Source organism: Allobosea sp. Root483D1 (genome assembly GCF_001429505.1).
Taxonomy (GTDB): Bacteria; Pseudomonadota; Alphaproteobacteria; order Rhizobiales; family Beijerinckiaceae; genus Allobosea.
Map to the genome: position 1 here is coordinate 1 of NZ_LMJW01000016.1, position 56,237 is coordinate 56,237.

Annotated in this window: 53 protein-coding genes (1 of these 53 running past the window's edge); 34 read left to right on the forward strand and 19 right to left on the reverse strand. The window is 66.7% G+C overall.

What is annotated here, in order from left to right; translation table 11 throughout:
• Positions 1-59: 59 nt before the first annotated feature.
• Positions 60-482 (reverse strand): globin domain-containing protein, encoded by a 423-nt coding sequence (locus ASE66_RS12845; protein ID WP_057190030.1) that lies wholly within the window; start codon positions 480-482, stop codon positions 60-62.
• 85 nt (positions 483-567) lie between these two features.
• Complete coding sequence (locus tag ASE66_RS12850; RefSeq protein ID WP_057190031.1) at positions 568-2,001, reverse strand: MATE family efflux transporter; 1,434 nt, start codon at positions 1,999-2,001, stop codon at positions 568-570.
• Between the two features lie 185 nt (positions 2,002-2,186).
• Between ASE66_RS12850 and ASE66_RS12855 the strand changes: the two genes are divergently transcribed.
• From ASE66_RS12855 to ASE66_RS12875, 5 genes are all read left to right on the forward strand, one after another.
• On the forward strand, positions 2,187-3,416 hold the full coding sequence (locus ASE66_RS12855; protein ID WP_057190032.1) for a M20 family metallo-hydrolase: 1,230 nt from the start codon (positions 2,187-2,189) through the stop codon (positions 3,414-3,416).
• A gap of 14 nt (positions 3,417-3,430) precedes the next feature.
• Positions 3,431-4,843, forward strand: a complete 1,413-nt coding sequence (locus tag ASE66_RS12860; RefSeq protein ID WP_057190033.1) for an amidase — start codon at positions 3,431-3,433, stop codon at positions 4,841-4,843.
• A 220-nt stretch (positions 4,844-5,063) separates the two neighbouring features.
• On the forward strand, positions 5,064-6,662 hold the full coding sequence (locus tag ASE66_RS12865) for an ABC transporter substrate-binding protein (protein ID WP_057190034.1): 1,599 nt from the start codon (positions 5,064-5,066) through the stop codon (positions 6,660-6,662).
• A 115-nt stretch (positions 6,663-6,777) separates the two neighbouring features.
• Entirely contained in the window at positions 6,778-7,719 is a 942-nt protein-coding gene (locus tag ASE66_RS12870; protein WP_057190035.1) for an ABC transporter permease, read from the forward strand.
• A 41-nt stretch (positions 7,720-7,760) separates the two neighbouring features.
• A complete protein-coding gene (locus ASE66_RS12875) occupies positions 7,761-8,603 on the forward strand; it encodes an ABC transporter permease (protein ID WP_413814266.1) in 843 nt (280 codons plus the stop codon).
• 138 nt (positions 8,604-8,741) lie between these two features.
• Here ASE66_RS12875 and ASE66_RS12880 read toward each other — a convergent pair whose 3' ends face one another.
• Positions 8,742-9,041, reverse strand: a complete 300-nt coding sequence (locus ASE66_RS12880; RefSeq protein ID WP_057190036.1) for an antibiotic biosynthesis monooxygenase — start codon at positions 9,039-9,041, stop codon at positions 8,742-8,744.
• Positions 9,042-9,218: 177 nt separating this feature from the next.
• On the opposite strand from ASE66_RS12880, the gene ASE66_RS12885 reads away from it, so the two are divergent.
• The 8 genes from ASE66_RS12885 (at position 9,219) to ASE66_RS12920 (ending at position 14,946) form a co-directional block, all read left to right on the forward strand.
• Positions 9,219-10,151, forward strand: coding sequence for an N-carbamoyl-D-amino-acid hydrolase (locus ASE66_RS12885; protein ID WP_057190037.1), 933 nt, complete (start codon positions 9,219-9,221; stop codon positions 10,149-10,151).
• A gap of 70 nt (positions 10,152-10,221) precedes the next feature.
• Positions 10,222-10,458, forward strand: coding sequence for a type II toxin-antitoxin system VapB family antitoxin (vapB, locus tag ASE66_RS12890; protein ID WP_057190038.1), 237 nt, complete (start codon positions 10,222-10,224; stop codon positions 10,456-10,458).
• Positions 10,458-10,859, forward strand: a complete 402-nt coding sequence (gene vapC / locus ASE66_RS12895; RefSeq protein WP_057190039.1) for a type II toxin-antitoxin system tRNA(fMet)-specific endonuclease VapC — start codon at positions 10,458-10,460, stop codon at positions 10,857-10,859. Before vapB ends, vapC begins: the two co-directional genes overlap by 1 nt.
• 74 nt (positions 10,860-10,933) lie before the next feature.
• Positions 10,934-11,509, forward strand: coding sequence for a hypothetical protein (locus ASE66_RS12900; protein WP_156412139.1), 576 nt, complete (start codon positions 10,934-10,936; stop codon positions 11,507-11,509).
• A 39-nt stretch (positions 11,510-11,548) separates the two neighbouring features.
• Positions 11,549-12,715 (forward strand): amidohydrolase/deacetylase family metallohydrolase, encoded by a 1,167-nt coding sequence (locus ASE66_RS12905; protein ID WP_057190041.1) that lies wholly within the window; start codon positions 11,549-11,551, stop codon positions 12,713-12,715.
• Positions 12,716-12,887: 172 nt separating this feature from the next.
• Complete coding sequence (locus tag ASE66_RS12910) at positions 12,888-13,415, forward strand: GNAT family N-acetyltransferase (protein ID WP_057190042.1); 528 nt, start codon at positions 12,888-12,890, stop codon at positions 13,413-13,415.
• Positions 13,412-13,870: a RidA family protein gene (locus ASE66_RS12915; RefSeq protein ID WP_057190043.1), complete on the forward strand. Its 459-nt coding sequence runs from the start codon at positions 13,412-13,414 to the stop codon at positions 13,868-13,870. Before ASE66_RS12910 ends, ASE66_RS12915 begins: the two co-directional genes overlap by 4 nt.
• Positions 13,867-14,946 (forward strand): alanine racemase, encoded by a 1,080-nt coding sequence (locus ASE66_RS12920; RefSeq protein WP_057190044.1) that lies wholly within the window; start codon positions 13,867-13,869, stop codon positions 14,944-14,946. Before ASE66_RS12915 ends, ASE66_RS12920 begins: the two co-directional genes overlap by 4 nt.
• Before the next feature lie 122 nt (positions 14,947-15,068).
• Here the strand turns inward: ASE66_RS12920 and ASE66_RS12925 are convergent, their stop codons facing one another.
• Positions 15,069-15,734, reverse strand: a complete 666-nt coding sequence (locus ASE66_RS12925; protein ID WP_057190045.1) for a GntR family transcriptional regulator — start codon at positions 15,732-15,734, stop codon at positions 15,069-15,071.
• 86 nt (positions 15,735-15,820) lie between these two features.
• Here ASE66_RS12925 and ASE66_RS12930 point away from each other — a divergent pair, with 86 nt between their 5' ends.
• The 4 genes from ASE66_RS12930 to ASE66_RS12945 all read left to right on the forward strand — a co-directional run bounded on the left by ASE66_RS12930 (position 15,821) and on the right by ASE66_RS12945 (position 19,769).
• Positions 15,821-16,450 carry a TRAP transporter small permease gene (locus ASE66_RS12930; protein ID WP_057190046.1) on the forward strand — a complete coding sequence of 210 codons (630 nt, stop codon included), beginning with the start codon at positions 15,821-15,823 and terminating at the stop codon, positions 16,448-16,450.
• On the forward strand, positions 16,450-17,718 hold the full coding sequence (locus tag ASE66_RS12935; protein WP_057190047.1) for a TRAP transporter large permease: 1,269 nt from the start codon (positions 16,450-16,452) through the stop codon (positions 17,716-17,718). Before ASE66_RS12930 ends, ASE66_RS12935 begins: the two co-directional genes overlap by 1 nt.
• A 33-nt stretch (positions 17,719-17,751) precedes the next feature.
• Positions 17,752-18,741 (forward strand): TRAP transporter substrate-binding protein, encoded by a 990-nt coding sequence (locus ASE66_RS12940; protein WP_057190048.1) that lies wholly within the window; start codon positions 17,752-17,754, stop codon positions 18,739-18,741.
• Positions 18,742-18,812: 71 nt separating this feature from the next.
• Positions 18,813-19,769 (forward strand): dihydrodipicolinate synthase family protein, encoded by a 957-nt coding sequence (locus ASE66_RS12945; protein ID WP_057190049.1) that lies wholly within the window; start codon positions 18,813-18,815, stop codon positions 19,767-19,769.
• A 132-nt stretch (positions 19,770-19,901) separates the two neighbouring features.
• On the opposite strand, the gene ASE66_RS12950 is transcribed toward ASE66_RS12945, so the two are convergent.
• The 5 genes from ASE66_RS12950 to ASE66_RS12970 form a co-directional block, all read right to left on the reverse strand.
• Positions 19,902-20,627, reverse strand: a complete 726-nt coding sequence (locus tag ASE66_RS12950; protein ID WP_057190050.1) for a DUF1028 domain-containing protein — start codon at positions 20,625-20,627, stop codon at positions 19,902-19,904.
• 10 nt (positions 20,628-20,637) lie between these two features.
• Positions 20,638-22,440 carry a gamma-glutamyltransferase family protein gene (locus ASE66_RS12955; protein WP_057190051.1) on the reverse strand — a complete coding sequence of 601 codons (1,803 nt, stop codon included), beginning with the start codon at positions 22,438-22,440 and terminating at the stop codon, positions 20,638-20,640.
• A gap of 24 nt (positions 22,441-22,464) precedes the next feature.
• A complete protein-coding gene (locus ASE66_RS12960) occupies positions 22,465-23,334 on the reverse strand; it encodes an ABC transporter permease (RefSeq protein WP_057190052.1) in 870 nt (289 codons plus the stop codon).
• Positions 23,334-24,278, reverse strand: coding sequence for an ABC transporter permease (locus tag ASE66_RS12965; RefSeq protein WP_057190053.1), 945 nt, complete (start codon positions 24,276-24,278; stop codon positions 23,334-23,336). The genes ASE66_RS12960 and ASE66_RS12965 overlap by 1 nt, the downstream gene beginning before the upstream one ends.
• A 70-nt stretch (positions 24,279-24,348) precedes the next feature.
• Entirely contained in the window at positions 24,349-25,854 is a 1,506-nt protein-coding gene (locus tag ASE66_RS12970) for an ABC transporter substrate-binding protein (RefSeq protein ID WP_057190054.1), read from the reverse strand.
• 355 nt (positions 25,855-26,209) lie between these two features.
• Here ASE66_RS12970 and otnK point away from each other — a divergent pair, with 355 nt between their 5' ends.
• From otnK to ASE66_RS12985, 3 genes are all read left to right on the forward strand, one after another.
• Positions 26,210-27,475 carry a 3-oxo-tetronate kinase gene (otnK, locus tag ASE66_RS12975; RefSeq protein ID WP_057190055.1) on the forward strand — a complete coding sequence of 422 codons (1,266 nt, stop codon included), beginning with the start codon at positions 26,210-26,212 and terminating at the stop codon, positions 27,473-27,475.
• Positions 27,476-27,557: 82 nt separating this feature from the next.
• Positions 27,558-28,886 (forward strand): malonyl-CoA decarboxylase, encoded by a 1,329-nt coding sequence (locus ASE66_RS12980; RefSeq protein WP_057190056.1) that lies wholly within the window; start codon positions 27,558-27,560, stop codon positions 28,884-28,886.
• A gap of 38 nt (positions 28,887-28,924) precedes the next feature.
• The gene (locus ASE66_RS12985; protein WP_082613407.1) at positions 28,925-30,454 is read left to right on the forward strand and encodes a malonate--CoA ligase; all 1,530 of its coding nucleotides are present in this window, start codon (positions 28,925-28,927) and stop codon (positions 30,452-30,454) included.
• A gap of 130 nt (positions 30,455-30,584) precedes the next feature.
• Here the strand turns inward: ASE66_RS12985 and ASE66_RS12990 are convergent, their stop codons facing one another.
• Positions 30,585-31,355, reverse strand: a complete 771-nt coding sequence (locus tag ASE66_RS12990) for an MBL fold metallo-hydrolase (RefSeq protein ID WP_057190057.1) — start codon at positions 31,353-31,355, stop codon at positions 30,585-30,587.
• Between the two features lie 189 nt (positions 31,356-31,544).
• Positions 31,545-32,099, reverse strand: a complete 555-nt coding sequence (locus tag ASE66_RS12995) for an NADPH-dependent FMN reductase (protein WP_057190058.1) — start codon at positions 32,097-32,099, stop codon at positions 31,545-31,547.
• Positions 32,100-32,173: 74 nt separating this feature from the next.
• Here ASE66_RS12995 and soxR point away from each other — a divergent pair, with 74 nt between their 5' ends.
• Positions 32,174-32,635, forward strand: coding sequence for a redox-sensitive transcriptional activator SoxR (gene soxR / locus ASE66_RS13000; RefSeq protein ID WP_057190059.1), 462 nt, complete (start codon positions 32,174-32,176; stop codon positions 32,633-32,635).
• A gap of 119 nt (positions 32,636-32,754) precedes the next feature.
• On the opposite strand, the gene ASE66_RS13005 is transcribed toward soxR, so the two are convergent.
• Together ASE66_RS13005 and ASE66_RS13010 are read right to left on the reverse strand one after the other, a co-directional pair.
• A complete protein-coding gene (locus ASE66_RS13005; RefSeq protein WP_057190060.1) occupies positions 32,755-33,555 on the reverse strand; it encodes a creatininase family protein in 801 nt (266 codons plus the stop codon).
• 25 nt (positions 33,556-33,580) lie between these two features.
• Entirely contained in the window at positions 33,581-34,240 is a 660-nt protein-coding gene (locus ASE66_RS13010; RefSeq protein WP_057190061.1) for an NAD-dependent epimerase/dehydratase family protein, read from the reverse strand.
• Between the two features lie 231 nt (positions 34,241-34,471).
• Between ASE66_RS13010 and ASE66_RS13015 the strand changes: the two genes are divergently transcribed.
• From ASE66_RS13015 to ASE66_RS13025, 3 genes are all read left to right on the forward strand, one after another.
• Positions 34,472-35,500, forward strand: a complete 1,029-nt coding sequence (locus ASE66_RS13015; protein ID WP_057190062.1) for an ABC transporter substrate-binding protein — start codon at positions 34,472-34,474, stop codon at positions 35,498-35,500.
• Positions 35,501-35,624: 124 nt separating this feature from the next.
• A complete protein-coding gene (locus ASE66_RS13020) occupies positions 35,625-36,425 on the forward strand; it encodes an ABC transporter ATP-binding protein (protein WP_162262481.1) in 801 nt (266 codons plus the stop codon).
• Entirely contained in the window at positions 36,422-37,303 is an 882-nt protein-coding gene (locus ASE66_RS13025) for an ABC transporter permease (RefSeq protein ID WP_082613408.1), read from the forward strand. The genes ASE66_RS13020 and ASE66_RS13025 overlap by 4 nt, the downstream gene beginning before the upstream one ends.
• A gap of 75 nt (positions 37,304-37,378) precedes the next feature.
• Here the strand turns inward: ASE66_RS13025 and ASE66_RS13030 are convergent, their stop codons facing one another.
• A complete protein-coding gene (locus ASE66_RS13030; RefSeq protein WP_156412140.1) occupies positions 37,379-38,269 on the reverse strand; it encodes a hypothetical protein in 891 nt (296 codons plus the stop codon).
• Between the two features lie 102 nt (positions 38,270-38,371).
• Between ASE66_RS13030 and ASE66_RS13035 the strand changes: the two genes are divergently transcribed.
• From ASE66_RS13035 to ASE66_RS13055, 5 genes are all read left to right on the forward strand, one after another.
• The gene (locus tag ASE66_RS13035; RefSeq protein ID WP_057190065.1) at positions 38,372-39,559 is read left to right on the forward strand and encodes an MFS transporter; all 1,188 of its coding nucleotides are present in this window, start codon (positions 38,372-38,374) and stop codon (positions 39,557-39,559) included.
• A 22-nt stretch (positions 39,560-39,581) separates the two neighbouring features.
• Entirely contained in the window at positions 39,582-40,727 is a 1,146-nt protein-coding gene (locus ASE66_RS13040) for an ABC transporter permease (protein WP_057190066.1), read from the forward strand.
• A 128-nt stretch (positions 40,728-40,855) separates the two neighbouring features.
• Entirely contained in the window at positions 40,856-41,569 is a 714-nt protein-coding gene (locus ASE66_RS13045) for an ABC transporter ATP-binding protein (protein ID WP_082613446.1), read from the forward strand.
• A 9-nt stretch (positions 41,570-41,578) separates the two neighbouring features.
• Positions 41,579-42,712: an MlaD family protein gene (locus tag ASE66_RS13050; protein ID WP_057190068.1), complete on the forward strand. Its 1,134-nt coding sequence runs from the start codon at positions 41,579-41,581 to the stop codon at positions 42,710-42,712.
• Positions 42,713-42,724: 12 nt separating this feature from the next.
• Entirely contained in the window at positions 42,725-43,318 is a 594-nt protein-coding gene (locus ASE66_RS13055; RefSeq protein WP_082613409.1) for an ABC-type transport auxiliary lipoprotein family protein, read from the forward strand.
• Between the two features lie 108 nt (positions 43,319-43,426).
• On the opposite strand, the gene ASE66_RS13060 is transcribed toward ASE66_RS13055, so the two are convergent.
• Complete coding sequence (locus tag ASE66_RS13060; protein ID WP_057190070.1) at positions 43,427-49,915, reverse strand: hypothetical protein; 6,489 nt, start codon at positions 49,913-49,915, stop codon at positions 43,427-43,429.
• Positions 49,916-50,177: 262 nt separating this feature from the next.
• On the opposite strand from ASE66_RS13060, the gene ASE66_RS13065 reads away from it, so the two are divergent.
• Both ASE66_RS13065 and ASE66_RS13070 read left to right on the forward strand, forming a co-directional pair.
• Positions 50,178-50,513: an Hpt domain-containing protein gene (locus ASE66_RS13065; RefSeq protein WP_057190071.1), complete on the forward strand. Its 336-nt coding sequence runs from the start codon at positions 50,178-50,180 to the stop codon at positions 50,511-50,513.
• 197 nt (positions 50,514-50,710) lie between these two features.
• Positions 50,711-51,031 carry a 2Fe-2S iron-sulfur cluster-binding protein gene (locus tag ASE66_RS13070; protein ID WP_057190361.1) on the forward strand — a complete coding sequence of 107 codons (321 nt, stop codon included), beginning with the start codon at positions 50,711-50,713 and terminating at the stop codon, positions 51,029-51,031.
• A gap of 20 nt (positions 51,032-51,051) precedes the next feature.
• Here ASE66_RS13070 and ASE66_RS13075 read toward each other — a convergent pair whose 3' ends face one another.
• Positions 51,052-52,287 (reverse strand): MFS transporter, encoded by a 1,236-nt coding sequence (locus ASE66_RS13075; protein ID WP_057190072.1) that lies wholly within the window; start codon positions 52,285-52,287, stop codon positions 51,052-51,054.
• 286 nt (positions 52,288-52,573) lie between these two features.
• Between ASE66_RS13075 and ASE66_RS13080 the strand changes: the two genes are divergently transcribed.
• The 3 genes from ASE66_RS13080 (at position 52,574) to ASE66_RS13090 (ending at position 53,865) form a co-directional block, all read left to right on the forward strand.
• Entirely contained in the window at positions 52,574-52,996 is a 423-nt protein-coding gene (locus tag ASE66_RS13080; RefSeq protein WP_057190073.1) for a universal stress protein, read from the forward strand.
• Between the two features lie 98 nt (positions 52,997-53,094).
• Positions 53,095-53,355, forward strand: coding sequence for a GlsB/YeaQ/YmgE family stress response membrane protein (locus ASE66_RS13085; RefSeq protein WP_057190364.1), 261 nt, complete (start codon positions 53,095-53,097; stop codon positions 53,353-53,355).
• 45 nt (positions 53,356-53,400) lie between these two features.
• Positions 53,401-53,865 carry a YidB family protein gene (locus tag ASE66_RS13090; protein ID WP_057190074.1) on the forward strand — a complete coding sequence of 155 codons (465 nt, stop codon included), beginning with the start codon at positions 53,401-53,403 and terminating at the stop codon, positions 53,863-53,865.
• Between the two features lie 25 nt (positions 53,866-53,890).
• Here ASE66_RS13090 and ASE66_RS13095 read toward each other — a convergent pair whose 3' ends face one another.
• The 3 genes from ASE66_RS13095 to ASE66_RS13105 form a co-directional block, all read right to left on the reverse strand.
• Positions 53,891-54,493, reverse strand: a complete 603-nt coding sequence (locus ASE66_RS13095) for a hypothetical protein (RefSeq protein ID WP_057190075.1) — start codon at positions 54,491-54,493, stop codon at positions 53,891-53,893.
• Positions 54,494-54,658: 165 nt separating this feature from the next.
• Positions 54,659-55,834, reverse strand: a complete 1,176-nt coding sequence (locus tag ASE66_RS13100; protein WP_057190076.1) for a vWA domain-containing protein — start codon at positions 55,832-55,834, stop codon at positions 54,659-54,661.
• A 168-nt stretch (positions 55,835-56,002) separates the two neighbouring features.
• On the reverse strand, positions 56,003-56,237 hold the 3' portion of the coding sequence (locus tag ASE66_RS13105; protein ID WP_274532954.1) for an HU family DNA-binding protein. 122 nt of this gene lie beyond the right edge of the window; only the last 235 of its 357 coding nucleotides appear in the window; the start codon falls outside the window, past its right edge; the stop codon is at positions 56,003-56,005.

Sequence of the window (56,237 nt, forward strand, 5' to 3'; positions counted from 1 at the left end):
CCCGCAAGGCCGCCAACGGCCGCGCAGACGACGCCGGCTGGGAGGAGTTCTGAGCGGCGTCAGGCCGAGCGCTGGCTGGGCGCTTCGGCCGCGAGCATGATCGCCGCCATCTGGTCGTAGAGCTCGGTCCACGCCGCCCTTGCCTGCGCCGTGAACTCGTGTCCCAGCGAGGTCTCCAACGTCCACAGCAGGGCGCTGCGGACCGCCTCGTAATGGCTGGGCCGGACGCCATAGCCGCGATGGCGCTCGCCCAGTCGTGTGAGCAGGGCGTTCAGGCCGGCTGGATCGTTCAGCATGGCGAGCGCGACCGTCAGCGTTTCCATCAGCTTGGCGGCCTGCTTCTCGATATCGGTCTTGAACAGCGCTCGTGTGCTGGGCGCAGTCGTGAACAGCCGCTCATAGAACAGGCAAGCCGTCTCGATCTTGCGCCGATGCAGCTGCGCGAAGTTCGACCGGATCAGTGCGATGTCCTGTGGTGTCACGACCTCCCCCTTGGATCACGGCAGGGATCGTCGCGGGAATTATCCGCCAGGGCGCGCAAAAATTCAATCTGGAGTTAGCGGAGCGTTACCGCTCCGCCGCGGCTAGCGCTACGGCGCCCGTGCGACCAGCTCCCTTGGTCAGGCCGAGCCGTTCGCGGGCGGACCAGCGCGCCAGCATCAGCGCGGCGACGATGCTGAGGCCGACCGCCAACCCGATCCAGATGCCGACGCCAGCGAGCGGCGTCAGGAAGCCGAGCGCGGCCGAGAGCGGCAGGCCGATCCCCCAATAGCCGAGGCCGGCGAACAGCATCGGCACGCGTGTGTCGCGCAGGCCACGCAGGATCGAGACCCCGACCACCTGGACGCCGTCAACGATCTGGAAGATCGCGGCATAGAACAGGAACAGCACGGCGAGCTGCGCCACCTCGGCAGCGCGTGGCTTGCCGGTGTCGAGGAACGGCACGACCAGCCAATGCGGGATCAGCAGCATCAGCAGGGCGGTGAAGCACATGAAGGCGGTGGCGAGTGCGAGCGCCGTCGCGCCAGCCCGGGCGATGCCCGCGCTGTCGCCGGCACCGAAGGCGCGCCCGACCCTGACCGTCCCGGCCTGGCCGATACCCATCGGCACCATGAAGCAGAGCGAGGCGATCTGGATCGCGATCGCATGGGCGGCCAGCGAGGTCGGGCCGAGCAGGCCCATCAGGAAGGCGGCGCCGTTGAAGATCCACACCTCGAAGCCGACGGTGGTGCCGATCGGCAGGCCCATCCGCCAGAAGGCGCGGTAGCGGCTCCAGTCCGGCCGCCAGAAGCGTCCGAACAGGTGATAACGCCGGAAGCGCCGGTCGAGCGAGACCACGATTGCGAGGCCGGCGAACATCAGGGTCGAGGCCAGTGCCGTCGCCATCCCTGAGCCAGGCAGGCCGAGCGCAGGGAAGCCGAGCCGGCCGAACATCAGCACCCAGTTGGCGAAGGCGTTGAAGGCGACCGCAAAGAGCACGGTGACGAAGACCCAGAACGGCCGCTGCAGCGCCGCCAGGAAGCCGCGCAGGACGAGGTAGCAATAGAAGGGCAGGAGGCCCCATTGCAGCGTGTGCAGATAGGAGGCGGCGGCCTTCGCCAGGGCGGGGTCCTGGCCCATCGCCTTGAGGATCGTCTCGGCCTGCCAGAGGCAGAGCCACATCGGCCCGGCCATGGTCGCCGCCACCCAGAAACCCTGGCGCACGGTGCGGCGCACGTCGCGGACCGAATGCCGGTTCCGCCCGAGCTCGATCGCGACCATCGGCGCGACCGCGGCCATCACGCCGATGCCGAAGATCAGGAAGGCCATGTAGAGATTGGAGGCGAGCGCGCCGGCTGCCAACGAATCGGGCCCGAGATGGCCCATCATCACGACGTCGGTCGCGGTCATCGCCGTCTGGGCGACATTGGTCAGCACCATCGGCCAGCTCAGCGCCAGCATGGCTTTGACCTCGGTGAGCCAGGGGCCCGCCGACCGGTAGGGAAGGGCGATCTGCGACATGATGATTGCCTTTTATCTGGGCAGGTTGCTCCTTCAAAGTCCTCGGCGCGCCGGACTGGGCCGCGCCCTGCGCGTGGCGCGTTACCGGTCCGCGCTCCATCGCCGATTCTGCCTCTTGCGCGCAGGGCTGGGTTCCGGCCTGCTGCATACCAGAACAGAACCCGTGCCTACGGAGAGCCGACGCGATGAGCACCAATCTGCGGATCGATGGGGAGCGCCTGCTCTCGCGGCTGGCGGCATTGTCGCGGATCGGAGCGACGCCGGAGGGCGGCTGCAGGCGCCTCGCACTGACCGACGAGGACAAGCAAGGGCGCGACTGGCTGGTCGGCGAACTGAAGGCGCTCGGTCTCGATGTCCGCGTCGATGCGATCGGCAACATCGTCGGTATCCTGAAGGGCCAGGAGAACGGGCCGGCGGTGATCATGGGCTCGCATATCGACACGGTCGGCACCGGCGGGCGCTTCGACGGCGCGCTCGGCGTGATCGGCGGCGTCGAGGTGCTGGCGGCATTGCGCGATGCCGGAGTGACCCCCAAGCGCGACATGGCGGTGATCGCCTTCACCAATGAGGAGGGCGCGCGCTTCCATCCCGACATGCTCGGCTCCTATGTCTGGGCCGGCGGAATGGGCGTCGATGCCGCCCATGCCGAGCTCGACGCCGATGGCGCCGTGCTCGGAGCCGAATTGAAGCGCATCGGCTATCATGGGCCGGAGCAGCCCGGCTTCCTGCCGGCGCATGCCTATCTCGAGCTGCATATCGAGCAGGGACCGGTGCTGGAGAGCGAAGGCGGCGGGCTCGGCGCCGTCACCGGCATCCAGGCGATCTGCTGGCTCGAGCTCACCCTGACGGGACGGCCGAGCCATGCCGGCACGACGCCGATGCGCTACCGCAAGGACCCCGGCCTCGCCGCCGCCCGCATCAACATCTTCGCCAACGAGCTGACCAAGACGATCCCCGGCCAGCTCGCCAATTCCGGCGTGATCCGCAGCCGGCCCGGCAATGTCAACGTCGTGCCCGAGACCGTGGTGATGACGCTCGACCTGCGCAATCCGCTGGACGCGCCGCTGGCCGAGGCCGAGGCGGCGGTGCGCAAATTCTGCGCCGAATTGTCGGCGCGCGACGACATCGCCATCAGCTTCCGCGATCTCGCCCGCTTCCCGGCGACGCCCTTCGCCGAAGAGCTCATCGCCAGCGTCGAGGCGAGCGCCGCCGAGTTCGGTTTGCCGATCCGCCGGATGATTTCGGGCGCCGGCCATGACGCGCAGATGATGTCGCGCCTTTGCCCGACGGCGATGGTCTTCATCCCGTCGATCGGTGGCCTCTCGCACAATCCGGCCGAGCTCAGCAGCGACGGCGACATGGTCGCCGGCGCCAATATCCTGCTCAGCGCCGCCTGGCGCGCCGCCAACGCCTGACGGGGATTCCGCTCATGACCACCATCGCTTCGCTGTCCGCCGCCGAGCTCGGCGATCTCTACGTCGCGCGCGAGCTTTCGCCGGTCGAGGTCGCCAGGGACGCGCTCGCCCGCATCGATCGTTTCGAGCCGGAGGTGAACGCTTTCGTCGTGCGTGACGCGCCCGTGACGCTCGCCATGGCCGAAGCTGCGCAGGCGCGCTGGCTGAAAGGCGAGGCGCTGGGACCGCTCGACGGCGTGCCGGTGACGATCAAGGACAATCTCGGCGTCGCCGGCTGGCCGATGCGGCGCGGCTCGGCTCTCGCTTCCGATGCGCCGTATCAGCAGGACGCGCCTGCAACCGCGCGGCTGCGCGAGGCCGGCTGCGTCTTCCTCGGCAAGACGACCATGCCGGAATATGGCTGGAAGGGCGTCGGCGATTCGCCCTTCTCCGGCATCACCCGCAATCCCTGGGACGTCTCGACCGGCCCGGGTGGCTCCTCATCGGGCGCGGCCGTCGCCGCTGCACTCAATCTCGGCTGCATCCATCTCGGTACCGATGGCGCCGGCTCTGTGCGCATTCCGGCCGCCTTCTGCGGCGTCTTCGGGCTGAAGCCGACCTATGGCCGCGTGCCGGCCTGGCCTGCCTCGGTGATGGGCTTCCTCGCCCATCTCGGCCCGCTGACCCGCACCGTGCGCGATTCCGCCCTCGCCATGAACGCGATCGGCCGCCCCGATGCCCGAGACATGACTGCTTTCAAGGATGCCCCACCCGATTTCACGGCAGAGCTCGATCGCGGCGTGCGCGGCCTGCGCATCGCCTGGTCGCCGCGCCTCGGCGGCGACGTTCCGGTCGACCCTGAGATCGCGGCCCTGACGCAGGCGGCAGCGCTGACCTTCCGCGAGCTAGGCGCCACCGTCGAGGAGGTCGACCCCGGCTTCGACGATCCGATCGCGACGCTGATGACGCTCTGGGCGGCCGGCGCGGCCCTGGCCTTGCGCAGCACCGATGCGGCCGGGCGCGCCCAGATGGACCCTGGCCTCGTCGCGGTCGCCGAGATGGGCGAGCGGATCGACAGCGCTGATTACGTCGATGGCCTGCTCTATCAGCGCAACGCGCTCGCCTACCAGATGGCGCAGTTCCATGAGCGCTTCGACCTGTTGCTGACTCCGACGCTGCCGCTGCCGGCCTTCGCAGTCGGCCGCAACACGCCCGAGCATGGCAGCTATGGCGAGGATTGGACGCGCTGGACGCCGCTCACCTACCCCTTCAACATCACCCAGCAGCCGGCTGCCGCCGTGCCCTGCGGGCTGACCTCGGCCGGATTGCCGGCGAGCCTCCAGATCGTCGGGGCCTTCGGCAACGATGTGCTCGTGATGCAGGCTGCCGCAGCCTTCGAAGCGGCGCGCCCCTTTGCCCGCGTCGACGCGCCGATCAAATCGATTTAGGCGGATCAGCGCAATTTCCTGCGCCGGCCTGGCGGCTTCGCGTGTCATTTGCTTGCAAACGATGTCGCGAGCCGCAAACCGGTTCCGTCTGGCACGAACCCTGCAGGGTCAATTCTTGTCGTAGCGACCAGTCAAGCGTGTTGTCAGGGCCGATTTTTCTGCCCACACTCCAGGCAAGGTCGCCCGATCAGAGGCCGCCGCTTCAGGGGAGAGCACTAAGATGGACCGCAGGAATTTTCTGAAGACCGCCGCCGGAACCGGCGTTCTGGCAGCAACCGGCGGCCTCGCCATGCCGGCGCTCTCGCAAGGCGCCGCCGCCAAGACGCTGCGCTTCGTGCCGCAGGCGAATCTCGCCAATTTCGACCCGATCTGGGGAACGCAATACGTCGTTCGCAACGCCGCCGCGCTGGTCTGGGACACGCTCTACGGCATCGATTCGAAGTTCCAGCCGCAGCGCCAGATGGTCGAGGGCGAGGAGGTCTCGTCCGACGGGCTGACCTGGACCTTCAAGCTGCGCTCCGGCCTCAAATTCCATGACGGCACGCCGGTGCTCGCCAAGGACGTGGTGCAGAGCCTGAAGCGCTGGCAGGCCCGCGATCCGATGGGCCTGATGATCAAGGCGATCGAGAACGATCTCTCGGCGGTCGACGACCGCAGCTGGAAATGGCAGCTGAAGCAGCCCTTCCCGAAGATGCTGCTGGCGCTCGCCAAGAACAATGCGCCGTGCTCCTTCATCATGCCCGAGCGCATCGCCAAGACCGATCCGTTCACGCAGATCACCGAATATGTCGGCTCCGGCCCGATGAAGTTCGCCCGCAATGAATGGGTGCCGGGCGCCAAGGCCGTCTTCGAGAAGTTCGCCGACTACGTGCCGCGCTCCGAGAAGGCCGACTGGCTAGCCGGTGGCAAGAACATCCTGGTCGACCGTGTCGAATGGGTGATCATCCCCGACGCCGCGACCGCGGCCGCGGCGCTGCAGAGCGGCGAAGTCGACTGGTGGGAGACCCCGCTCTCCGACCTCGTGCCGGTGCTCAAGGGCCACAAGGACATCAACGTCGATATCGGCGACCCGCTCGGCAATATCGGCGCCTTCCGCATGAACCACCTGCATCCGCCCTTCAACAATCTGAAGGTGCGCCAGGCGGTGCTGACGGCGATGAACCAGGAAGACTACATGCGCTCGATCGTCGGCGACGACGACAAGCTCTGGAAGCCGCTGCCCGGCTTTTTCACCCCCGGCACGCCGCTCTACACCGAAGCCGGCGGTGACATGCTGAAGATGAAGAACGTCGCAGCTGCCAAGAAGCTCATCGCCGAGTCCGGCTATAATGGCGAGCCGGTGATCTGTGTGGTGGCGCAGGACATGTCGGCGACCAAATCGATGGGCGACGTCACCGCCGAGCTGCTGAAGAGCATCGGCCTGAAGGTCGACTTCGTCGCCACCGACTGGGGCACGGTCGGCGCCAGGCGCGCTCAGAAGACCCCGCCGAGCCAGGGCGGCTGGAGCATGTTCCACACCTGGCATGCCGGCGCCGACTGCATCAACCCGTCCTCCTACACGGCGATCCGCGCCAATGCCGACAAGGCCTGGTTCGGCTGGCCCGATGTGCCGGCGGTCGAGACCGAGGTCACCAACTGGTTCAACGCCAAGGACCAGGCCGAGGAGAAGGCGGCGATGGACCGCCTCAACAAAGCGGCCGTCGAGAATGTCGTCTACGCGCCGACCGGCTTCTATCTCGGCTATCAGGCTTGGCGGAAGAACGTCACCGGCGTGACCAGCGGGCCGCTCCCGTTCTTCTGGAACGTGGCGAAGGGCTGAGACCGAGCAAGCCGTGCCCCGGCTTTTGCCGGGACACGGTCAATCCCGCCCGCCGGACCTATCGGGATCGCCATCCTGATCGGCCCGGCGCCAGCAGCGGCAACTCAGGATTTCAATGCTCGCATTCATCATCAGACGCATCATCACGACGATCCCCGTCATGGCATTCGTGGCGCTGTTCGTCTTCTCGCTCCTCTACATCGCGCCGGGTGATCCGGCGGCCGTGATCGCCGGCGACCAGGCCTCTCCCGCCGATGTCGAGCGCATCCGCGCCAGCCTCGGACTTGATCGCCCCTATCTCGTCCGCTTCGGCGAATGGTTTTTCCGGGTGCTGCAGGGCGATCTCGGCACCTCGATCTTCACCTCGCTCCCGGTGACGCAGCTGATCGGCCAGCGCATCGAGCCGACTTTGTCGCTGATGGTGCTGACGCTGATCCTGGCGGTTTCGATCGCCGTTCCGCTCGGCGTCGTCGCGGCCTGGAAGGCTGGAACCTGGGTCGATCGCGCTGTGGTCGGTTTCGCTGTCTTCGGCTTCTCGGTCCCGGTCTTCGTGATCGGCTACCTGCTCGCCTATGTCTTCGCGCTCAAGCTCGATTGGGTGCCGGTGCAGGGCTACACGCCGATCTCGCAGGGGATCTGGCCGTGGTTCAAGAACCTGATCCTGCCCTCGATCACGCTGGGGACGGTCTATATCGCGCTGATCGCCCGCATCACCCGCGCGACCATGCTCGAGGTACTGCAGCAGGATTATGTCCGCACCGCCCAGGCCAAGGGCGTCAGCAACCGCGACGTGCTCTTCCTGCATTCGCTGAAAAACGCGGCGGTGCCGGTCGTCACGATCATCGGCATCGGCGTCGCGCTGCTGATCGGCGGAGCGGTCGTCACCGAGAGCGTCTTCGCCATTCCCGGCCTCGGACGGCTGACGCTCGATGCGATCCTGCGCCGCGACTATCCGGTCATCCAGGGCGTCGTGCTGATCTTCTCGTTCGTCTACGTGCTGGTGAACCTGGCCGTCGACCTGATCTACACCCTCGTCGATCCGAGGATACGCTATTGACCGCTCCAGCTGCCCCACTGCCTTTGGCAGATGAAATCGGCGTGGAGGCCACGCCCCGCAAGCGCTCCTATCTGCGCAAGCACCCGTCGGTCGCCATCGGCGGCTTCCTCCTGCTGCTGATGATCTTCATCGCGGTGTTCGCGCCGTTGCTCTTTACGGTCGATCCGACGGCGATCGCCACCTCCAGGCGCACGCGCGTGCCGTCCGAGCTCTACTGGTTCGGCACCGACATGCTCGGCCGCGACATCTATTCGCGCGTCGTCTACGGCGCGCGCGTCTCGCTGATCGTCGGCTTCTCGGTCGCGACCCTGGCATCGGTCATCGGTCTGGCGATTGGGCTCTTTTCCGGCTTCGTGCGCTGGGCCGACGGCATCGTCATGCGCGTCATCGACGGCATGATGTCGATCCCGCCGATCCTGCTCGCCATCGCTCTGATGGCGCTGACGCGCGGCTCGGTCGGCAACGTCATTCTCGCCATCACCGTCGCCGAAATCCCGCGCGTGGCGCGGCTGGTGCGCAGCGTCGTGCTGTCCCTGCGCGAGCAACCCTATGTCGAGGCGGCGATCTCGAACGGCGCCCGCGTGCCGCGCATCATCTGGAAGCACATCCTGCCCAACACGATCGCGCCGATGACGGTGCAGGCGACCTATATCTGCGCCAGCGCCATGATCATCGAGGCGATCCTGTCCTTCATCGGCGCCGGCGTGCCGCCGGCGACGCCGTCCTGGGGCAACATCATGGCCGAGGGCAGGGCGCTCTGGCAGGTCAGGCCGCACATCGTCTTCTTCCCGGCGCTGTTCCTGTCGATCACCGTGCTGGCCGTGAACCTGCTCGGCGACGGCCTGCGCGACTCGCTCGATCCGAGGCTGGCCAAGAGCATCTGAAGGCGGCCGGACGTCATGCCATTCGCTGTCGATGGATATCGTCGAGGCCCGCTTCGTCGGGGGAGTCGGCTCGCATATGCGCGAGCTTGCTCCCGCGGCGGCGCGGCCGAGTTCCACGGCGATGCGATCGGGCAGGGGCTATGTGCGAAGATCGACGACGACGTCCCCGGACACCGCATCGGTGACGCCGAGACTGCCGCCGAGATCCTCGAGCGTGTCGCGGAAGCTGCCGAGCGTCGCGATCATCTGGTCGCGGGCGCCCTTCAGCGCGGCGAGGTCGGCCCATTCGCCGATCAGGCAATAGGAATGGTCGCCAGTCTTGATGATGTGCCCCCTCGCGAGGCCGGGCCAATTGGCCTTGCCCTGGCGGTGCGCATCGAGAAATTCGTCCTCACGTCCGGGCTTGATGCGGAAGCGGACGACGTTGAACGTGGTCATGGCTTTGATCCGAAGCTCGACGTTGCCTCGGCAGTCTCGGCCGGCGGTTCCGGGCCGAACCCAGAGGGACGTTCGACGGTATTGTCGCAGCCGCCGTCGAGCAATGGCGCACAAGGATAGGGATGTCCGCCTCCAGCGGCATCCCTGAGTAACGAACGAGCACTGTAGGAGCCTGCCATGACCCGTATCCTGACCGTCGGCGCAGCCCAGCTCGGGCCGATCCAGCGCGAGGAGAGCCGCAGCTCTGCCGTCGCCCGCATGATCGAGCTGATGCGCCAGGCGAAATCGAATGGCTGCGACCTCGTCGTCTATCCCGAGGCGGCGCTGACCGCCTTTTTCCCGCATTGGTGGATGGACGACGAGGCTGAGATCGACGGCTATTTCGAGAGCGCCATGCCCTCGAACGAGACGGCGCCGCTCTTCGCTGAAGCGGAGCGGCTCGGCATCGGCTTCCATCTCGGCTATCCCGAGCTCGCGCATGAGGACGGCCGCAAGCGCCGGTTCAACACCGCGATCATCGTCGACAAGGCCGGCAGGATCGTCGGCAAGTACCGCAAGATCCATCTGCCCGGCCATCCCGAGCACCGGCCCGACGCTGTCTTCCAGAACCTCGAGAAGCGCTATTTCGAGACCGGCAATCTCGGTTGGCCGGTCTGGGAGACGATGGGCGGCCGGCTCGGCATGATGATCTGCAACGATCGCCGCTGGCCCGAGAGCTACCGCGTCATGGGGCTTCAGGGGGTCGAGATGATCGTGCTCGGCTACAACACGCCCAAGCACAATCCACCGGCGCCGGCGCATGACCGGCTCGGCAATTTCCACAACCAGCTCGTCATGCAGGCCGGCGCCTACCAGAACGCGACTTGGGTGGTCGGCGTCGCCAAGGCAGGGCTGGAAGCCGGCGTCGACCAGATCGGCGGCTCTTGCATCATCGCCCCGACCGGCGAGGTGGTGGCGCAGGCCGTGACCGAGGATGACGAGCTTGTCGTCGCCCGCTGCGATCTCGACCTCGGCAACAGCTACAAGAACTCGACCTTCAACTTCGCCAAGCATCGCGAGCCGCAACATTACGGCATGATCGTCGAACGCAAGGGCGCGGTGGTGGCGTGAGGGCGGCGGAGGTTGCCGCGGCAGGGATTACAACCTATGTATATCCCATCGGGATATACAGGAGGCTGACATGGTGGCGAAGACCAAATTATTCGTGACCAACCGCAGCCAGGCGGTCCGCCTGCCCAAGGAGGTCGCGTTCCCGGACGATGTGACCGAGGTCGAGATTCTCAAGGTCGGCTCGGGGCGTCTGATCGTACCCAAGGGACGGCGCTGGGACGACTTCTTCGATCGGGGGCCCCAAGTCGACGATGATTTCATGAAGGACTGGGTCCAATTGCCGGCGGATGAGCGCGAGCCGTTCTGATGCCGGTCTATATGCTGGATACCAATATCTGCATTTACGTGATGAAGGCTGTGCCGCCCGCCGCTTTGCGTGACAAGTTCGACGCTCTGGCCGATGGACTTTGCATCTCGGTCGTGACCCTGGCGGAGTTGCGTTTCGGGGCTGAAAAATCCATGCGCCGCGAGCGTAGCCTGCAAGCTCTCGACGATTTCGCGATGAATCTTGAAGTGCTGCCTTTCGGGCGCAAAGCCGCGACCCATTATGGGCAGCTCCGTGCAGAGCTCGAGCGGGCCGGCACGCCTTGCGGGCTTCACGATACCCAGATCGGGGCCCATGCCCGCAGCGAGGGCCTTACCGTCGTTACCAACAACCTGCGCGAATTCGCCCGCATGCCGGGTCTGCGCGTCGAGAACTGGGTCTGATGTCGCCAAGGGTTCCACGATGCCGCGGCTGGCTTGTCGAGCCGATGGATGCGGCGCCTCACAGGAGCGATGACGTGTCCCCAGACCCCCTGAACAAGGACTGTTTCTTCCCGCCCAAGCTGGCCCAGCACGATGCAAATGCGCGAGGGCTCGCGGGTGGCCCGCAGAATGGCGGCATGTCGCATGTTCAGCGCATCCATCTCAGCGTCGGGCAATATTATTTCCGCTTTTGTGACTCGGCTCGTTTCGCTTCGGACCCCACACGTGCCGCCGCCGGGCCCTGGTGGGCCGAGTACGAGGTCTTCCTGAAGGTGAAGCAGGCGGCGCGGCGCCAGGGCACGATCCAGCGCTACGCCAACACGGCGGGCTCGTCGCGGCTCGCCTATGCCGCCAAGCTCTACTTCGCGATTCCCTATGAATGGGGCGATTGCGGCTCGCTGGTGATCGCCCGTCTCGACGATCGCCTCGACGCATTCAAGGGACGCGGCCTGCCCGCTTACCTCGGTGGCGCCGACCCGCGCGACGGCGGCGCGAAATACATTCCGATGCAGGACCCGACGATCGCGCAGCTCTATATTCCTGAGCTGCATAACCACTTCGCCAAAGCTTTCACTATTATCCAGAAGGGCGCGACGGCCAGCTTCGCCTGAACGCGAAGCGTCCGCCCGCCCGGTCCCCAAGGAGCTGCCATGGTTCACGATCTCATCCTCAAGGGCGGCAGGGTCATCGACCCCTCGCAGAAGCATGACGGCGTCCTCGATGTGGCCTTCACGGATGGCAAGGTCTCGGGCTTCGGCAAGGACCTGAAGGGAGCCAAGGAGGTCCGCGACGTCTCCGGCTACATCGTCACGCCCGGGCTGATCGACCTGCACACCCATGTCTACTGGGGCGGCACCTCGCTCGGCATCGACGCAGATGAGTTCTGCCGTGCCTCGGGCGTCACCACCTCGGTCGATACCGGCTCGGCCGGCCCCGGCAACTGGCCGGGCTTCCGCAAGCACGTCATCGAGAAGAGCCAGGCCCGCATCCTCGCCTATCTCCACGTCTCGCATGCCGGCATCTACGGCTTCGACCATCGCGTCATGGTCGGCGAGAGCGGTGATCTCAGGCTGATGAACCCGATCGATTGCGTCGAAGTCGCCGACAAGAACCGCGACCTGATCGTCGGCATCAAGGTCCGCGTCGGCCTGCACGCCTCCGGCAATTCGGGCACCGTGCCGCTGAACATCGCGCTGCAGGTCGCCAACGAGGTCGGCATGCCGCTGATGTGCCATATCGACCATCCGCCGCCGTCCTATGAGGAAGTCATCGGCATGCTGCGTCCCGGCGACGTGCTGACCCATGCCTTCCGCCCGTTCCCGAACGCGCCTGCCACCGCGCAGGGCACGGTGAAACCCGAGGTGCTCGCCGCCCGCAAGCGCGGCGTGATCTTCGATATCGGCCACGGCAAGGGCTCGTTCTCGTTCAAGACGACGCGCGCGATGCTCGCCAACGGCTTCGAGCCGGACGTGATCTCCTCCGACGTCCACAAGCTCTGCATCGACGGCCCGGCCTATGACCAGGTCACCACCATGTCGAAGTTCCTCTGCATGGGCATGAGCCTGAACAACGTGATCGCGGCCTCGACCGTGAACGCTGCCACGGCGCTGAAGCGGATGGAATACGGCTCGCTCAAGGTCGGCTCGCTCGGCGACGCGACAATCCTGACCGTCAAGGAAGGCAAGTTCGACTATGTCGACGTCGTCGGCGAGCACCTGATCGGCGACAGGAAGATCATCTCCGAGGGCGTGGTGCTGAAGGGCGCCTGGTGGCATCCCAAGCGCAGCAACAAGTTCCGGAAGGTCGAGGCGGCCTAGCGGTTTTCTAAACCGCTCACCCCAGACGCGAGTCGTCCCGGACAAGCCGCGAAGCGGCGCTGATCCGGGACCCATTCCGGAGCCTTTCCGAAAGAGGTTCCGGAATGGGTCCCGGGTCTCCCTTCGGTCGCCCGGGACGACGCGCGGTGAAAGACGCCAGCCAGAAGACGTGATGACTGCTATCGTTCCACCATCTTGGCGCGCCATGACCGCCGCGGACCTGCCGGCCGTGATGGCCGTCGCGGCTGAGGTGCATCCGGACTACCCGGAAAGCGAGGCGGTCTTCGCCGAGCGGTGTGCGCTCCACCCGGCTGGCTGTCTCGTGCTGGAAAGCGGGGAGGGCGTCGGCGGCTATGTGCTGAGTCACCCCTGGCGGCTCGGCCAGGTGCCGGCACTCGACAGCCTGCTCGGCGCGCTGCCTGATGAGGCCGACGCCTATTACATCCACGACCTCGCTCTGCTGCCGGGCGCGCGCGGCGGTGGCGCGGCCTCGGCCGGCGTCGACCAACTGGCGGCGCATGCCCGCGTCTCCGGCTTCGCCCGCATGGCCCTGGTTGCCGTCGGAAGCTCGGCCGGCTTCTGGCGTCGCCAGGGCTTTCGCGAGGCGCATGACGAAGCCCTTGCCCGCAAGCTTGCGAGCTATGACAGTGCGGCCCGCTATATGGTCCGCGATCTGAAAGACGATTGGAGAACAGCATGAGTGCCGACGACAAGCTCAAGGAGCTGGGCCTGACCCTGCCCGACGTCCCGACCCCGGTCGCGACCTATGTCAGCTTCAAGCGCGTCGGCGATTTCATCTACCTCTCCGGCCAAGGCCCGAAGCGCGCCGACGGCACCTATCCGACCGGCAAGGTCGGCGCCGATGTCTCGATCGAGGAAGCCTATGAGCACGCCAAGCAGACCGGTCTCGGCCTGCTTGCGGCGATGAAGAAGGCGGCCGGATCGCTCGACAAGATCGAGGTCGTCAAGCTGCTCGGCATGGTCAATGCAGCGCCCGATTTTTCCCAGCACCCCAAGGTTATCAATGGCTGCTCGGACCTGTTCGTCGCCGTGCTCGGCGACAATGGCCGCCACGCCCGCTCTGCCGTCGGCATGGGCTCGCTCCCCAACAACATGACGGTCGAGATCGAAGTCATCGTGCGGGTGCTCTCGTGACGACTGCCCTCGCTGAAGAGATCGCCCGCGTCTACGGCACGCCGGCCGTCGTCATCGACCTCGACAAGGTCGAGGCCAATATTGCCAGGCTCCAGGCCGCCTGCGACGCCGCCGGCGTCGCCAACCGTCCGCACATCAAGACGCATAAATCGCCCGAGCTGGCGCGGCTCCAGGTCGCTGCCGGGGCGCGCGGCATCACCTGCCAGAAGCTCGGCGAGGCCGAGGTCATGGCCGATGGCGGCATCGACGACATCCTGATCAGCTACAACATTTTGGGCGAGGAGAAGCTCGGGCGGCTTGGCGCGCTCCAGCGTCGCGTCCGGATGATCGTCGCGGCCGACAACCCCGTCACGATTGCCGGTCTGCCCAAGGCGGCCGAGATCGCCGGGCGCAATCTTGAGGTCGTGGTCGAGTGCGATACCGGCCGCAAACGCGCCGGCGTCGAGACTCCCGGCGAGGCGGTCGAACTCGCCAGGCAGATCGCCGCGTCCAAGGGCCTGACCTTCGCCGGCTTCCTGATGTACCCACCGGAAACCGGCTGGCCGGCGACGCAGGATTTCCTCGACACTGCCAATGCCGGCCTGCGCGAGGCCGGTCTCGAAGCCGGCATCATCTCGACCGGCGGCTCGCCCAACATCCCCAACATCGGCAAGCTCAAGGGCTCGACCGAGCATCGCTCGGGCACCTCGATCTTCAACGACCGCATGCAGATCGCGGCCGGGGTGGCGGAGCTGGAGGACTGCGCGCTGACCGTCTACGCCACCGTGGTCAGCCGGGCGGGAGCGGAGCGTGGCATTCTCGATTCAGGCTCGAAGACGCTGACCAGCGACAAGGGCAACCTCGACGGCCACGGCTACATCCTCGAATACCCGCTGGCGCGGATCGCGCAGTTCGCCGAGGAGCACGGCTTCCTCGACCTCTCCGGCAGCAATGAGCGGCCCAATGTCGGCGAGGTTGTGCGCGTGGTGCCGAACCATGTCTGCGTCGTCGTCAACATGGTCGACCGGCTGGTGACGGTGCGCGGCGACAAGCTGATCGGCGAGCTGCCGGTGGCGGCCAGGGGTAAGCTGACCTGAAGGCCAACCGCCATGCTCGGGCTTGTCCCGAGCATCTCGGCACGGAAGAGGTGCTGATCAGCGCCTTGTCGTCACAAGATTCTCGGGTCTGCGCTTCGCTCCGCCCGAGAATGATGGCTGGGTTACGTCTTGCCGCCGGCTTCCAGGAATTCAACCAGATCCCGCCGGACGAGCTCGATATGGTCCACCAGCAGGCGGCTGGCCTCCTTCATCGCTCCCGCGCGGCAGAGCCGGATCAGCTCGTTGTGCTCGGTCCGCGCCCGTTCGATCGAGGAGCTGCGCTGCAATTGCAGGCGCGTATACCGATCGCTGGTCTGCAATAGTCCCGCGACTATCAAAAGCGTGCGCGGCTGCGTCGCGCGGGCATAGAGCGCCAGATGGAAATCGGCGTTGAGCACGCCCCAGCGGCTGATGTCTCCAGCCGTCATCGCCTCCTCGAACGCAGCCTCCATCCCGGCAACGGCGGCGAAATCTTCCGCCGTTAGCGCCGGAACCGAGCTCGCCAGCAATCGCGGCTCCAGTAGCTTGCGCAGCTCGAAGACGTCGTTGATCTCGTCCAGCGACAGTCCCGAGACGATCGCGCCCTTGTGCGGCACGATCCTGACGAAGCCCTCCGCCTCGAGCTGGAACAGCGCCTCGCGCACCGGGATGCGGCTGACCTCAAAGGCCTGCGCCAGCGCGTCCTGCCGCAATTGCGAGCCGGCCGGATAGCTGCCGTCGAGGATCTCCTGGCGCAGGCGATCGACGATCGCCGAGGACAGGGTGCGGTGCTTCAGGGGAGGGGACATCGGCCACAGCCTAGCTGATCGCGTTGTGAAAAACCATTGACACGTAGATTTTATACAATCTACAACGCGGCAAGGGGAAGGCAACAATGAGCAATGAAGCTGTCGCGGCGAAAAGCCGCTCCATGGCCGTGCCGGAGGTGATCGTCGCTGTGTCTGGGCGTCTGCTCCGGGTCGAGCACCGCGCCATCCAGGCGCTGATGTTCCTGCTCTCGGCGCTGATCCTGCTCAACGTCGTCACGCGCTACACCGGCTATCCGATCTACTGGATCGACGAATCCGCGGTCTACAGCGTCGTCTGGCTCACCTTCATCGGCGCATCCGCCATGACGCGCATGCGTCTCGATTTCGCCGTGACCATGCTGACCGAGCGCTTCTCGGAGCGCGGCACCGCGATCTTCCGGATCATCGCGACCCTTGGCGTCATCCTGTTCGGCATCGCGCTCGGCGTGATGTGCTGGCTCTGGCTCGATCCGGTCGGCATCACCAAGGCGGGCTTCGACGCCAGGGAATATGCCGGCCAATCCTTCAACTTCATCTACACCGAGCGCACCCAGACCCTGAACTGGCCGACCTGGGTCATCTACCTGATCATGCCGATTTTCGCGTTCTCGATGACGCTGCATGCGCTGGCGAACCTGTTCGAAGATCTCGGCCTCGTCGCGAAGCAGGAACTGCCTGGCTTTGCTGCCGCCAATGCCGACGGGGTGGTGAACTGATGGCGATCACGATTGGAGCCTTCTTCGGCATCATGCTGGCCGGCGTGCCGATCGCGCTGTGCCTGTGCCTGGGCGCGCTGATCTACATGGCGGCGACCGGCAACATGCAGCTCTTGCCGAACTATCCGCTGCAGATGTTCGGCGGCGTCGACAGCTACGGGCTGATCGCCATCCCGCTCTTCATCCTGATCGGCGAGATCATGAATGGCGGCGGCATTACCCGCCGCATCGTCGACCTCGCGATGGCCTTCGTCGGCTCGCTCAAGGGCGGCCTGGCCTATGTCAACATCCTCGCCAACATGTTCGTCGCCTCGATCCTCGGTTCGGCCACGGCCCAGGTCGCGATCATGGCGCAGGTCATGGTCCCCGAGATGGAGCGCAAGGGCTACGACAAGGATTTCGCTGCCGGCCTCACCGCCTATGGCGGCATGCTCGGGCCGATCATCCCGCCCTCGGTGATGTTCGTGGTCTATGCCGTGCTGGCCCAGGTCTCGGTCAGCGACATGCTGCTCTCGGGCATCGTGCCGGGCGTGCTCCTGACCATCCTGTTCTTCCTCATCATCGCCGCCATGGGCTTCGTCTACAACTACCCGGCCGGCGACAAGCTCTCGCTGCGCGAGCGGGCCAGGATCGTGCTGAAGTCGGCGCCGACGCTGCTGATCCCGATCGTCATCGTCGGCTCGATCCTCGGCGGCTTCGCCAACGCGACCGAAGCTGCTGCCGTCGGCTCGGTCGCAGCGGCGCTGATCGGCCGCTACTGGACCAAGGAACTCAAGTTCGGGCAGATGCCGCAGATGATGCTGCGCGCCGGCGTCTACTCGGCGATCGTGCTCTTCCTCGTCGCTGCCGCCGCCGTGTTCTCCTGGGTGCTGGTCTACGGCAAGGTCCCGCAGGCAGTAGCCGCCTCGATCCAGGCGATCGCCAAGGATCCGGTGACCTTCATGCTGCTGGTCAACGTCATCCTGCTGGTGATCGGCACGGTGATCGACGGCATCCCCGGCCTGATCATGACGGTGCCGATCCTGCTGCCGATCGCGACCGAGGTCTACAATATCGATCCCCGCCATTTCGGCGTCGTCGTGGTGATCAACCTCGTGCTCGGCCTGCTCTCGCCGCCCGTGGGCCTCTGCTTCTTCGTCGCCGCTGCGGTGACGGGAGCCAAGCCCGGCAAGATGTTCCTCGTGACGCTGCCCTTCTTCATCATCTCCTGCGTCCTCCTGGTTCTGCTCTCGATCTACCCATGGCTGTCGCTGGTCCTGGTGAAGTGAGTTCGTCCATCAATCAATAAGGGGAGTTCCGTCATGACCATTTCACGCCGTCATCTCATCGCCGCCGCTGCAACGCTGCCGATCGCCAAGCCCGCACTGCTGCTCGCCCAGAGCAAGGATCTGCGCTTGGGCATCCTGACCCCGAACGGCCATCCCTGGAACGTCGCAGCCGTCAAGGTCGGCGAGCGCCTCAAGGCCGAGACCAATGGCCGACTGAACCTGACGGTCTTCCACTCCGGTCAGCTCGGCAACGAAGCCGCCATGCTGCAGCAGATGCAGTCCGGCGCGCTCGACATGGGCTGGATCATGGCTGCCGAGCTCGGCTCGCGGGTGCCCGCGATCGGCGCGATCACCGCGCCTTATATCGTCGACTCCACCGCCAAGATCGCCAAGCTGGTGCGCGATCCCGTCGCGATGAAGCTGTTCGACGTGCTGCCGCGCGAAACCGGCTGCGTCGGCATGGCCTGGGGCATCACCGGCATGCGCGCCGTCTTCGCCGCCAGGGAGATCGACGGCGTCGCCGGCATCAAGGGCATGAAGCTGCGCATCAACCCGACGCCGGTCTATCGCGATTTCTACCAGCTGCTCGGCGCCGCCCCGACCCCGATCCCGACGCCGCAGGTCTTCGACGCCATGACCAATGGCCAGGTCGATGGGCTCGAGGCCGATCTCGAATTCTCCTGGAACCAGCGCTTCGACAAGGTCTCGAAGACCATCCTGCAGATGAACGCGATCTTCATGCCGGTGATCGCGCTCGCTTCGGGCCGCGTCTGGCAGGGCATGCCGGCCGCCGATCGCGAGCTGATCCAGAAGACCGTGCGCGCCGCGCTCGACGAGCAGATCGACGCGCTCGCCGTCAACGAGCCCAAGCTTGTCGAGCAGTTCAAGGCGGCCGGTGCCAAGTTCAAGCTCGCCAACCCGAAGGACTCCGAGGCGGTCGTTGCCGAGTTCGACAAGATCTGGCTGCCCAAGGCGCCGGTGCTCGCCGAGTTGCGCAAGGCCGGCCAGTCGATCACGGTCTGATCTCAGGCTAATCTCCTGGCTGCGGGCGATCGGCCCGCAGCCGCATTCCTCCCGCGAGCGGATTTTCTGCCATGACCAAGAACATCTTCAGCGGCACCATCCCCGCTTTGATGAGCCCCTGCACCGCCTCGGGCGATGTCGATTACGCCGAGCTGGTGCGCACTGGCCGCCACCTGATCGACGCCGGCATGTCGGCGGTCGTCTATTGCGGCTCGATGGGCGACTGGCCGCTGCTCACCGACGAGCAGCGCATGGAAGGCGTCGAGGCTCTGGTGAAGGGCGGCATCCCGCTCATCGTCGGCACCGGCGCGCAGAACCCGAAGCGCGCCGCGGCGCTTGCCGCCCATGCCAAGAAGGCCGGCGCACAGGGCCTGATGGTGATCCCGCGCGTGCTCTCGCGTGGCTCCTCGCTGCAGGCCCAGCGCGCCCATTTCGAGGGCATCCTGTCGGCCGCGGTCGATCTGCCGTCGGTGATCTACAACAGCCCCTATTACGGCTACGAGACCAAGGCCGACCTGTTCTTCGCGCTGAACGAGCGCTTCCCGCATCTCGTCGGCTTCAAGGAGTTCGGCGGCGGCGCGGCGCTGAGCTATGCGGCCGAGCACATCACCAACCGCGATCCGAAGCTGACCCTGATGGTCGGCGTCGACACGCAGGTGACGCACGGCTTCATCCGCTGCGGCGCCGGCGGCGCGATCACCGGCATCGGCAATGCGTTGCCGAAGGAAGTGCTGCATCTCGTCGCGCTCTCGCAGAAGGCTGCTGCCGGCGATCCGCAGGCCGAGCGCGACGCGCTCGAGCTGGAGCGGGCGCTCTATGTGCTCTCCTCCTTCGACGAGGGCGTCGACCTCGTGCTCTACTACAAGCACCTGATGGTGCTGGAGGGGCACAAGGCTTACGAGCGCCACTTCAACGAGGCCGACAGGCTCTCCGACGCCCAGCGCAACTACGTTGAGACCGAATGGCGCCGCTTCAAGAGCTGGTACGCCAAGTGGGCGGTCGAAGGGCGCGCTGCCAAGGCGGCGTGATCGGAGCCGTCATTCTCGGGCGGCGCGCAGCACCGACCCGAGAATCTCATGACCAGAAGGCGCAGGCTGGAGCCTCCTGCGGCCCGAGATGCTCGGGTCAAGCCCGAGCATGACGATCGGCTGCGCCGATCGTCACTCCGGATGCCGCGCATTCCACGCGGCGGCATACTCACTGCACAGCCGATCGAGCTCCGCCCGGTCGGTGACCCCGGCTGGCCGTGCTCGCGAAGGCGAGGCTTGCTGGAATGGCACATAGCGCTGATGCGCCACCCGCCAGATCCGCCGCAGCTCCGCCAGCGGATCGGCATGGTCATCGACCCTGATGTCGAAGCTCGCCACCGGCTCGCCCGCCCAGATGCGGATCGCGCAGGATTGCCGGCCACGCTTGTCGCCGCCGGCCTTCTCGCCGGCTTCGAGCGCCACCAGCAGGCGCTCGTCGAAGTCGAGCCCTGAATTCTCGACATAGGCCTTCAGCGTCTCCTGGACGACCTCCGGCCCGGCCAGCATGTTGCCGGCGACCGAGACCTGCGGCCCGTTCACCGCTCCGCACCAGTCGATGCAGGCATTGCCGGTAAAGGAGGCGGTGCGGCCGTCGCGGTCGATCACATGCAGCTGCCGATGCGCCCGGCCTTCATCAGCCGCTGTCAGGCTGGCGATGATCTCGACCGAGGACCGCCCTTCCTGCAATAGCTTCAGGCCATCGATGCCGTAGAGCGGGTTGACGAAGGCCTGCGTCGCGATCGCGCCGACCCGGCCGCAGCCATAGGGCACGCGCGAGCCGACGGCGAAGGCGCAGGTCGAGACGGCGACGCCAAAGGCGCCGGTCGCGGCATCGCGCGCGACGATGGACCAGGTCATGAGCGATTCCTCAGCGGCCGGCGGCGTAGGCCTGCATCAGACGTGGCGTTGCTGCGGCGCGCAAGAGGCCGTTGGCGCTCTTCTCGGCCGCAGTCAGCCGACCGACCGTCCAGGCGGGCGCCGTCTCGAGCTTGTGCCCGCGCCGGACGAGATCAGCGAGCACGGCCTCGCCGACGCTCTCCTCGACCGTGAGATGGCCAGGCCGCGCCTCGCGCGGATAGAAGGTCGAGGGGAAGTGCTGGGTGTGGAACAGCGGCAGGTCGATCGCCTCCTGCAGATTGAGCCCGTGATGGACGCGGCGCAGGAACATGCCGAGCTGCCATTGCTCCTGCTGGTCGCCGCCCGGCGTGCCGAAAGCGAGGCGAGGCTGCCCATTCTCGAAGGCTATGGTCGGCGTCAGCGTCGTGCGCGGGCGCTTGCCGGGGGCCAGCGAGGAGGGCAGCCCCTCTTCGAGGAAGAAGGCCTGGGCGCGGGAGTTCAGCGGGAAGCCGAGCTCCGGGATCACCGGCGAGGATTGCAGCCAGCCACCCGACGGCGTCGCCGCGACCATGTTGCCCCAGCGGTCGATGACATCGATGTGGACGGTATCGCCGCGCTGCGAGGAGGCGACCATCGAGGCCAGCGTCGGCTCGCCGACGGTCGCGCCGCCCGTCGCACCATGCTGGCCGGCGATCCTGATATTGGCGAGCGCCTGTGCGACTTGGGCTTCGAAGCCGGATACTGCGCCCGGCCTGATTTCCTGTGAGGCCTCGTTGCCGATCAGCGCGCGCCGGCCGCGGGCGTAATCCTCCGACAGCAGCGTCGCCAGCGGCACCTTCACGAAATCCGGATCGCCGTAATAGGCTTCGCGGTCGGCGAAGGCGAGCTTCATCGCCTCGGCGACATGGTGGATGAACTCGGGGCTGGCCGGGCCCATCGCGGAGAGATCGAAGCCTTCGAGGATCTTCAGCGTCTGCAGGAAGACGGGTCCTTGGCCCCAGGGGCCGATCTTGAACACCTCCCAGTCATGGTAGGTCACGCTTGCCGGCGCCTCGTAGTGCGGCGTCCAGCCGGCCATGTCCTGCGCCGTGAGCAGGCCCTTGTTACGCCGCCCGGTCGAATCCATCGGCGCTTCCGTGCGACAGAAGGCGTCCATCGCCTCGGCCACGAAGCCCTTGTACCAGGCATCGTAGGCCGCCTGGATCTGCTTCTGGCGATCGCCGCCGGCAGCCTCTGCCTCGGCGAGGATGCGCTTGTAGGTCGCGGCCGCCGCCGTGTTGCGGAAGAGTTCGCGGCCCTTCGGGACATTGCCGCCGGGCAGGTAGACGGCTCCCGACGTCGGCCATTCGTTGCTGAAGAGATCGGTCAGCCCCGCGATCGTGTCGGAGACGCGCGGCAGCATCGGGTGGCCGTTCTCGAAATAGCCGATCGCCGGCTCCAGCACCTCGCGCAGGGGCAGGCGGCCATGATCGCGCAGCATCGTCATCCAGCCGCCGAAGGCGCCGGGGATCACGGTCGAGAGCAGGCCGTCGCCGGGGATGATGTCGATGCCGAGGTCCTTGTAGGCCTTGATCGTCGCTGCGGCCGGCGCCGGTCCCTGGGCGCAGAGCACTTCGACCTTCTTGGTCTCGGCCGAATAGAACACCGCCGGCATGTCGCCGGCCGGGCCGACGAGGTGCGGCTCGACCACCTGCAGCACGAAGGCGGCGGCGGCGCAGGCGTCGAAGGCGTTGCCGCCCTTCTCAAGCATGGCCATGCCCGACGCGGTCGCGAGCCAATGCGTCGAGGTGACGACGCCGAAGGTGCCGAGGATCTCGGGGCGGGTAGTGAACATGAGACTATTCCCTAGATAGGCAGGTCAGGATTCTTTGGGGTCGAGCGCGTCGCGCAGGCCGTCGCCGAGCAAGTTGAAGCCGAGAACCGCCAGGAAGATGGCGACGCCGGGCGCCACCGACATCCACGGCGCCTGCTCCATGAAATTCTTGGCGACGTTCAGCATCTGGCCCCAGGACGGGGAGGGCGGCTGCTGGCCGAGGCCGAGGAAGGAGAGGGCGGCTTCGAGCACGATCGCCTGCGCCATGAACAGCGTCGACTGGACGATGATCGGCGAGAGCGTGTTAGGCGCGACGTGGCGGAACAGGATGTAGAGGCTGCCCCCGCCGATGGAGCGGGCACCGTCGACGAATTCCTCGTTCTTGATCGCGAGCACCTGTCCCCGCACCAGCCGGATCAGGATCGGCGCGAAGGAGAGCCCGATCGCGATCATCGCATTGGTCAGCGAGGGCCCGAGTACGGCCGCGAGCGCGATCGCCAGGATCAGGAAGGGGCAGGCGAGCAGCGCTTCGGTGATGCGCGAGATCACCGCGTCGATCCAGCCGCCATACCAGCCGGCGATCAGGCCGATCGGCACGCCGACTCCGAGTGCGATCGCCACCGAGATGATCCCGGCGAGCAGCGAGGCCTGCGCGCCGAAGATGAGCCGCGAGACCTGGTCACGACCGAGTTCGTCGGTGCCGAACCAGTAGAGCTCGGAGGGCGGCTTGCGGATGGCGAGGAAATTCGACTTCAGCGGGTCGGCGAGCGGCAGCAACGGCGCCAGCAGCGCCATCGCGACGAAGACGAGCACGATCAGGCCGCCGATCCGGGCCGAGCGGCTGCGCATCAGCTTGCGGAGGGAGCCGCGCCCCTGAAGGCTCGCCCCGGTGGCGCGGACGGTCATGGCGCCCATCAGCTGTCCCTCAGGCGCGGATTGACGAGGATGTAGAGCACATCCGCGACGAGGTTCATGATGATGAAGCCGATCGCGGTGCAGAGCACCACGCCCTGGACGACGCCATAGTCGCGGTTGAAGACCGCATCGACGATCAGCTTGCCGAAGCCGGGAATGGTGAAGACCTGCTCGGTCAGCACCGCGCCGGCGAGCAGTTCGCCGAACAGGATCGTCGACAAGGTGATGATCGGCACCAGCGCATTGCGCAGCGCGTGCCGGTTGATCACTGCATCCTCGGCCAGCCCCTTGGCGCGCGCGGTCCGGACATAGTCGGACTGTAGTACTTCGAGCATGGCCGAGCGGGTATGGCGCATCAGCGAGGCCGCGAGGCCGCCGCCGAGCACGAAGGCCGGCATGATCAGGCGTTCGATCGCAGCCTTGGGATCGCTGAATATCGATTCGAAGCCCGACGCCGGCAGCCAGCGCAGTTCAACCGAGACCAGCAGGATCAGCATGATCCCGAGCCAGAAATGCGGGACCGAGAGGCCGAACAAGGCGACCGCGCTCGCCGAATAGTCGGCGATGGTATCCTTGCGCCTGGCAGCGATGATTCCGGCCGGGATGCCGATGCCGACCGCGATGAGCATCGAGGCGACCGCCAGCTGGAAGGTGACGCCGAGCTTCTGCACGATCAGCCCGAGCACCGGCTCGCCGGTGCGCAGCGAGCGACCGAAATCGCCCTGGATCACCTGGCCGAGCCAGGCGAAGAACTGCACCACGATCGGATCGTCCATCCGGTAGATTTCGCGCAGCCGCGCGATCACCTCTGGATCGCGCTCCTCGCCGGCGATCACCAGGAACGGGTCGCCCGGCAGTGCCCGCTGCAGCGCGAACACGAACAGCGACACCAGGAACAGCGTCGGGATCGCGATCAGGAGGCGACGGCCGATCAGGGCGAGCATGGCTTCCGATCGCCCTGACGAGGCCGGGAGAGAGCGGGGTTGCCGCTCTCTCTCCTGTTAGGCGACGCCCTCACGACCGCTTCAGCCCCGACAGCCGGATCATCCCGTCGGGATTGATCACGAAGCCCTGGAGGTTGGAGCGCAGCGCGAAGAAGACGGTCTGGTTGTAGAGATAGACGATCGGCAGCTCGTCCTGGAGCATCTTCTGGGCGGCGTCATAGCGCTTCTTGCGCTCGGCGACGTCGTAGATCGTGCGGGCCTCGTCGAGCAGCTTGTCGACCTCGGCGTTGGAATATTTGCCGTCGTTCTGGTTGCCCTTGCTGGTGACGAACTGGTGGATGTTGCCATCCGGGTCGATGCGGCCGGACCAGCCGATCCGGCTCATCTGGAACTTGCCCTGCTGCTGGTCGCGCAGCTGGCTGGCGAACTCGGTCGAGCGGATCTGGACGTCGATGCCGACCTCCTGGGCCATCGCCTGGATGACCTGGCCGAGCTGGGCGTCGACCGGGTTGTTGGTGACGAAGAGATCGACGCTGACCTTGGCGACTCCGGCCTCCTTCAGCAGTGCCTTGGCCTTGGCGACGTCGCGCTCCGGCACGGGGAAGGCGGCAGAGAGATACTGGTTGCCGGGATTGAAGGGCTGGATCATCGGCTCATAGAGCCCTTCGAACACGACCTGGCTCAGCACCTTGCGGTCGATGGCGAGCGACAGCGCCTGTCGCACCCGCTTGTCCTTGCCCATCGGCTGATTGGCGGCCTCGCCATGGCCGGTGTTGATGGTGATGCCCTGGTAGCCGAGATTGGCAGTGCTCTCGATCTTGAGGCTCTTGTCGGCCTTGGCCGACTTCACATCGGTCGGCGCCAGGCGCTCCAGCATGTCGAGCTCGCCGGCCCGCAGATTTGCGAGGCGGACGGTGGTGTCAGGAATGGCGCGGTAGACGATCCGGTCGAACTGGTACTTGTCCGCTTCCCAATGTCCCTTGAACTTCTCCAGCACAATGCGGTCGTTCTGGACGCGCTCGACGAACTGGTAGGGGCCGGAGCAGATCGGCTTGGCGGTGATGTCGGGACCGAGGCTCTTCGGCGACAGCATCATGCCGGCGCGGTCGGTGAGCTGGGCGAGCAGCGTCGCATCGGGGCGTTTCAGCTTGAAGACGAGCGTCGCCGGATCGGGGGCGCTGACGCTCTCGACCGAGGCGAGCTCGGACTTGCGCAGCGAATCCGGCAGCGTCATCGCCCGCTCGATATTGGCCTTTGCCGCCTCGGCGTTGAACGTCTCGCCGTCATGGAACTTGGCGTCGGTCCTGAGCTTCATCGTCAGTGTCAGCCCGTCCGCCGAGAATGACCACTCGGTCGCGAGCCGGGGGGTGATCTTCAGCTCCGGGTCGATGTCGACGAGACGGTCGCACAGCCCCATGAAGACGATGCGGCCGACGAAGGTGCGGGCCTTGTGCGGGTCAAGCATATCGGGATCTTCCTGAAGACCGATACGCAAGGTCGATGGCGTTTGGGCCTGGACCGGAAGAGCGGCGAGGCCTAGCAAGGCTGCCGACGCCAGCAGAACGATTTGTTTCATGGCTGTTCCCCTGTTTGTTTTGCTTTGATAGTGGCCCGCTGACCGGTGCGGCCTCGCTCTTCGGCGATTCTGGCAGCTCCGCGGGTTCATTCTGACTTGGTCCCATTCGGTACCAAGTTGGCGCATTTCAAGGTGATCGTCGATAGGCTCGCCTTATCCCCGCCGAGCGTTGGCTGGAACATTCCACGCCAGCGCGATTGGTGCAATGGATACAGTATGACGAATGCCAGCCGCCAGCGCCTGCATGGCGGCAGGGTGGCCAAAGGCTGTCGCGGCTCGCATCGATTCTGGTATGCAAGATTTGCCGGACGTTGCTCGTATGCTTATGCGGCAAGTCCAACGGAAAGGTCCAACGATGCTGCTGGGTGTGATTGCCGACGACATGACGGGCGCGACCGACGTCGCCCTGATGCTGAACCGCGCCGGGATGCGCACGGTCCAGGTCATCGGCGCGCCTGCTGCCGGCGCGAAACTGCCCGAGGCCGACGCCGTCGTCGTCGCACTGAAATCGCGCACCAATCCTGTCGCCGAGGCCGTGGCGGATTCGCTCGCCGCCTGCGAGGCGCTGCTGGCGGCTGGCGCGCGGCAGATCCTGTTCAAATACTGCTCAACCTTCGACTCGACGGCGCAGGGCAACATCGGCCCGGTCGCGGACGCGTTGATGCAGCGCCTCAATGCCCATCAAGCCATTGTCTGCCCGGCCTTCCCGGCCAACGGCCGGTCGATCTTCAACGGCTATCTCTTCGTCGGCGAGGTGCCGCTGCACGAGAGCTCGATGAAGGACCACCCGCTGACGCCGATGCGGGATTCCAACCTGATGCGGCTGATGGCTGCGCAGACCGGTCACAAGGTCGGACTCGCCTCCTATGCGGCCGTCAACCAGGGCGCTGCCGCGGTACGCAAGCGCCTGGCCGAGCTGGCGGCGGACGGCGTGCGCTACGTCGTCACCGATGCGCTGGACAATGGCCATCTGATGGTGCTCGGCGAGGCCATTTCGGATCATGTCCTGCTCACCGGCGGCTCCGGCATCGCGATGGGCCTGCCCGAGAACTTCCGCAAGGCAGGGCTTCTGCCCTGGCGCGAGACCGCGACGCATCTCTCCGCATCGGCGGGTCGCGCCGGCATCATCTCGGGCAGCTGCTCGACCGCGACGCGGGGGCAGATCAAGGCGGCGCTCGCGGCCGGCATCCCGGCGCTGAAGGTTGACCCGCTGGCGCTGGCCGCCGGACAGCAGACGGCGAAGGAGCTGGCCGACTGGGCCTTGGCGCAGCCGGCCGACAAACCCTTCCTCCTCTATTCCAGCGACGATCCGGCCGAGGTCGCGGCGGTGCAGGACAAGCTCGGCCGCGATAAGGCCGGCGAGACCGTCGAGCATGCCTTTGCCGAAGCCGCGCGACTTCTGAACGCTGGCGGCGTCACCCGCCTGTTGGTCGCCGGTGGTGAGACGTCCGGCGCGGTAGTGCAGGGGCTCGCCATCCGCACGCTGGAGATCGGCCCTGAGATCGACCCCGGCGTGCCTTGGACGCGTGTCGTCGAAGGGCCAGACATGGTGGTGGCGCTGAAGTCTGGGAACTTCGGCACGCCCGATTTCTTCCTCAAGGCGTGGGACCTGTTGAAGTAGCGCGATCGTGTCGCGGTGCCTTGCGTTTGCACTGCGGCAAACTCGTATAGGATGGCGCTGGTAGCAGGCCTTGGGGGTGCAGATGGCGTTTCTTGGCGATCTCTTGACCAGCGTCGCCGATCGCGGCCGGGCGCTGATCAATTTCGAGCGCTTCGCCTCGAACCGCCGCCGGCCGCTCGACAAGCTCTGCGAGGACCTCCTCTCGGGGCGCGGCGAGGCGTCGGGCATGGCGCTGGCACAGGCCGTTCTGGATGATTGGGAGCAGCTCGAAGAGGGCGGCCGGCTCGCCTTCTTCCGTCTGCTGCAGGAGCGCTTCGGCCCCGATCGCGAGCGGCTCGACGCCGCGCTGGAGCGTTATCGCGACAATCCCGACGCCGAGGCGATCGGCCAGCTCCATCTCGCCTCCGAGCCGCGCCGGCAAGAGCTGTTCCGCCGCCTCAACCTCGCGCCAGGCGGCACCCATGTGCTGGTGCGCATGCGCGAGAGCATGTTCGAGGCGATGAAGCAGGAGCCGGACCTCAAGGCGGTCGATGCCGATTTCCGGCACCTCTTCGCCTCCTGGTTCAATCGCGGCTTCCTCGTGCTGCGCCGCATCGACTGGACCACGCCGGCGAACGTGCTGGAGAAGATCATCCGCTACGAGGCGGTCCACGCCATCAAGGACTGGGACGATCTGCGCCGTAGGCTCGAGCCGGCCGATCGGCGCTGCTTCGCCTTCTTCCACCCGCAGCTCATCGACGAGCCGCTGATCTTCGTCGAGGTCGCGCTGACCCGTGAGAATCCGAGCCGCATCGTCGATGTGCTGAGCGAGGAGCGCGAGGTGCTGTCTGCCTCTTCCGCCACCACGGCGGTGTTCTATTCGATCTCGAACTGCCAGGAGGGCCTGCGCGGCATCTCCTTCGGCAACTTCCTGATCAAGCAGGTCGCCGAGGACCTGAAGCGGGAGCTGCCGGGGCTCGACGTCTTCGTCACGCTCTCGCCGGTGCCGGGCTTCGCGCGCTGGCTCGGCCCGGCGCTGGCGGAGCCGGCCGAGCTCGGCCTGACCAATGAGGAAGCCGCATTGCTGATGCAGGCGCCGGCCGAGGTCGTGGCGCTCGATGAGGTGACCGCCGCTCGTCGCGACAAGCTGCTCGGCCAGATGATGGCGCAGTACATGCTGAGAGCGCGGACTGCGTCAGGACGGGTGATCGACCCGGTCGCCCGCTTCCATCTCGGCAATGGCGCGCGGCTGGAGCGCATCAATGTCGGCGGCAACCTCTCCGACCGGGGCCAGCGCGAGTCCCATGGCGTGATGGTCAATTACCGCTATGAGCTCGACGACATCGAGGTCAATCACGAGGCCTTCGCCAGCCGTAGCACCGTGGTCGCCTCCTCCTCGGTGAAGAAGCTGCTGCGGCCGGCCAAGCACTGAACAACACAAAACGGAAACGCCTGAAAGGACCCGAAATCATGGGCAATCATCTGTTCGACCTGATCAAGGCTCGCATGCCGGCGCCGAACGCGCCCTTCGCATTCCTCGATGACGGCCGGACCTATTCCTATGCCGACATGGTCGCGGTCTCCGCCCGCTTCGCCAACGCGCTGGTGGCGCTCGGTGTGAAGCCGGGCGACCGTGTCGCCGTCCAGGTCGAGAAGAGCATCGAGGCCTTGATGCTCTATCTCGGCACGGTCCGTGCCGGCGCGATCTTCCTGCCGCTCAACACCGCCTACACCCCGGCCGAGATCGAGTACTTCCTCGGCGATGCCGAGCCCGCCGTCTTCGTCTGCGATCCCGCCAGGGCGGAGGCGCTGAAGCCCTTTGCCGAGAAGGCCGGCGCGAAGCTGGAGACGCTCGGCGTCGGCGCAGGCAGCTTGCTCGACAACGCCAATGCCGCTTCGGCCGAGTTCGCCGACGTCGCGCGCGGCGCGGATGATCTCGCCGCCATCCTCTACACCTCGGGCACAACCGGGCGCTCCAAGGGCGCCATGCTCAGCCATGACAACCTCGCCTCTAACGCGCTGGCGCTGGTCGACTACTGGCGCTTCGGCAAGAGCGACGTGCTGCTGCACGCTTTGCCGATTTTCCACACCCACGGCCTCTTCGTCGCGACCAATGTCATCCTGTTTGCCGGCGCCGCGATGATCCTGCTGCCGAAGTTCGATCCGGAACAGGTCTTCAAATACCTGCCGCAAGCGACGAGCATGATGGGCGTGCCGACCTTCTATGTCCGCCTGCTCCAGGATAGCAGGCTGTCGAAGGAGGCGACGAAGCATATGCGCCTCTTCGTCTCCGGCTCGGCACCGCTGCTGGCCGAGACGCATCGCGAATGGCGCGAGCGCACCGGCCACGCCATCCTCGAGCGCTACGGCATGACCGAAACCAACATGAACACCTCGAATCCCTATGACGGGGACCGGGTGGCGGGCACGGTCGGCTTCCCGCTGCCCGGCGTCTCGGCCCGCGTCACCGATCCGGAGAGCGGCAAGGAGCTCGCCCGCGACGAGATCGGCATGATCGAGGTCAAGGGCCCCAACGTCTTCAAGGGCTATTGGCGCAACCCCGAGAAGACGGCGGCCGAGTTCCGGCCCGACGGCTTCTTCATCACCGGCGATCTCGGCAAGATCGACCCGGCCGGCTACGTCCACATCGTCGGGCGCGGCAAGGACCTAATCATCACCGGCGGCTACAATGTCTATCCCAAGGAGGTCGAGGCCGAGATCGACGAGATGCAAGGGGTGATCGAGAGCGCCGTGATCGGCTGCCCGCATCCCGATTTCGGCGAGGGCGTCACCGCCGTGGTGGTGGCAAAGGCCGGCGCCGATATCTCCGCCGCCGGCATCGCCAAGGCGCTGGAGCAGCGCCTCGCCAAGTTCAAATTGCCCAAGCAGGTCTTCATCGTCGCCGACCTGCCGCGCAACACCATGGGCAAGGTCCAGAAGAACCTGCTGCGCGACCAGTACAAGGACATCTACGCCAAGCAGCTCAAGGCGGGGGAGTAGAGGGCTCGTTTCGCCGCCCCGGTCGTCCCGGGCGGAGCGAAGCGCAGACCCGGGACCCATTCCGGAACGGTTCAGGCATGGATCCCGGATCGGCGCCGCTTCGCGGCTTGTCCGGGATGACCGAGGAGGTTCAGGTGCCGGCGTGCACCGGCGCCTTCAAATCGATCGTCTCGCCATCGGCCGGGATCAGCAGCCGGTCACGGCCGATGCCGCGAGCCTCGGCCGCCTCGCGCAACGCCTGCCGGCTGACGCTGGCATGGTCGAGCGCTTCCATATGGGTCGCGACGATCACCGCCTGCGGCGCCTGCTCGGCGAGGTCGAGCGTCTGCTGGGCATCCATCACGATCAGCGTGCCATCCCAGAGTGCGCCGCAGGAATGGGTAACGATCACATCGGGCGCGGCCTTGGCCACCGCCTCCTGCAGCGGCGCATAGAGCACGCTGTCGCCGCACCAGTAGACTGAAGGCTCGCCTGGCGCTTCCAGGGTGAGGCCCATCACCTTGCCCATCACCTCGACGACCGGCCCGGTGCCATGCTGGGCCGGCTGCGGCTTCACCACGATCGGGCCGATGCGGACGAAATGGTCGAGCGGCGTGACGTTGCTGAAGCCGGCCTGCCGGATCGCCTCCTCGTTGCCGGGCTGGCAGATCAGCGGGATGTCCTTCGGAATCCGCGCCTTGGCGACCTCGTCGAAATGGTCGGCATGCAGATGCGAGACGATGACATGGTCGACTCCGGCGAGGATCTCCTCGATCGGCTCGGGGAGCTCGACCATCGGATTCTGCGACTTGCCGGCGATCGAGCGACGGCTGAGCTTCTCGCCGAAATCAGGGTCGATCAGCAGGGTCTTGCCGGCATAGCTCAGCTTGAGCAGGGCGTTGCGCAGGAGTTTGAGCTGCATGGCGGCTCCGCAGAAGGAGGGATCGGTCCGCCCGATCCTTCCCGGATGCCGCCGCCGCGACCAGTTCGAATTTGTGAAGCAAACTGCATCGCGGCGTTAGGTTCTGCCTTCGGTCTCCCTCAGCCCACATCCTTTGAGACGGCCCTTCGGGCCTCCTCAGGATGAGGGGTGAAGCGGCCTGAAGCCCCGTTAAGCCGCGAACTGCCCGTAGGGCACGCTGTTCCGGGCCGTTCTGAGCGCGCTCGCCCACCAGTGCAATTGCCCGAGCATTGTCGCCATCGCCCGCTCGGCGCGATCGGCGTCGCGCAGCCGACCCGTCTCGTCGAACTGGTCCCAGGCATTGGCGAAGCAGACTCCGTCGCGGATCGTCGCGGCGTGCAGCTCGGCGAAGACGAGGCGGAGTTGCTCGACGGCACGCAGGCCTCCCGAGATGCCGCCATAGGAGACGAAGGCGATCGGCTTGCCGCGCCATTGTGTGCCGGTGCCGTCGATCAGCGCCTTCAGGGGGGCCGGGAAGCTGCGGTTGTATTCGGGCGTGACCACGATGAAGGCGTCGGCCCGGCCGAGCCGTTCCGCCTGCTCGGCGAGGTCGTGCGCGCCGGGATCGACGCTCTCGACCGAGAACGGGCCATCGCCTTCGATCTGCGCGATCGTCCAGCCGGCGACCTTCGTGCACAGGCGTCCCTGGCGCGTGCTGCCATAGATCACGGCGACCTTGATTTGGGGGATGAGCGGGCGATGCATGAGAGGCTCCGGCGGGCTGGCAATGCAGCGGAGCGACCTCTATAGAACCTCAACTAAGGTTAAGGTCAAGCACCATGAAGCACCCAGCCCGCAATCCCTTCGCTGACGATCTCAGCGTCGGCCAGGTCGCGAGCCGCAGCGGTATCGCGGTCTCCGCGCTGCACTTCTATGAGGCCGAAGGGCTGATCCGTAGCCGCCGCAACGCCGGCAACCAGCGCCGCTATCCACGCGAGGTGCTGCGCCGCGTCGCGATCATCAAGGTGGCGCAGCGCACCGGTATCCCGCTGAAGACGATCCGCGAGGCCTTCAAGGCGTTGCCGCAGGAGCGCACGCCGACGGCGCAGGACTGGACGCGGCTCTCCGCTGCCTGGAAGGAGGAGCTTGAGCATCGCATCGACCGGCTGACGCGCCTGCGCGATCATCTCAACGACTGCATCGGCTGCGGCTGCCTCTCGGTGAAGAGCTGCCCGCTGCACAATCCCTGGGACGAACTCGGCAAGCAGGGGGCCGGACCTCGTTTGCTCGACCCGGATTGACGCAGGAGGCGTCATTCTCGGGCGGAGCAAAGCGCAGACCCGAGAATCTCGTGACCAGAAGGCGCTGGCCTGAGCCTTTTCCGGCCTGAGATGCTCGGGTCAAGCCCGAGCATGACGTGTCAGTTTGCCTTGTGCAGCGTCGCCAACGGAAACCGCGCCACATCCGCGAGCAATTCGACGAAGCCCGCGGCCTGGAACTCGGCCGTCGCCTTGCCTTTCTCGGCGGTAGCGAGGCTGGCATCGCCCGCAGCGCCGGAGGGATGAACATCCTGCGCCATCCAGGCGAAGGGATGGGGGCCCGTCGGCCGCAGCCACTTGTAGCCCTCATCCGCCATCTCGACCGTCCGCGGCACGAAGCGTCCGGCCTTGCTCATGTCGACGAGATCGGGCCGGAAATGCAGCATCAGCGAGGTCTCTATGTCGCCGGCATGGATTCCGTGTTTGGCGTCCAACTCGGCATAGAGCTCCGGCGGCTGGCCGAAATTACTCCAGGAGGTCGAGACCGCGAACATGCCCTGGCGGACGCGCAGCTCGCGCGCCACCACCTTCATCGGGTCGACATTGCCGCCATGGGAGGTGACGAGCACGAGCTTGCGCAGGCCGGCGCGCTTCACGCTCTCGCCGATCTCGATCCAGCTGCGGATCGCGCTTTCCCATGAGATGGTCAGCGTGCCCGGCGAATACAGATGCTCGTTCGACTTGCAGATCGCCAGCGTCGGCAGCACCAGCACACCCAGCCCGGCCGGAACCTGCGGCATCGCCAGCGCCAGCATGGCGTTCATCACGGTGGTGTCGACCGACACCGGCAGATGCGGTCCGTGCTGTTCGATCGCCGCCAGCGGCAGCACGGCGACGGTCGCCTCAGGTGAGAGCCCGGCGAAATCGCTGCTCTTGAGATCGCCCCAGAAACGCGCACTCATCCCGTCAGTCCTTGTCGGCGGCAGTTCATAGCCGGTTGATGTCTTCGCATTCGAGGATCGGCTTGGGCGCGCCCTCGCGGGCGGCCTTCAGCATCGCCTTGCCTAGCTGTTCAGTCGAGGTGACATAGCGCGGGAAGCTCCGCTCGAGCCAGGGCAGGAGCGGCGCCGCAATGCCGTAGATGATGCGGTAGAGCGTGGTGCGCGAGGCGATGCCGTGCATCGGGCGGATGCCGCCGGGCCTGAAAATATAGACGGCCTTGAAGGGCAGGCGCAGCAGCGCGTTCTCGGTACGACCCTTGACCCTGGCCCACATCACGCGGCCACGCTCGCTGCTGTCGGCGCTGGCCCCCGAAATGTGGACGAAGGTCATTGCCGGGTTGAGCCGCAACAGCATCTTGGCCGCCGCCAGAGGCATGTCGTAGGTGATCCGGCTGTAATCGGCCTCGCTCATGCCGGCCGAGGCGATGCCGAGGCAGAAGAAGCAGGCATCGAAACCGACAAGTTGCGCTTCGATTGCCGCATAGTTGGTGAGGTCGGGATGCACGATCTCGTGCAGCTTGGCGTGGTTGCGGCCCGTCGCCTGGCGGCCGATCGTGACGACCTCCTCGACGCCCGGATCGAGCAGGCATTCGCGCAACGCGCCCTGTCCGACCATGCCGGTCGCGCCGAAGATCAGGACTTTCATCTTAAAGAGGTTTTCAGCTGGGTTTCTGGCCGTGGGACGCCACCGGAGACGGCGTTGGTTGATCGCAGCATAGCCGGGGAGCGGCGCGATGGAAGCGCAGCCGCCGCCTGTGTGCAGAGCGCTGGTGCACATTCACATGACGGCCTCGGCCGTGGCATACACGCTGCTTGCCGGACGCGGAGGTCACGCAGCCCGGTGACAGGTTTGCGACTTGATGGAGGGGGTTCTGGCATGACGATGAAATATCGCCTCGACCGGCGCGCTGCGCTCGGCCTGCTCGGAGGCTCGGCGGCCTCGGTGCTGATCCCGGTGCCGGGTGCGCGCGTCAATGCGCAGACCCTCGACAAGGTCAGCTACCAGACCAACTGGCGCGCCCAGACCGAGCATGGCGGCTTCTATCTCGCCGCCGCCAACGGCATCTACAAGAAGTACGGCCTCGACGTCGAGATCCGCCCCGGCGGGCCGCAGCAGAACCCGACCCAACTCCTGCTCGGTGGCCGGGTCGACATGATCATGGGCAATTCGCTGGAGGCGCTGAGCTTCGCGCAGGAGAACCTGCCCTTCCTCTGCATCGCCTCGATCTTCCAGAAGGACCCGCAGGTCCTGATCTCGCATCCCGGCCAGGGCAACGACACGCTCGCCGCTCTCAAGGACAAGCCGATCCTGATCGCGGCGCAGGCCCGCGTCGGCTTCTGGCCGTTCCTGAAGCTGAAATTCGGCTATCGCGACGAGCAGATCCGGCCCTACACCTTCAACATGGCGCCGTTCCTCGCCGACAAGAAGCTGACGCAGCAGGGCTTTTTGTCATCCGAGCCCTTTGTGATCCGCAAGGCCGGCGTCGAGCCGGTCGTCCATCTGCTCGCCGATGCCGGCTTCGAGAACTACAACACCACCATCACGATCTCCCGGAAGATGGTGCAGGAGAAGAAGGAGGTCGTGCAGCGCTTCGTCGACGCGACGGCCGAAGGTTGGGCGCAGTACATGAAGGGCGGCCCGAACATTGCCGCCGCCAATGCCCGGATCCTGAAGGACAACCCCGACATGGATCAGGAGAAGATCGACTACGCCCTCAAGGTGATGAACGAGAACGGCATCGTCGCCTCCGGCGATGCGCTCAACCTCGGCATCGGCGCCATGACCGATGCGCGCTGGGCGAGCTTCGCCAAGACGATGACCGAGGCCGGTGTCGTTCCCGCCGGGGTCGACGTCAGGAAGGCCTACAGCCTGGAGTTCATCAACAAGGGCGTCGGCAAGCCCTGACGAGCGTCATGCTCGGGCTGATCCCGAGCATCTCTTGCCGGAGATTCTCGGGTCTGCGCTTCGCTCCGCCCGAGAATGACGGCCTTTTACAAAACGGATCATCAGGCCTTTGGACACAGCCTATTTGAGCACATCTCCGGCGGCGGACAACAGGAGCGGAACCCCGCTCGTCTCGATCCGCCGGGTCTCCAAGCAGTTCGCCAACGGCACGATCGCCGTGCGCGATGTCGATCTCGACCTCGGCGCCGGCGAGTTCGTCAGCCTGCTCGGCCCTTCGGGCTGCGGCAAGTCGACCCTGCTGCGCATGATCGCCGGGCTGGGCAGCCCGTCCACCGGCACCATCGACTGGCCCGGAAGCGGCCAGGAGGGCCAAGGCAAGGCCGAGCGCGATCTCGGCTTCGTCTTCCAGGACCCGACGCTGATGCCATGGGCCAACGCTCTGTCCAACGTCATGCTGCCACTCGTGCTCAAGCATGTGCCCAGGCGCGAGGCCGAGGGCCGCGCCGCCGAGATGCTGGCGCTGGTCGGGCTGAAGGGCTTCGAGACATCCTATCCGCGCGAGCTCTCCGGCGGCATGAAGATGCGCGTCTCGATCGCCCGCGCTCTGGTGATGCGGCCGAAGATCCTGCTGATGGACGAGCCTTTTGCCGCGCTCGACGAGATCACCCGCCATCGCCTCAATGACGACCTCTTGAACCTGTGGTGGCGCGAGCGCTTCACCGCCGTCTTCGTCACCCATTCGGTCTTTGAATCGGTCTATCTCTCGCAGCGCATCGTCGTGATGGCGGCGCGGCCTGGCCGCGTCATGGCCGATCTCGACGTCTCCGCACCCTATCCGCGCGACGAATTGTTCCGGACCTCGCCCGAATACGCCCATCTCTGCCGGCTCGCTTCCGGCAAGCTCAAGGAGGCGATCGGCGCATGAGCTCCTCGTCCCCCGCAACTGTGGTGCCGCATGACGGCACCGATGCCGAAGCCCGCCCGCTCGCCGTTGCCGAGCCTTCCTTCCTCGGCCTGCCGGTCAGCTTCTGGCCGCGCATCCTCGCGCCGATCGCCGTCGGCATCCTGGTGCTCGGGCTCTGGGAATTCGCCGTGCGCTGGAACGAGGTGCCGTCCTATGTGCTCCCCGGGCCGCTCCTGGTCGGCCAGACGCTGATCGCCGACTGGGGCACGCTTTCGACCTCGCTCTGGGTCACCTTGCGCATCACCTTCATGGCGCTGGCGGCGGCGGTGATCGTTGGCGTTACGCTCGCTGTATTGTTCACCCAGTCGAAATGGCTTGAGATGGCGCTCCTGCCCTATGCGGTAATCCTGCAGGTGACGCCGATCGTCGCGATCGCGCCGCTGATCATCATCTGGGCCGGCGACATCAACCTGTCGCTGCTGATCTGCGCCTGGATCGTCGCCTTCTTCCCGATCCTGTCGAACACCATCCTCGGGCTGAACTCGGCCGACCACAACCTGATCAACTTCTTCCAGCTGCATGGCGCGACGCGCTGGCAGACGCTGCGCTATCTCAAGCTGCCGGCGGCGCTGCCCTATTTCCTTGCCGGGTTGAAGATCTCGGGCGGGCTCGCCTTGATCGGCGCCGTCGTGGCGGAGTTCGTCGCCGGTACCGGCGGCTCGGAATCGGGGCTGGCCTACCGCATTCTCGAAGCCGGCTATCAGCTCAAGATCCCGCGCGTCTTCGCGGCTTTGCTGATGATCTCGCTCTCCGGCATCGCGATCTTCCTCGCGACCAGCCTGATCTCGCACCTGCTGCTGCGGCGCTGGCACGAGAGCGCGCTGAAGCGCGAGAACTGAGGCCGGCTTGCCAAAGCATTTTCAAGCGAAGTGGGCACCGGTTCGCGTGAAGAAAATGCGCCAGATCAAAAAAGCTCAGCCGAAGAAGTGCAGCCGGTCCTCGACCGGCAGCGAGGCGATCGCCCGCAAATCGGCCTCGGAATAGCTGAGCTCGATCCGCGCCGAACTTGCCGTTTCCGGCAGCATGATCGCCTCGGCCGGCGAGCCGACATCGGCGAAGGCGATGTCGTCCTCGGCCACCTGCATGCTGCTGCGTCGGCGATAGGGCTGCGCCTGCTGTCGCAACCCGGCATCGCTCAGGGGCGCGCGCTGCCGGGTGCTGGCCTCGACGACATCGATATCGCCTGGATCGGTCACCGGCTTCGCGGACATCGACCAGAGCGGATCGGCCGGCACGGCGGGAGGTGCGAGCGGCATATCGACCAGCTCGACGGCGGTCCCGTCGGCCGCGGCGCGCAGGCTTGCATCCAGCATGGCGACGGTGTCGGCGACCTTCTCGATCTGGTTGGCGCCGGCCTCGATCACCGTGGTCGCACCATAGATCTCGGTCGCGCGTCGATCGAGCCGGTCGCAGAGCTCCGGCTCCGCCCCGCCCTCGCGCAAGGTCCAGGCGATCTCCTGGATGGCTTCGGCTGCGTCGAGGATGCCGGCGGCGGTCTCCTGGATGCGGGCCGACAGGCGGGCGGAGGCCCCGCCGACGCCGGCGCGATCGAGATCGTCACGCAGTTCGGCGATGGTGCGGGCGGTTTCCGAGAGATCGGCGCCTTGGCCCAGCATGGTCGTGGGAACGGTGCAGAGCCGCTCGAGCCGGGCGATCGCCGAGAGTACCGTCTCGGTGTCGGCCTGCCGGTTCCGCCTGGCGTATTCGGCCAGGAACCAGCGACCGCGCGCCGTTTCCACCACGGCGGCGGCAATCGCGTCATAGTCGGCCGCGCTCAGCGGAGATAGCGAACGCGCGTCGCTCATGGCCAGGCTGCTCTCCTTGGGCTGGCCGAATCGCATATCGTCGGCCGAAGATGCCCATCGGCAAAATTGCTGCTGATTCTTTAAGAAATTGCTGCCATCGGCATGTCACCGCCATTCCGGACCGGACCGCCGCGTCTGCTTGCCGTGCGCCTCTCGGTCATGCACGCGCTGAATTTCCTCGGCGTCGGCTTCTATCTGCCCTTCTTTCCGATCTGGCTCGGCTCGAAGGGGCTGAGCGATGTCGAGATCGGCTATGTGCTGGCGATCCCGATCCTGGTGCGCGTCTTCGTCGCGTCATCCGTGACCGGTCTCGGCGACCGTCTGCGGCCGAACATCCTGCTCGCGCTGCTGAATGCGCTGGCGGCGGCGATCTATTTTGCTCTCGCGCCGCAGGATCAGCTCGTCCCGATCGCAGTGCTGACGGCGCTCAGCGCCATCGCGTTGTCGGGCGTGGTGCCGCTCGCCGACGTGCTGACCACTTCTCAGGTGAAGGCGGGGGCGCTGAAGGACTATGGCCGCGTCAGGCTCTGGGGCTCGGTGACCTTCGTGCTGTCCAACCTCGCCGGCGGCTATCTGATCGCGCGGCACGGCGCCTGGCTGATCCCCTTCGTGCTCGCCGGCAGCAGCTCGCTCGCGGCGCTCGCTGCGCTGCAGGCCCCGTCGCCGCCGCTGGGCCTCTCGCCGGCCGCCCCGCGCGGTGCTTCTCCGGCGGGCTTCGGACTGCCGTTCTGGCTGGCGGTCGGGGCGGCGGCCTGCGTCAACGCCACGCATGCGGCGGTCTATGCCTTCAGCTCCCTGCACTGGCGCAGCATCGGCTTCAGCGGCGAGGCGGTCGGCTGGCTCTGGGCCGTTGCCGTCCTCGCCGAGATCGCCGTCTTCCTTTTCGGGGGCGGCATTGCGGCGCGAGGTCTCGTCGGGCTTCGCTGGATCGCTATCGCGGCAGTCGCGGCGGCGCTGCGTTTCGGGGCGATGAGCGCCGATCCCGGCCTTGCCGTCACCGTCCTGCTGCAGCTCCTGCACGGCGTGACCTTCGGCTGCATGCATCTGGGCACACTCGCGGCACTGTCGGCGCTCGCCCCGGAGGCGCGTCGCGCGGCGGCGCAAGGGCGCCTCGTCGCTGCGAGTGCTCTGGTGATGGGGCTGACGACGATCCTCTCCGGTTACCTTTATCGCCTGTTCGGGCCGGGCGTGTTCCTCGCCATGGTGCCGCTCGCAGTGCTCGGGCTCGTCCTGGCGGCCCTTGCCATCCTCCGGGCTCGCGGCGATACAGGCTATGGGGGCCGAATCTGATGTGGGGAGTGGGCGAGCCGTCATGGCTGTCGTCGACGACGTTGAGCCGCAGGCGGTCTATCGCGACGATGGCGGCGTCCTCGTCGTGTCGCTGGCCGGGCGCTGGAGCGTAGGGCGGGCGCCGCGTCTCGAAGCCCTGACCAGCGAATTGTCGAAGCGCGTCGCCGGTGTGCGCCAGGCGCGGCTCGACCTGTCGGCGATCGAGCGCCTCGACACGCTCGGCGCCTACCTGCTCGGCCAGGTGAAGCAGGCGGGCGAGGCGGAGGGCGCCTCGGTCGAGCTGACCAGCCGCCGTCCGGAGCACGCGGTGCTGCTCGCGGAGGTCGAGCGCGACGTCACCGATTACCAGTCGCCGGTTCGCCCGATCGGACTCGTTACCATCCTTATCGACATCGGCCAGGGCGTCATCCGCTTCGGCCGCGATCTCGCCGGCGGCGCCGTCTTCCTCGGCGAGGTGATGGCGGGCTGCGTCGGCGCCTTGCTCGGACCGCGGCGCTTCCGCGGACCATCGCTGGTCAATCAGATCGAGCTGATCGCCTTCAACGGCGCGCCGATCATCATCCTGATCTCGTTCCTGGTCGGCTGCATCGTCGCGCAGCAGGGCATCTTCCAGCTCCAGCGCTTCGGCGCCACCGCCTTCGTCGTCAACCTGACCGGCATCCTCGTCCTGCGCGAGCTCTCGGTGCTGCTGACCTCGATCATGGTGGCAGGTCGTTCGGGCTCCGCCTTCACGGCCGAGATCGGCTCGATGAAGATGCGCGAGGAGATCGATGCGCTCCGCGTGATGGGGCTCGATCCGATCGAGGTGCTGATCGTACCGCGCATCCTGGCGCTGGTTATCGCGCTGCCGATTTTGACCTTCCTCGCGGCCATGTCAGGCCTCGTCGGGGCCGGCCTGGTGAGCTGGCTCTATGGCGGCATCGGCCTCGACACCTATCTCGACCGCCTGAAATCGGTGATCACCTGGCAGCATTTCGCCGTCGGCCTCATCAAAGCCCCGTTCATGGCGTTCGTGATCGGCCTGATCGCCTCGATCGAGGGGCTGGCGGTGAAGGGCTCGGCCGAATCACTGGGCCATCAGGTGACGGCGTCGGTGGTGAAGGCGATCTTCATGGTGATCGTGGTCGACGGGCTGTTCGCCATGTTCTTCGCCTCGATCCGGATGTGAGGGGACCTGCGGTGCTCGACAGGCCCTCTCAGACCGGTCCGCGCGGACCTCAGGCGTCGGGCGGTGAGGAACCCGAGGCGGTGATTCGCGTTCGTGATCTCAAAGTCGCTTTCGGCGACAAGGTGATCATGGACGGGCTCGATCTCGATGTGATGCGTGGTGAAATTCTCGGCTTTGTCGGAGGCTCCGGCCAGGGCAAGTCGGTGCTGACCCGCACCATCCTCGGCCTCGTGCGCAAGCAGCGCGGCACGATCGAGGTCTTCGGCGAGAATGTCGACAAGCTCGATCCGCGCGGCCGGCGCCGGCTCGAACGCCGTTTCGGCGTGATGTTCCAGCAGGGCGCGCTGTTCTCGGCGCTGACCGTCAAGCAGAACATCCAGGTGCCGATGCGGGAATATCTCCAGCTCTCGCCGCGCCTGCTCGAAGAGCTCGCCATGCTCAAGATCGAGATGGTCGGCTTGAAACCCGATGCGGCGGACAAGACGCCTTCGGAGCTTTCCGGCGGCATGATCAAGCGCGCTGCGCTCGCCCGGGCGCTGGCGCTCGACCCGGAGATCGTCTTCCTGGACGAGCCGACCTCGGGGCTCGATCCGATCGGCGCCGCCGAGTTCGACGAGCTGATCATGACGCTCAAGCAGACTTTGGGCCTGACGGTCTTCATGGTAACCCATGACCTCGACAGTCTCTATGTAGCTTGCGACAGGATTGCCGCCTTGGCGGACAAGCGTGTCATCGCGGTCGGTCCGCTCGCCACCATGCTGGCTTCCGATCACCCCTGGCTCAAAGCGTATTTCGGAGGCGAGCGCGCCCGCGCCCGCATGCCCGATCAAACGAGGACCTGACCGCCCGCGATGGAATCCCGTGCGAATTACGCTCTGGTCGGCCTCTTCACCCTCGCCGTGATCGCGGCGATGTTCGGCTTCGTCTACTGGTTCGGTAGCGGCGGCAGCGGCCGCAAGCAGGATATCCGCGTGATCTTCACCGGCACCGTCACCGGTCTTGGGCGCGGCTCGAGCGTGCTCTTCAACGGGTTGCGGGTCGGCGAGGTCAAGCAGATCGGCCTGCAGCCGGACGATCCGCGCCGCATCTTCGGCGTGATCGAGGTCGAGAACACGACGCCGCTGCGGGTCGATACCCGCGCCCGCATCGAGGCGCAGGGCCTCGCCGGCGTCGTCGCGCTGCAGCTGATAGGCGGCGAGCCCGACGCCGCCGTGCTGCGGGCGAAGCCCGGCGAGCCGCTGCCGACCATCACCGCCGAGCGTTCCGAATTGCAGGACATCATCGAATCGGTCCGCAACGTCGCCAAGAAGGCCGACGAGGTGCTGGGCAACCTCGACGGGCTGATCAAGACCAATTCCGGCGCGATCACCAACACCGTCAGCAATATCGAGAAGTTTTCCAAGGCGTTGGGAGACAATTCCGACAGCATCGACAAGCTGATGTCGAGCTTCGGCCAGATCGCGGATACGATCGCGCCGCTCTCGCAGAAGCTCGGCACGCTGAGCGAGGAATTGACCGGGGTGGTTCGCTCGGTCGATCGCGCCAAGATCACCGGCATCATCGACAATGTCGACAAGTTCACCGCGGCGTTGGGCGGCTCGAGCAACGACGTCTCCAAGGCGGTCAGCGACGTCGCCTCGATCACCGACAAGCTCAACCGCGCCGCCGACCAGGTCGAGGGCGTGCTCAAGGCGGCGCAGTCCTTCCTGAACACGCAGGACGGGCAAGGCGCCTTCGCCGAGGTCGCCAACGCCGCGAAGTCGATTCGGGTGCTGGCCGACAATCTCGACAAGCGCACCGCCGAGATCACCACGGGCATCAACCGCTTCACCGGCCCGGGCCTGCGCGATCTCGAAACGCTGGCCTCCGACGGCAAGCGCACGCTCGGGGATATCAACCGCGTGTTGCGCAGTGTTGAGCGCAATCCCCAGCAGTTCATCACGGGCGGCCGCCCACCGCTTCCCCAGTACAATGGATCGCGCTAGCTCGATATGACTATGCTGACTTCGCCATTGCTGCTTCGCAGTCGTCTGCGCGCCCTGTCCATTGCGGTCGGGGGCTCGATGCTGCTGGCCGGTTGCGGCGGCGGGCCGGCGCCGACCACCTACGACCTCTCCGCGCCGCGCGATTTCGGCCGCATCGGGGGCGGCGGCGGAGTACTGATCGTCGCCCAGCCGACGGCGGTGCAGGCCCTCGATTCCGACCGGCTGATCGTCAAGGATTCGAGCGGCGCGCTCTCCTTCCTCGGCGGCGCGCAATGGGCCGACCGGGTACCCAATCTTGTGCAGACCCGCCTGATCCAGACCTTCGAGAACGGCAGCCGCATCGCCGCCGTCGGCCGGCCGGGCGAGCGCATCGTCCCCGACTTCCAGCTCAACACCGATATCCGCGCCTTCAACATCGACGCCGCCAGCGGCCAGGCCGTGGTCGAGATCACCGCCAAGCTGATCGGCGACCGCACCGGCAAGGTTCAGCGTGCCAAGCTGTTCTCGGCGCGGGTACCCGCTGGTGCCGACGGGGCAGGGGCGGCGCAGGCCCTCGACCAGGCCCTGTCGCAGGTGCTGATCCAGATCGCACGCTGGGCGCGCTGAGCGGGCAAGCCCAGGCGTTGGCACGTCGAAGGCGATCACTCGCAACCCATTCCAAAAGAAAAAGGCCGCCTTTCGGGCGGCCTTTTCGTATCGGGCTTGTGGTCGGTTCTACTCGAACCGCCCGCTGGCATGGGCCAGCATGGTGTAGACCTTGCCGGTCTCCGAGGTCAGGTAGGTCTTGGCCACCATCGAGTCGCGGTCATCCTTGGCCGCTTCGCCGAGCAGGCGCTCGAACTCCTCGATATAGCGGTCGACCGTTTCCTTGAACTCGGTGTCGCGGCGGTATTTGCGCCGGATCTCGTCGAAGGTCTGCTGGCCCTGCAGCGTGTAGAGCCGGCGGGTGAAGACGTTGCGCTCGCCGCGCTTGTAGCGCTCCCAGAGCTCGACGGCCGCGTCATGGTCGATCATCCGGGCGATGTCGACCGAGAGCGAATCGAGCTTCTCGATGCTGTGCGCCGTCGGCTTGGCCGCTTCCGGCGCCCGGTCGTCGCGCGAGGCGCGGCTGAGCAGGTCGGAGAGCCAGCCCGACTTCGCCGGGGCAGGCTGCTCGGCGGCAGGCCGGCGCGCCGGCTCGGCGCGCGGAGGCTCGGCCCGCACCGGCTCGGGGGCAGGAGCGGGACGTGCCTGCGCCGGCTCCGGCGTCGGGTCGATCGAGGCGCGCAGCGGCTCGGTCAGCACCGGCGCGCTTTGCACGGCGACCGAGGAGGAGGCGCTGACCATTGGCGCTGGCTGCTGGTAGGTGCTTCCCCGCCGCTCGCCGTTCGGGCGCGCGACATCGGTGCTGCGGCCCGAGCGCGAGACGATCTCGGTCAGCTCGTTCAGCGCCTTGATCTGGTCGGCGACGACGCGGCGCATGGCGGCGGTCGATTCCTGTGTCTCGCGCGGCAGCTCGAGCACGCCCTTCTTGAGCTCGGTGCGGGTCGTCTCGAGCTCGCGATGGATCTCGGCCGACATCGAGCGCATGTCTTCGGCGGCGCTCTGGAAGCGCTCCGTGACCTTGCCAAGCTCGCCGGAGACCTCGTTCACCACCTCCTCATAGGCTGCCCGAAGCGCCTGCGCCGTCACCTCGCGCTCGCGGCCGCTGGCGGCGCGGATCGAGTCGAACTGCTGGGCGATGGCGCTGCTGGTCGATTCGGCGGCGTCGCTGAGCACGGTGCTGAGCTGGCGGGTGCGCGTCTCGGCATTGCTGAGCGATTCGTCGAGCAGCGACGAGAAGGAGCGGGTGATCTGCTCGATGTCGTCGGTGCGCGTGGCGATCAGCCCATGCAGGTGCTCCAGCGACTCCTTGCGATCGGCGAGCACGTTGCCGACGCGGGCCTCGACCTGCTCCAGCCGCTGCGCGACGGCGTTGAGCGTCGCGGCATTGGCCTGCGAGGTCTCCGTCATCGTCGAGCCCTGCGCGTCGATCCGCGAGATCAGCGCGGCGGTGTCGCGCAGCGTGCCTTCCGAATAGCCCTTCAGCGTCGCGATCTGACTCGCGACCTGCTCGGAGGTGCGGTTGGTCTCCTGGACGACCGTCGAGAGGACGTTCTGCAGCTCCTCGACACGGCCCGACAGGCTGCCTTCGACCGCCGCGAGGTTCTTGTTCGCACCGGTGACGATCTGCTGCATCAGCTTGTTGGCCTCGCCGAGGCGGCCCAGCATGCTGCCGAGCTCGCTACGCAGCTGCTCATTGGTCTTGAGCAGCGCCTCGACCGACTGGTTGGTGCCGCTCTCGATCGTCTCGCGCAGCGCACCCGAGGCGAGGTCGAGCGCCTGGCTGATCTCGGCACTGCGTTCGCGCAGCCCCTCGACCATGGCGCCGCCGCGGTTCTCGATGTTGTTGACCAGCGCTTCGCCGATGCTGGCGAACTGGTTGGCGAGGGTCGCGCCCTTGCGGCCGATCGCATCGACGACGCCATTGCCGCGCTCGTCGAACAGGACGCGGAGCTCCTCGGTACGCGTGGTCAGCGCCGAGCTCATCCCTTCGGATTGCTCCGTCAGGGTCCGGGCCAGATTGCGGCTGTGCTGGTCGAGCGTGTTCAGCATGTCGCCGCCGCGCTCGTCGAACAGGGCGCGCAGTTCCTCGGTGCGGCCGGAGAGTGCGGTGGCGATGCCGTCCGAGCGCTCCTGCAGGATCTGGGCGATCTGGCTGCCACGATGGCCGAGGGCGTTGAGGATGCCGCCGCCGCGCTCGTCGAACACGGCGCGCAGCTCATTCGAGCGATCGGAAAGCGCGGCCGCGATGCCGTCCGACTTCTCCTGCAGAGTCTGCGCGATCTCGTTGCCGTGCTGGTCGAGCAGGGTGACCAGGCCGATGCCCTTGTCCTCGAACAGGGCTCGCAACTCGTCGGTGCGGGCGCTGAGCGAGCCGGCGACCGACTCCGCGGTGCCCTGCAGCGTCTGGACGATCCGGTTGCCTCGCTCGTCGAGAAGCATGATCAGGCCGGCGCCCTTGTCCTCGAACAGGGCGCGCAACTCGTCGGTGCGGGCGCTGAGCGTGCCGGCGACCGACTCCGCGGTGCCCTGCAGGGTTTGCACGATCTGGTTGCCGCGCTGGTCGAGCAGGCCGATCAGACCCGTGTCCTTGTCCTCGAACAGGGTGCGAAGCTCGGCGGTGCGGGCGTCGAGCGAGCTGGCGATCGCTTCGGAGGTGCCCTGCAGGGTCTGCGCGATCTGGCTGCCGCGTGCGTCGAGCGTGCCGGAGACCGTGTCGAGCCGGTTGACGACGCGCTCTTCGAACCGCGCCACGCTCTGGTCGAGCGTGTCGGCGATCTGGAGGGCGCGCCCGCCCAGCGTCGCGTTGATGCTGTCGGCCTTTTCGGCGAGCGTCTGTGTCAGCGCCTCGCTCTTGCTGGTGACGATCTCGCCGATCTCGTCGGCCTTGGCGGTGAGGGCACGGGTGACCTCGCGCCCGCCCTCGGCCATGACGCGGGCGATATCGACCGTGCGCTCGACCAGTGCCTCGTTGAGCGCCGTGGCGCGCGCACCGAGATTGCCATCGATGCGGACAATGAGTCCGTCGAGCGAGGTCGCGATCTCGGCGCTCTTGGCGCTGGAACGCTCCTCGAAGGTCTTGATCTGCGTCTCCATGGCGGCAGCCGCTTCCTGCGTGCGCGCCATCATGGTCTCGGCGGCGTGCTGCGAGCGCTCGCCGATGCGCTCGGCCAGAGCCTGGCCTTCCTCGCCGAGCAGCTTCTCGACCTGGCCGAGGCGCAGCGTCACCGAATCGGTGAAGGAGCGCGCGTCGTTGCCGAGCTTGGTGGCGAGCGTGCCGCCGCGGGTGACGATGATTTCCTCGAAGGCGCCGAGGCGGGCGCCGATCGAGGTCTCGATCTCGCGGCCCTGGACGTCGAAGAGGCGGTTCAGCGCATCATGCTTGCTGGCGAGCGACTCGTTGAGCGCCTGCGAGCGGGAATCGACCGAGCGCAGCAGCGACTCGGCATTGGCGGCGAGCGCCTGGTTGACCCGGCCGCCCTGCTGGGTCAGCGCGACGACCACGTCCTTGCCGGTTGCGGCGAGCAGGCTGCTGGCGCGCTCGGCCTCGGTGGTGAAGGTGCCGCGCAATGCGTTCGCAGCTTCCGAGACGCGGTCGGCGATCTCGCGGCCATCGACATTGATGGCGTTGGACAGGGCCTTGGTCGCATCGTCCAGGCGCGTGGCCAGAGCCTGGCTCTGCTCGCCGATGAGGCCGTGGACCTCGCGACCGGTCGCGGTGAGGCCGGCGATCACTGCATCGCGCTGGGTGCCGAGCAGGGCGCCGACCTCGTCGCCGGCCTGGCCGAGGCGGGCGATGAAGCCGGTGTGCTGGTCGTCGATGACCGATTTCGCCGTCTCGCTGGCGGCCAGGATCTTGGCGGCGAGCGCCTCGCCGGTTTGGTCGAGCCGCTGATGCGCGGTCCCGCTTGCTTCCGCCAGCCGGTCGATCAGGGCATTGCCGCGCTCCGCCAGCAGGCCGTGGACCGAGCGGCCGACATCGGCGACGCGGGTGACCAGCGCCTGGCTCTGGCCGGAGAGCAGTTCCTGCATGTCCTGGCCGGTCGCGATGACGCGGCCGCTGAGTGCCTCGCCCTCGGTGATGAGGATGTTGCGCACGCTGGCGCCGGCATCGGTGAGCTGCGTCACCAGCGTCTCGCGCTGGCTGCCGATCGCCCCCTGGACCTCGCTGCCGACATGGGACAGGCGCGCCACCAGGCTGTCGCCGCGTTCGCCGATGGCGGTGTGGACCTCGGTGCCGACATCCGACAGGCGGGCGACCAGGCTGTCGCCGCGCTCGCCAATGGTGGCATGGACTTCGCGTGCGACCTCGGAGAGCCGGGCGATCAGCCCGTCGCCACGTTCGCCGATCGCCGATTCGACGTCACGGCCGGCATGGGCGACGCGGGCGACGATGCCCTCGGCGCGGTCGCCGAGCGTCCGGTGGATCTCTTCGGTGGTCTCGGACAGCTTGGTGACCAGACCGTCGCCGCGCTCGCCGATCACGCTCTCGATGCCGCGGCTGGCGTCGGCGATCCGGGCGACGATGCCGTCGGCGCGGCCGCCCAGGGTCTGCTCGATCTCAAGCGTGGTTTCGGACAGCCGGGCGACCAAGCCGTCGCCGCGTTCCCCGATCATGGCCTCGACGCTGCGGCCGGCATCGGACACGCGCGAGACGATGCTGTCGGCGCGCTCGCCGATCGCATGCTCGACACCTTGGCCGATCTCGGCCATGCGCAGCACCAGCCCGTCGCCGCGCTCGCTGATCGCCTCCTGCAGGCGCTGGCTGGTCTCGGACAGGCGGCCGACCAGATGGTCGCCCTGCTCGCCGATCGTGCTGCGCACCTCGTGGCCGAGGTCGGAGAGGCGGGTGACGAGGCTGCTCGCCTCTTCGGAGAACAGGCTGTGCACGGTCGCGCCGACGGCGGAGATCCGCGCGGTCAGCTCCTCGCCGCGCTCGCCGATCAGGCTATGCAGGCCGCGGCCGGCCTCGTCGAAGCGCACCACGATCGAGTCGGTCTTCTCGCGCAGCAGCTCGTCGACGGTCTGGACGGTGCCGGAGAGCTTCTCGACCAGCGTCTCGCCCTGGCTGGCGATCAGGCTGTGGACGGTGTTGCCGGCTTCCTGGATGCGGTTGACGACGAGCTCGTTCTGCTTGCCGAGCAGCATGTGCACGCCGCGGCCGACCTCGGCGAGGCGCGTGGTGACGCTCTCGCCTTCGCTGCTGATCGAGGTGCGCAGCGTCTCGCCGGTCTCGGTCAGGCGGTTGGCGAGGCTGGTGCTCTGCTCGTCGAACAGCTCCACCAGCGTGCGTCCGCTCTGCTCGAAGCGCTCGGCGACGGTGGCGCCGCGCTGCGAGATCTCCTGGGCGAGCGTGTCGCCGGTGGCGCGCAGCGTGTCGTTGACGGTCTCGGCGCGGCTCGCCAGTGATTCGACGACCTGCGCGCCGGTCTCGCTGATGGCGCGGGTGACGTCGCGGGCACCGGCGGTCAGGCCCTCGGTGAGCACGGCGCCGGTGCGCTCCAGCGAGCCCGCGATCTCCTGGGCACGGTTGTCGAGCACGGCCGTGACCGACTGGCTCGCATTCGTCATGCGCTCGCTGACGTCGTGCGAGGTCGATTGCAGACGCTCGACCAGATCGTTGCCGCGGCCGCTGATCTCGTCGACCATGCGCTCGCCGGCATTGCCGAGCGCCAGCGTGATCTGGTCGCCCTTGTCGGTCAGGCGCGAGGTGACGCGCTCGCCGGCCTCGGCCACCGCCTCGGAGATCGAGCGGCTGGCGGTCTCGAGGTCCTTGGTGATGCTCTCATGCGCGCCGCTGATCGCGAACTTCACGCGCTCGGCATTGCCGACGACGGATTCGCGCTGGTTCACCAGCTCGTCGATGAGGGAGCGCAAACGAATCTCGTTGTCGGCATAGGCGCGCTCGAGCGTCGCGATCTCGCCGCGCACGATGGTCTCGAGTTCGCCGGCGCGTGCGACCGCGCGTTCGATGCCGTCGCCCATGGCCGCGACCTCGCGGCGGATGGTCTGGCTGAGCGACAGCACGGAATCCGTCGCGACGACCTCCGGCTCGGCCAGGCGCAGCGCGACCTCGGTCATCGCGCGGGAGACCAGCCGCATCTCCTGGGTCCGGCGATAGAGAGCCGCCAGCACGAAGAAGAACACCACCGGCGCCCCGGAGCCCAGGGTGAACAAGGCCCATTGTCCCGGTCCCCAGGCGGCCATGCCGGCCGGCAGGCCCTCGGTGAACGACCCATAGCGGCTGACCAGAGTGAAGCCGACGCCGCCGAGCCAGGCGAGCGTGGCGAGAGCCGCGAGCCAATAGGGCCTGCCGGACGGGCGGACTGCGAAGGCCTGGACCAGCGAGGAGGAATCCCGGCGATCGTCATTGGCGACGCGGCTGGTATCGGGGGCGATCGTGGGGCGGGAAGGGGTGGCGGGCGCTTCGGCGGCGGCTGGCGCCACGGGCGCGCTCTCGACGCGAGGCAGATCGATGCGAAGTTCGTTCTCGGCCGTCGATGGCAACCTCGGCTCGGCGGAGGTCTGGCCCTCGGTCTTCGACGGATCGAGCCTCAGCGCCTCCTCGATCGCCGACATCGCCGCTTCGGTCGGATCCTGGAGCTTGGTCTGCCGGGTCATGAATGCCGCCTCGCTACGCTACTTGCGACGGGCGGTGATGTCCGCCGCAGATCGGGAACCGGCAGCCTCCAGCCGAATCCGTCAAGCGACACGACGCCCATCGTTTACTGTCTCGAAGGGTAGTTGAGGCAAGCAGTGATTGAAACCCGTTTGAGCATCTGATTCACAAACGTCGTTAACGCCTCATTCACCATAACGGCGCTTCATCATGGGTCAGAACGCTGCACGAGTTCCGCAGCTTAGAACCGAATCCGAGTTCCCCATGCCCCAGACTGCCATCGACCTCGTGCACCTTGCCCGCCAGACTGGTGGCGATGCCGAGCTGGAGCGCGAGCTGCTGACGCTGTTCGCGCAGCAATGTGCCCGCCACTTACGCGCCATCCATGGCGGCGACGCCAATGTCCGCCGCGATGCCGCCCACACCCTGAAAGGGGCCGCCCGCGCCATCGGCGCCTGGGAGGTGGCGGAAGCCGCCGACCGGATCGAGCAGCAGCTCGGCCAGGCCGGCGCCGCGGCGCGCGATGATGCGCTCGACGCCCTGACGCTCGCGGCGGCCGAAGCGCGCGCCGTGATCTCGCGGCTCGACTGCGCGGCCTGACGCCGCAGGAAAGCAGGGGCGGCACGGCCGAAATCGCCGTTTCGTCCGCTTTCGAAATCCTCTAGAGACGAACTGTCTGCGATCGAGGTTGTGGGCACTGTTCCCTTGCGAACCTGCCTGTGGCCCGCCAGGAAGCCCGGCCGGTTCCTCCCGATCGCGCCAGCCGCGCAGCCGTCGCCAGGCGGCCGGAGTTCACGATGCCGAAGATCACTTACATCGACGCCCAGGGCACCAGCCGCACGGTCGAGGGCGAGACGGGTTCGACCGTGATGGAGGTCGCGGTGCGCAACGGCGTGCCCGGCATCGAGGCCGAATGCGGCGGTGCCTGTGCCTGCGCCACCTGCCATGTCTATGTCGACGAGGCCTGGGCCGAGAAGGCCGGCCATGCCGAGCCGATGGAAGAGGATATGCTCGACTTCGCCTTCGACGTTCGTCCGACCTCGCGCCTGTCGTGCCAGATCAGGGTCCGTGACGAGCTCGACGGTCTCGTCGTGCGCACGCCGGCCCGCCAGGGCTGAATTCCCGATGGCTTGGTCATCTATTCCGCTGGCGCAGCAGCCCGAGCGACGAGCGTCGTCTCATGGTTTGGCGCCGGATGGCGCGGCACCAGGAACGACAGGCTGAGCGAAACCGTCGCCACCGCCGCCCCGATATAGAAGACGATCGCCGGATCGCGCAGCCAGATCAGGCCGAAGGTGATCGGCAGGAACACCGCGGCGATGTGGTTGATGGTGAAGGCGACCGCCGAGGTCGGCGCGATGTCGGCGGGGTCGGCGATCTTCTGGAAATAGGTGCGCTGCGCCAGGACGAGCGTGAAGAACACGCCGTCGACGACGAAGAGGCCGCCGGCGACGAGCGCGCCGGCCTTCCCGAACTGGCCATGGCTGGCCAGCGCATAACCGATGAAGACGGCGATCAGCGAGACGTTCTCGAGCTGGATTGTCGCCCGCTCGCCGACCTTGCCGACGAGATTGCCGAGCAGGGGCCCGGCGAACATGTTGATGCCGTAGGTCACCAGGAGCAGCGTCGCGGTCGCGGCGACGTCGTAGCCGAAGCGCTCGACCAGCAGGAAGCCGCCGAAGGCCATGAAGATCTGCCGGCGCGCGCCCGACATGAAGGTCAGGGCGTAATAGAGCCAGTAGCGCTTGCGCAGCACGAAACCCTTGTTCTGCGTGACCGTGCCCTGGAAGCGCGGGAAGAGCAGCATGGCAGCCGCCGTCAGCGCCATGGTGACGAGACCCGCGCCGAGGAAGACATGGGCATAGCTCGGCTGCCAGAGCTGCCAGATCAGCGCGATCGAGCCGAAGGCAATGAGTTGCGCCACCGCCGAGGCGCCGGCGATCTTGCCGAGCAGCCGCGGCGCTTCCGATTTCGGCAGCAGCTGCAATTGCAGCGATTGCTGCGCCGTCTCGTAATAATGGAAGCCGAGCGACATGATCATCGTCGTCAGCAGAAGGCCGCCGAGGCTGGGGAAATAGCCGGTCAGCGCCACGCCGAGTCCGAGCGTCAGCAAGCTGAGATAGGCCAGCACCTGCTCGCGCATGAACCAGAACAGGATGATGGCGGTGAAGGCCAGGAAGCCGGGGATCTCACGCACCGATTGCAGGATGCCGATGTCCTGCCCGGTGAAGCCGGCCGCTTCCTTGGCGAAATTGTTGAGCAGCGCGCTCCAGCTGGCGTAGCCGAGCCAGTTGAGGAAGGCGAGTACCATCAGGAAGGTGGCCGGCGAGGCGAGCAGGCTTTTGCGCGGGGCAGGGGAGGCAGCTTCGGTCATCGGTCCACCGGGCAAAGGCGCAGCGCAAAAGGCGGCGGCGGACTGTCGTGGTCTTGATGGCCGCCGTCAAATTCCGCCGCCTTCTGGCAGGCATGCCCGGCCTGATTGATCGATCGCAAGGACGGCTGCAGCTTCACCGGCGATGATCGCACCGTCGGAAGCCGGAATTCATCGCGACGACGCGACGCTCTTCCCTTGGGGCGATCGGCTCCGACATAGTGTGTAGGCGTCGGTTCCGATCGTTCGACCATGTCCGGCCGCGCGGACCACGCCGGAGGAGGCTGCGATGTACAAATCGATTCTGGTGCCGGTCGATCTCGCCGAGGCCGATCTGGCGATGCCTGCCATCACCGTGGCCGAAGGTTTCGCCGCTCAGTCGGATGGCTCGGTCAGGCTGGTCTATGTTCGCTCGCTGGTGCCGATCACCTATATGGAGTTCGTACCGGCTGACTTCGACGCGGGTCAACAGTCCGAGTCCGAGGCCAAGCTCGCCGAGATCGCCGCGAAGGTGAACCTGCCGGCCGAGCGCGTCTCGGCCAAGGTCCTTGTCGGCTCGGTCCATGGCGAGGTGCTGGCCGAGGCCGATGCCAGCGGCGCCGACCTGATCGTCATCGGCTCGCACGAGCCCGGCATTCTGGCCTATGTGATCGGCTCGAACGCCTCGACCATCGTGCGGCGGGCGAAGTGCTCGGTGCTGGTGGTCAGGTAACCCTGAGGCGGCAGCTCGCAAGTCAGTCGCTTCCGAAAATCGGGAACCTCCCGGCGTCGCGGCAGTTGAAGCTCTGCGCCGCAATTCGGGAGGACGTCGTGAGCATCCTTTGGACGATCATTATCGGATTCTTGGCGGGGGTCGTCGCCAAGTTCCTGATTCCGGGGCCAAATGAGCCCTCGGGATTTGTGCTGACGACGATCCTCGGAATCGTGGGAGCGTTCGTGGCGTCCTATCTCGGGCAAGCGCTCGGCTGGTACGCGCCCGGCGAGGGGGCCGGGATCATCGGGGCCATCGTCGGTGCAGTCATCGTCCTGATGGTGTGGGCGTTTCTTTCAAAGCGTGGAAGCGCCGCCTAGGGGCGCTCGATCAGGCCTAGCTTCCACCCAGCCAGGAGAGACTTCATGAGTGAAAACCGCCTGCCGTCCATGACGGCCCTCCTCGGGCTGCTGGCCATCGCCGGCTATCAGAACCGCGACAAGATCGCAGAGTGGCTCGGCCGCGCCAAGGAACCGGGAACCGCGACGTCCTCGTCACCCGACATGCCTCCCGAGGCGGGCGGTATCCTGGGTGGCGTGCTCGGAGCCGGCGGGATCGGCGGTCTGCTGAATGGCGGGCTGGGTGAGCTTCTCGACCGGTTCAAACAGGCCGGCCAAGCCGAAAAGGCCGATTCCTGGGTTCGTCAGGGGCCAAATCAGGACGTCGCACCCCAGGAACTTGAGACTGCCATTGGCCCCGACGTCATCGATGCCTTGGTCCGCCAGACGGGTCTCTCGAAAGAGGAGCTGCTCTCGCGCCTGTCGCGCCAACTTCCCGAAGCCGTCGACCGCTATACGCCGGAGGGTAGACTCGGCACTGCTGGCGCCTGAACCAGCAGCCTGGCCGCCGCCGCGATCAACTCTGCGGGCGGCCTGGGACGAGGTCGTCAGGGACCTCGCCGGTTGCGAGATCCCGCGGTCGGTTGAGCCTGATCATCGGCCAGACCTGCCAGAAGGAGGCGGCTGCGAGCAAGATTCCCAGCCCGGCGGCCGCGGTGGCGCCCTGCTGGAGGGCGCGCAGGCTGAAAAAGGTCAGCATCACCATCGCGCCGCCGCCGGCCAGCACCAGTGCCAGCCAGAGCAAATAGGGTTTCCCGGCGAGGAAGCGCGCTTGGGGGTTGGCGCGGGTGATCGCCGCCGAGAGCGCCGAGACGAAGGCATGATAGCGCGCATCGTCGCGATCGATGTCGGTCAGCGAGCGCCAGGACAGGTTGCCGAAGGTGATCGTCTTGCCGTCGCTCAGCCGGAGCTGGGTCCGGAAGCCCTTCGACGAGACGTTGCTGGGCGCATAGAGGAAGCGCACCTGCTCGACGGCGGAAAGCCTGACCTGATCGACCTTGCGGGTCGAATCGATCTCCAGCATGTCGCCCTTGAGCCGATAGGCGATCTCGAAGCCGATCGGCTTCGGGCGCTGGCGCCAGTAGGGCAGGGGGGTATCGTCGTCGACGGCGCTGTCCATGGGGGCGAGCCATAGGGCAAGCCAAGCCGGAAAGGAAATCCTCCGTCGTCATTCCGGCCACAGCGAAGCGGAGTGCCGGAAGCCATCGCAGAATGACGCGCTCCTCGATAGATTCCGGAGCTGCGCCGCTTCGCGGCTTGGCCCGAATGACGCGGTGAGGGGGGCTTACCGCGTCAGCGCCTTCATCGCGCCGTCGAGGCCGTCGAGCGTCAAGGGGAACATCCGCCCGCCCATCAGCCCGCCGATCTGACGGATCGACTGGGTGTAGCCCCAGAGATGCTGCTGGATCGGGTTGAGCCAGACCGATTTGGGGAAGCGTTCGGTCAGCCGCCGCATCCAGACCTCGCCGGCCTCCTCGTTCCAGTGCTCGACCGAGCCGCCCGGCATCGCGATCTCATAGGGGCTCATCGAGGCGTCGCCGACGAAGACGAGGCGATAATCGGCCGGATAGGTGCGCAGCACGTCGAAGGTCGGGATGACCTGGTCGTGTCGGCGCCGGTTTTCCTTCCAGACCCGCTCATAGGGGCAGTTGTGGAAGTAGAAATGCTCGAAATGCTTGAACTCGGCCCGCGCCGCCGAGAACAGCTCCTCGGCCAGCTCGATATGCCAGTCCATCGAGCCGCCGACGTCGAGGAAGAGCAGGACCTTGACGGCATTGTGCCGCTCGGGCCGGAGCTTGACGTCGAGATAGCCGTGCTTTGCGGTCTCGGTGATGGTTTGGTCGAGGTCGAGCTCCTCGGCCGCGCCCGTGCGGGCGAATTTGCGCAGGCGGCGCAGCGCGATTCGCAGGTTGCGCACGCCGAGTTCGCGCGTGTCGTCGAAATCCTTGAATTCGCGCTTGTCCCAGACCTTCACCGCCCGGAAATTGCGGTTCTTGTCCTGGCCGATGCGCACGCCTTCGGGATTGTAGCCATAGGCGCCATAGGGCGAGGTACCGGCGGTGCCGATCCATTTCGAGCCGCCCTGATGGCGGCCCTTCTGCTCGGCGAGGCGCTGTTTCAGCGTCTCGAGCAGCTTGTCCCAGCCCAGCGCATCGAGCTGGGCCTTCTCTTCGTCGGTGAGGAATTTCTCGGCGAGCTTGCGCAGCCACTCCTCGGGGATGCCGACCTGCTCGAAGGCTTCGCCCAGCGTCTCCATGCCCTTGAAGACTTCGGCGAAGACACGATCGAAACGGTCGAGATGGCGCTCGTCCTTCACCAGGCAGGTGCGGGCGAGATAGTAGAACTCGTCGACCCGGTACTCGGCGAGGTCGGCCTCGACGCCCTCCAGCAGCGCAAGATATTCGCGCAAGGTCACCGGGACCTTGGCGGCGCGCAGATCGGTGAAGAGGCGGAGGAACATCGCGCTACTGTGGCTAGCAGCGCCTCGGGGTCAAGCCGCAACGGTCTGGAGCCCGTTTCGGTTAGTGTGGGACGCGAGCTGAGCGGTCGAACGGCCCGCAAAAATTAAGAGCCGGATCCGATCAGATTGAATTCGATCTGATCGGATCCGGCTCCGGTCGGTCAAGGCTTAGGCGACGGCGTCGGCCAGGTCCTTGGTGACCTTGAACTTCACGACCGTCTTGGCCGGAACCTTGATCGTCGCGCCGGTCGACGGGTTGCGGGCCTCGCGGGCTTCGCGCTTGGAAGCGGCGAGCTTGCCGATGCCGCCGAGCGTGACGTCGCCGCCGGACTTCAGGGTCTTGGCGACAACGCCGGCGAGCGAGCCGAGGATCGCCGAGACATCGGTCTTGGTCTTGCCCGTC

Excerpts from the sequence above, each read along its gene's own strand:
- ASE66_RS12850 (WP_057190031.1), bottom strand. The coding sequence starts at position 2,001 with ATGTCGCAGATCGCCCTTCCCTACCGGTCGGCGGGCCCCTGGCTCACC.
- ASE66_RS12855 (WP_057190032.1), top strand. The coding sequence starts at position 2,187 with ATGAGCACCAATCTGCGGATCGATGGGGAGCGCCTGCTCTCGCGGCTG.
- ASE66_RS12860 (WP_057190033.1), top strand. The coding sequence starts at position 3,431 with ATGACCACCATCGCTTCGCTGTCCGCCGCCGAGCTCGGCGATCTCTAC.
- ASE66_RS12865 (WP_057190034.1), top strand. The coding sequence starts at position 5,064 with ATGGACCGCAGGAATTTTCTGAAGACCGCCGCCGGAACCGGCGTTCTG.
- ASE66_RS12870 (WP_057190035.1), top strand. The coding sequence starts at position 6,778 with ATGCTCGCATTCATCATCAGACGCATCATCACGACGATCCCCGTCATG.
- ASE66_RS12880 (WP_057190036.1), bottom strand. The coding sequence starts at position 9,041 with ATGACCACGTTCAACGTCGTCCGCTTCCGCATCAAGCCCGGACGTGAG.
- ASE66_RS12885 (WP_057190037.1), top strand. The coding sequence starts at position 9,219 with ATGACCCGTATCCTGACCGTCGGCGCAGCCCAGCTCGGGCCGATCCAG.
- vapB (WP_057190038.1), top strand. The coding sequence starts at position 10,222 with ATGGTGGCGAAGACCAAATTATTCGTGACCAACCGCAGCCAGGCGGTC.
- vapC (WP_057190039.1), top strand. The coding sequence starts at position 10,458 with ATGCCGGTCTATATGCTGGATACCAATATCTGCATTTACGTGATGAAG.
- ASE66_RS12905 (WP_057190041.1), top strand. The coding sequence starts at position 11,549 with ATGGTTCACGATCTCATCCTCAAGGGCGGCAGGGTCATCGACCCCTCG.
- ASE66_RS12910 (WP_057190042.1), top strand. The coding sequence starts at position 12,888 with ATGACTGCTATCGTTCCACCATCTTGGCGCGCCATGACCGCCGCGGAC.
- ASE66_RS12915 (WP_057190043.1), top strand. The coding sequence starts at position 13,412 with ATGAGTGCCGACGACAAGCTCAAGGAGCTGGGCCTGACCCTGCCCGAC.
- ASE66_RS12925 (WP_057190045.1), bottom strand. The coding sequence starts at position 15,734 with ATGTCCCCTCCCCTGAAGCACCGCACCCTGTCCTCGGCGATCGTCGAT.
- ASE66_RS12930 (WP_057190046.1), top strand. The coding sequence starts at position 15,821 with ATGAGCAATGAAGCTGTCGCGGCGAAAAGCCGCTCCATGGCCGTGCCG.
- ASE66_RS12935 (WP_057190047.1), top strand. The coding sequence starts at position 16,450 with ATGGCGATCACGATTGGAGCCTTCTTCGGCATCATGCTGGCCGGCGTG.
- ASE66_RS12940 (WP_057190048.1), top strand. The coding sequence starts at position 17,752 with ATGACCATTTCACGCCGTCATCTCATCGCCGCCGCTGCAACGCTGCCG.
- ASE66_RS12945 (WP_057190049.1), top strand. The coding sequence starts at position 18,813 with ATGACCAAGAACATCTTCAGCGGCACCATCCCCGCTTTGATGAGCCCC.
- ASE66_RS12950 (WP_057190050.1), bottom strand. The coding sequence starts at position 20,627 with ATGACCTGGTCCATCGTCGCGCGCGATGCCGCGACCGGCGCCTTTGGC.
- ASE66_RS12955 (WP_057190051.1), bottom strand. The coding sequence starts at position 22,440 with ATGTTCACTACCCGCCCCGAGATCCTCGGCACCTTCGGCGTCGTCACC.
- ASE66_RS12960 (WP_057190052.1), bottom strand. The coding sequence starts at position 23,334 with ATGGGCGCCATGACCGTCCGCGCCACCGGGGCGAGCCTTCAGGGGCGC.
- ASE66_RS12965 (WP_057190053.1), bottom strand. The coding sequence starts at position 24,278 with ATGCTCGCCCTGATCGGCCGTCGCCTCCTGATCGCGATCCCGACGCTG.
- ASE66_RS12970 (WP_057190054.1), bottom strand. The coding sequence starts at position 25,854 with ATGAAACAAATCGTTCTGCTGGCGTCGGCAGCCTTGCTAGGCCTCGCC.
- otnK (WP_057190055.1), top strand. The coding sequence starts at position 26,210 with ATGCTGCTGGGTGTGATTGCCGACGACATGACGGGCGCGACCGACGTC.
- ASE66_RS12980 (WP_057190056.1), top strand. The coding sequence starts at position 27,558 with ATGGCGTTTCTTGGCGATCTCTTGACCAGCGTCGCCGATCGCGGCCGG.
- ASE66_RS12985 (WP_082613407.1), top strand. The coding sequence starts at position 28,925 with ATGGGCAATCATCTGTTCGACCTGATCAAGGCTCGCATGCCGGCGCCG.
- ASE66_RS12990 (WP_057190057.1), bottom strand. The coding sequence starts at position 31,355 with ATGCAGCTCAAACTCCTGCGCAACGCCCTGCTCAAGCTGAGCTATGCC.
- ASE66_RS12995 (WP_057190058.1), bottom strand. The coding sequence starts at position 32,099 with ATGCATCGCCCGCTCATCCCCCAAATCAAGGTCGCCGTGATCTATGGC.
- soxR (WP_057190059.1), top strand. The coding sequence starts at position 32,174 with ATGAAGCACCCAGCCCGCAATCCCTTCGCTGACGATCTCAGCGTCGGC.
- ASE66_RS13005 (WP_057190060.1), bottom strand. The coding sequence starts at position 33,555 with ATGAGTGCGCGTTTCTGGGGCGATCTCAAGAGCAGCGATTTCGCCGGG.
- ASE66_RS13010 (WP_057190061.1), bottom strand. The coding sequence starts at position 34,240 with ATGAAAGTCCTGATCTTCGGCGCGACCGGCATGGTCGGACAGGGCGCG.
- ASE66_RS13015 (WP_057190062.1), top strand. The coding sequence starts at position 34,472 with ATGACGATGAAATATCGCCTCGACCGGCGCGCTGCGCTCGGCCTGCTC.
- ASE66_RS13025 (WP_082613408.1), top strand. The coding sequence starts at position 36,422 with ATGAGCTCCTCGTCCCCCGCAACTGTGGTGCCGCATGACGGCACCGAT.
- ASE66_RS13030 (WP_156412140.1), bottom strand. The coding sequence starts at position 38,269 with ATGAGCGACGCGCGTTCGCTATCTCCGCTGAGCGCGGCCGACTATGAC.
- ASE66_RS13035 (WP_057190065.1), top strand. The coding sequence starts at position 38,372 with ATGTCACCGCCATTCCGGACCGGACCGCCGCGTCTGCTTGCCGTGCGC.
- ASE66_RS13040 (WP_057190066.1), top strand. The coding sequence starts at position 39,582 with ATGGCTGTCGTCGACGACGTTGAGCCGCAGGCGGTCTATCGCGACGAT.
- ASE66_RS13045 (WP_082613446.1), top strand. The coding sequence starts at position 40,856 with ATGGACGGGCTCGATCTCGATGTGATGCGTGGTGAAATTCTCGGCTTT.
- ASE66_RS13050 (WP_057190068.1), top strand. The coding sequence starts at position 41,579 with ATGGAATCCCGTGCGAATTACGCTCTGGTCGGCCTCTTCACCCTCGCC.
- ASE66_RS13055 (WP_082613409.1), top strand. The coding sequence starts at position 42,725 with ATGCTGACTTCGCCATTGCTGCTTCGCAGTCGTCTGCGCGCCCTGTCC.
- ASE66_RS13060 (WP_057190070.1), bottom strand. The coding sequence starts at position 49,915 with ATGACCCGGCAGACCAAGCTCCAGGATCCGACCGAAGCGGCGATGTCG.
- ASE66_RS13065 (WP_057190071.1), top strand. The coding sequence starts at position 50,178 with ATGCCCCAGACTGCCATCGACCTCGTGCACCTTGCCCGCCAGACTGGT.
- ASE66_RS13070 (WP_057190361.1), top strand. The coding sequence starts at position 50,711 with ATGCCGAAGATCACTTACATCGACGCCCAGGGCACCAGCCGCACGGTC.
- ASE66_RS13075 (WP_057190072.1), bottom strand. The coding sequence starts at position 52,287 with ATGACCGAAGCTGCCTCCCCTGCCCCGCGCAAAAGCCTGCTCGCCTCG.
- ASE66_RS13080 (WP_057190073.1), top strand. The coding sequence starts at position 52,574 with ATGTACAAATCGATTCTGGTGCCGGTCGATCTCGCCGAGGCCGATCTG.
- ASE66_RS13090 (WP_057190074.1), top strand. The coding sequence starts at position 53,401 with ATGAGTGAAAACCGCCTGCCGTCCATGACGGCCCTCCTCGGGCTGCTG.
- ASE66_RS13095 (WP_057190075.1), bottom strand. The coding sequence starts at position 54,493 with ATGGACAGCGCCGTCGACGACGATACCCCCCTGCCCTACTGGCGCCAG.
- ASE66_RS13100 (WP_057190076.1), bottom strand. The coding sequence starts at position 55,834 with ATGTTCCTCCGCCTCTTCACCGATCTGCGCGCCGCCAAGGTCCCGGTG.